Below are 52889 nucleotides of genomic sequence, written 5' to 3' on the forward strand. Positions count from 1 at the left end.
CTTCAACTTTCGCCAGGTCAGACAGACGGATTTCCGCTGTGATCGCTGCTTTGCGAGAGGTGAAGCCGAACTTCGGCAGACGACGGTACAGTGGCATCTGGCCACCCTCGAAACCGCGACGTACGCCACCGCCAGAACGAGAGTTCTGACCTTTGTGACCACGACCACCGGTTTTGCCGAGGCCAGAACCGATACCACGACCCAGGCGTTTACCCGCCTTTTTAGAGCCTTCGGCCGGAGACAGAGTATTTAAACGCATCTCTTACTCCTCAACTTTAACCATGAAGTAAACCGCGTTGACCATACCACGAACAGCAGGAGTATCCTCGCGCTCAACGGTATGACCAATACGACGCAGACCCAGGCCAAGCAGCGTTGCCTTGTGTTTCGGCAGACGACCGATTGCACTGCGGGTTTGAGTGATTTTAATAGTCTTTGCCATGGTCAATTACCCCAGAATTTCTTCAACGGATTTACCACGCTTGGCAGCGACCATTTCTGGAGAATTCATATTTTCCAGGCCATCAATAGTTGCACGAACCACGTTGATCGGGTTGGTGGAACCATATGCTTTAGCCAGAACGTTATGAACTCCAGCAACTTCCAGAACGGCGCGCATTGCACCACCGGCGATGATACCGGTACCTTCGGAAGCTGGCTGCATGAATACACGAGAACCCGTGTGAACACCTTTAACTGGGTGTTGCAGGGTACCGTTGTTCAGCGCGACGTTAATCATATTGCGACGGGCTTTTTCCATCGCTTTCTGGATCGCTGCTGGAACTTCACGCGCTTTACCGTAACCAAAACCAACGCGACCGTTACCATCACCCACTACAGTCAGAGCTGTGAAGGAGAAAATACGACCACCTTTAACGGTTTTAGATACGCGGTTTACCGCGATCAGCTTTTCCTGCAGTTCGCCAGCCTGTTTTTCGATGTGAGCCATCTTACACCTCTACCTTAGAACTGAAGGCCAGCTTCACGGGCAGCATCTGCCAGTGCCTGGACACGACCATGATATTGGAACCCGGAACGGTCAAAGGAAACATTGCTGATGCCTTTTTCCAGAGCGCGTTCAGCGACAGCTTTACCTACAGCTGCTGCGGCGTCTTTGTTACCGGTATACTTCAATTGTTCTGAGATAGCTTTTTCTACAGTAGAAGCAGCTACCAGAACTTCAGAACCGTTCGGTGCAATTACCTGTGCGTAAATATGACGCGGGGTACGATGTACCACCAGGCGAGTTGCACCCAGCTCTTTGAGCTTGCGGCGTGCGCGGGTCGCACGACGGATACGAGCAGATTTCTTATCCATAGTGTTACCTTACTTCTTCTTAGCCTCTTTGGTACGCACGACTTCGTCGGCGTAACGAACACCCTTGCCTTTATAAGGCTCAGGACGACGGTAGGCGCGCAGATCTGCTGCAACCTGACCGATCAGCTGTTTATCAGCGCCTTTCAGCACGATTTCAGTCTGAGTCGGGCATTCTGCAGTGATACCGGCCGGCAGCGGATGCTCAACAGGGTGTGAGAAGCCCAGAGACAGGCCTACTGCATTCCCTTTGATAGCTGCACGATAACCTACACCAACCAGCTGAAGCTTTTTAGTGAAGCCTTCGGTAACACCAACAACCATTGAGTTCAGCAGGGCACGCGCGGTACCAGCCTGAGCCCATCCATCCACGAAACCATCACGTGGACCGAAGGTCAGAGCGTTATCTGCATGTTTAACTTCAACAGCATTGTTGAGGGTACGAGTCAGCTCGCCGTTTTTACCTTTGATCGTAATAACCTGACCGTCGATTTTTACATCAACGCCGGCAGGAATAACGACCGGTGCTTTAGCAACACGAGACATTCTTTCCTCCGATTAGGCTACGTAGCAGATAATTTCGCCACCAAGACCAGCCTGGCGCGCTGCACGATCAGTCATAACACCTTTAGAGGTAGAAACAACTGCGATACCAAGACCAGCCATTACTTTTGGCAGCTCATCTTTTTTCTTATAGATGCGCAGGCCTGGGCGGCTGACACGCTGAATGCTTTCTACAACAGCTTTACCCTGGAAATACTTGAGAGTAAGTTCCAGTTCCGGCTTGGTGTCGCCTTCAACTTTAAAATCTTCGATAAAACCTTCTTCCTTCAGCACGTTGGCAATTGCCACTTTCAGCTTGGCGGAAGGCATGGTGACCGCAACTTTGTTCGCGGCCTGACCGTTACGGATACGGGTCAGCATATCCGCGATCGGATCTTGCATGCTCATCTGTCTTTACTCCCGTGATTCAATTGGTAATTACCAGCTAGCCTTTTTCAAGCCTGGCACTTCACCGCGCATGGCGGCTTCACGCAGTTTGATACGGCTCAACCCAAACTTGCCCACATAACCATGTGGACGACCTGTTTGACGACAGCGGTTACGCTGACGAGACGGGCTGGAATCACGCGGCAGAGACTGCAGCTTGAGAACCGCATTCCAACGATCTTCGTCGGAAGCGTTCACATCAGAAATGATCGCTTTCAGTTCAGCGCGTTTAGCGAAGAATTTATCAGCTAAAGCTACGCGCTTTACTTCGCGTGCTTTCATTGATTGCTTAGCCATTCAGTAACCCTACCTTACTTGCGGAACGGGAAGTCAAAGGCAGCCAGCAGAGCACGGCCTTCTTCATCAGATTTCGCAGTAGTGGTAATGGTAATATCCAAACCACGCACGCGGTCGACTTTATCGTAGTCGATTTCTGGGAAGATGATCTGCTCACGGACACCCATGCTGTAGTTACCACGACCGTCGAAAGACTTAGCGGACAAGCCACGGAAGTCACGGATACGTGGAACAGCAATAGTGATCAGGCGCTCAAGGAACTCCCACATGCGTTCGCCACGCAGAGTTACTTTACAGCCGATCGGATAGCCCTGACGGATTTTGAAGCCTGCAACAGATTTGCGTGCTTTGGTGATCAGCGGTTTTTGACCGGAGATTGCTGTCAGGTCAGCTGCTGCGTTATCCAGCAGTTTCTTGTCAGCGATCGCTTCACCAACACCCATGTTCAGGGTGATCTTCTCGACCCGAGGGACTTGCATGACAGAATTGTAGTTAAACTCAGTCATGAGTTTGTTAACTACTTCGTCTTTGTAGTAATCATGCAGTTTCGCCATCGTACTACTCCAAATTACTTGATAGTTTCGCTGTTAGATTTGAAGAAACGGACTTTTTTACCGTCTTCGAATCTAAAGCCTACACGGTCAGCCTTACCGGTAGCCGCATTGAAGATTGCAACGTTAGAAACCTGAATAGCAGCTTCTTTTTCAACGATGCCGCCTGGTTGGTTCAGGGCCGGAACCGGCTTCTGATGTTTCTTAACCAGGTTAATACCTTCAACGACAAGTTTGCCGGAAGACAGAACATTTTTTACTTTACCGCGTTTACCTTTATCTTTACCGGTTAACACGATAACTTCGTCATCACGACGGATTTTCGCTGCCATGATTCGCTCCTTAGAGTACTTCTGGTGCCAGAGAGATAATTTTCATGAACTTCTCAGTACGAAGTTCACGAGTTACCGGCCCAAAGATACGCGTGCCGATAGGCTGCTCGCTGTTATTGTTTAAAATAACGCATGCATTACCATCGAAGCGAATGACAGAACCGTCAGGGCGACGAACACCCTTCTTGGTGCGCACCACTACCGCCTTCAGCACATCACCTTTTTTGACCTTACCACGTGGAATTGCTTCCTTGATGGTGATCTTGATGATGTCGCCTACGCCTGCGTAGCGACGGTGCGAGCCACCCAGAACCTTGATACACATTACGCGACGTGCACCGGAGTTGTCGGCGACGTTCAGCATAGTCTGTTCTTGGATCATTTTAGTGCTCCGCTAATGTCAACTACTACCTGAGACTCTAAAATCAGAGCCGTTAAAAAGCCCCATATCGAGGGCGCGGCATTATAACACCGCTTCTGCAATATGGGTAGAAAAAATAAACGGCTCATCGCTGAGCCGTTTATTCGTATTGAGAATGCGTACTCTATTACAGAACCGCTTTCTCTACAACGCGAACCAGCGTCCAGGACTTAGTCTTGGACAGTGGACGGCATTCACGGATTTCCACCTTGTCGCCGATACCACATTCGTTGTTCTCGTCATGTACGTGCAGTTTGGTCGTACGCTTGATGAATTTACCGTAGATCGGGTGTTTCACAAAACGTTCGATAGCTACAACAATGGATTTCTCCATTTTATCGCTAACAACACGACCTTGCAGAGTACGGATTTTATCGGTCATTACGCACCCGCCTTCTGAGTCAGTAAAGTCTTAACGCGCGCAACATTGCGACGCACTTGCTTCAGCAGGTGAGTCTGTTGCAGCTGGCCACTTGCAGCCTGCATACGCAGGTTGAACTGCTCACGCAGCAGGTTCAGCAGCTCAGCGTTCAGCTCTTCAACGCTTTTTTCACGCAGCTCTTTTGCTTTCATTACATCACCGTCTTAGTTACAAAGGTGGTTTTGATAGGCAGTTTCGCTGCTGCCAGGCCGAAGGCTTCACGGGCCAGCTCTTCCGGAACACCGTCCATTTCATAAAGGACTTTGCCCGGTTGGATCAAGGCAACCCAGTACTCCACGTTACCTTTACCTTTACCCATACGAACTTCCAGTGGCTTCTCGGTGATCGGTTTGTCCGGGAATACACGGATCCAGATCTTACCTTGACGCTTAACTGCACGGGTCATTGCACGACGTGCTGCTTCGATCTGACGTGCAGTCAGACGACCACGGCCAACAGCTTTCAGACCGAAAGTGCCGAAGCTAACATCCGTACCCTGCGCCAGACCACGGTTGCGGCCTTTGTGCACTTTACGGAATTTTGTACGCTTTGGTTGTAACATCAGCGACGCTCCTTATTTACGGCCTTTACGCTGCTGCTTTTTAGGTTGAGCAGCCGGTTTTTCCGGTTGTTCAACAGCAGCCATACCACCCAGGATCTCACCTTTGAAGATCCATACCTTAACGCCGATTACACCGTAAGTGGTGTGCGCTTCAGAGGTGTTGTAGTCGATGTCAGCACGCAGAGTGTGCAGCGGTACGCGACCTTCGCGGTACCATTCGGTACGTGCGATTTCCGCGCCGCCCAGACGGCCGCTAACTTCAACTTTGATACCTTTAGCGCCCAGACGCATTGCGTTCTGTACAGCACGCTTCATAGCACGACGGAACATAACGCGACGTTCCAGCTGAGAAGTGATGCTGTCAGCAACCAATTTAGCGTCCAGTTCAGGCTTACGAACTTCAGCGATATTGATCTGTGCAGGAACGCCAGCGATATCCGCTACGACCTTGCGCAGTTTTTCTACGTCTTCGCCTTTCTTACCGATAACGATGCCAGGGCGAGCAGTGTGAATAGTCACACGGATGCTCTTAGCTGGACGCTCGATAACGATACGAGATACAGACGCTTTAGCCAGTTCCTTAGTCAGGTACTGACGTACTTTAAAATCGCTGTCCAGGTTGTCAGCGAATTCTTTGGTGTTCGCAAACCAGGTAGAGTTCCATGGTTTTACAATACCCAGGCGAATACCATTAGGATGTACTTTCTGACCCATTGCTAGTCTCCAGAGTCTCAGCGATCGGACACAACCACAGTAATGTGGCTGGTGCGCTTCAGGATGCGATCTGCACGACCTTTCGCACGCGGCATAATGCGCTTCATGCTTGGGCCTTCATCTACGAAAATTTTCGCGACTTTCAGATCGTCGATGTCAGCGCCATCGTTGTGTTCAGCGTTAGCAATGGCAGATTCCAGTACTTTCTTGACCAATACCGCAGCTTTCTTGTTGGTATAGGTCAGGATGTCCAGGGCCTGCGACACTTTCTTACCGCGAATCAGGTCAGCAACAAGGCGAACCTTCTGTGCAGAAGAACGAGCATGGCGATGTTGAGCTAAAGTTTCCATCTCTTCCTCCTACCTTATTTCTTCTTCGCTTTTTTATCAGCAGCGTGGCCGCGATAAGTACGAGTCGGTGCGAATTCACCCAGTTTGTGACCAACCATTTCGTCGGTAACAAAGACTGGAACGTGCTGACGACCATTATGGACAGCGATGGTCAAACCGATCATGTTAGGAAAGATCGTTGAACGACGGGACCAAGTGCGCAGGGGCTTCTTGTCTCCGCTTTCCACCGCTTTCTCTACCTTCTTCAGCAAGTGCAGGTCAATAAAAGGACCTTTCTTGAGAGAACGTGGCATGGCTTATCCTCTAAAATTATTTGCTACGGCGACGTACGATAAATTTATCAGTACGCTTGTTGCTGCGGGTCTTCTTACCTTTGGTCTGAACGCCCCACGGAGTTACCGGGTGCTTACCAAAGTTACGACCTTCACCACCACCATGTGGGTGGTCGACTGGGTTCATCGCAGTACCGCGAACGGTAGGACGAACACCACGCCAGCGTGCAGCACCAGCTTTACCCAGAACGCGCAGCATATGCTCAGCATTGCCAACTTCGCCCAGAGTAGCGCGGCAGTCTGCTTCGACTTTACGCATTTCACCAGAACGCAGACGCAGGGTGACATAAGCACCGTCACGCGCAACGATCTGAACGTAAGTACCCGCGGAACGCGCCAGCTGACCGCCTTTACCTGGTTTCATTTCTACGTTATGAACGGTAGAACCAACCGGGATATTGCGCATCGGCAGGGTGTTGCCTGCTTTGATTGCAGCATCAACGCCAGACTGAATCTGGTCGCCAGCTTTCAGGCCTTTAGGGGCCAGGATGTAACGGCGTTCGCCATCTTTGTACAGAACCAGCGCGATGTTCGCGGAACGGTTCGGATCGTACTCAAGACGCTCAACAACTGCTGGGATACCGTCTTTGTTGCGTTTGAAGTCAACAATACGATAAGCCTGCTTGTGGCCACCACCGATGTGACGAGTGGTGATACGGCCATTGTTGTTACGACCACCGGATTTGCTGTTTTTTTCCAGCAACGGAGCAAAAGGTTTGCCCTTGTGCAGCTCAGGGTTAACCACTTTAACTACGTGGCGACGACCCGGAGATGTCGGTTTACATTTAACAACTGCCATTGTATTACTCCTCCGACTTACTCAGCGCCGCCAACGAAGTCCAGGTTCTGGCCTTCTTTCAGGGTGACGTAAGCTTTTTTCCAGTCGCTACGACGACCGATACGCTGTCCGTGACGTTTAACTTTCCCTTTAACTACCAGGGTGTTAACGACTTCGACTTCGACTTCAAACAGTTTCTGCACAGCAGCTTTGATCTCTGCTTTGGTCGCGTCTTTAGCAACTTTGAGAACGATGGTGTTTGTTTTTTCCATCGCAGTAGACGCTTTTTCAGAAACGTGCGGTGCGCGCAGCACCTTCAGCAGACGTTCTTCACGAATCATGCCAGCATCTCCTCAACTTGCTTAACAGCATCAGCAGTCATTACGACTTTGTCGAAGGCGATCAGGCTAACCGGGTCGATACCAGTCGCGTCGCGTACGTCAACCTTGTGCAGGTTACGCGCGGCCAGGAACAGGTTCTCGTCCAGCTCACCGGTGATGATCAGCACATCTTCCAGAGCCATGTCTTTCAGTTTCTGTGCCAGCAGCTTAGTTTTAGGCGCTTCAACAGAGAACTTCTCGACAACGATCAGACGATCCTGACGTACCAGTTCGGACAGAATGCTTTTCAGCGCGCCGCGGTACATCTTTTTGTTAACTTTTTGACTGTGGTCCTGTGGACGCGCAGCGAAGGTCACGCCACCTGAACGCCAGATCGGGCTCTTGATAGAACCTGAACGCGCACGGCCGGTACCTTTCTGGCGCCATGGCTTTTTGCCTGAACCAGTTACTTCAGCACGAGTCTTCTGAGCACGAGTACCCTGACGAGCACCAGCTGCATAAGCAACAACAACCTGGTGAACCAGCGCTTCGTTGAAATCACGACCGAAGGTAGTTTCGGAAACAGTCAGCGCGCTCTGCGCGTCTTTCAATACTAATTCCATTGCTATCCCCTTACGCCTTCACAGCTGGTTTAACGATCAGGTCGCTACCGGTTGCACCCGGGACCGCACCTTTAACCAGCAGCAGGTTGCGCTCAGCGTCAACACGTACTACGTCCAGGCTCTGAACGGTTACACGTTCGTTGCCCAGCTGACCTGCCATTTTCTTGCCTTTGAACACTTTGCCCGGAGTCTGGTTCTGACCGATAGAACCCGGAACGCGGTGAGACAAGGAGTTACCGTGAGTAGCGTCCTGGGTACGGAAGTTCCAGCGCTTAACGGTACCAGCAAAACCTTTACCTTTAGAGGTACCGGTTACGTCAACTTTTTTAACGTCAGCAAACAGCTCAACGCTAATGTCCTGACCTACGGTGAACTCTTCGCCTTCAGCAAGACGGAATTCCCACAGACCACGGCCAGCTTCAACGCCAGCTTTAGCGAAGTGACCCGCTTCTGGTTTGGTTACACGGTTAGCTTTTTTAGCACCAGTGGTAACCTGAATAGCGCGGTAGCCATCGTTAGCCAGATCTTTAACCTGAGTAACGCGGTTTGCTTCAACTTCGATTACGGTTACTGGGATAGAAACGCCATCTTCAGTGAAGATGCGGGTCATACCCACTTTTTTACCGACTAAACCAATCATTGTTTCAACCTCTCAATCGCTCGATGACCTGATTAACCCAGGCTGATCTGCACGTCTACACCGGCAGCCAGATCCAGACGCATCAGAGCATCAACGGTTTTCTCAGTTGGCTCAACGATGTCAACCAGACGCTTGTGAGTGCGGATTTCGTACTGATCACGCGCATCTTTGTTAACGTGCGGAGAGATCAGAACGGTAAAGCGCTCTTTGCGGGTCGGCAGCGGGATCGGACCACGGACTTGCGCACCAGTGCGCTTAGCAGTCTCGACGATTTCCGCGGTTGATTGATCGATCAGACGATGATCAAACGCTTTAAGGCGGATACGGATTCTTTGGTTCTGCATGAGACCAGAGCTCCAATTATTTTATAAACGAAAATGATTACTCCTCAAACCCATTACGATTGATGGGAGAGTGTAACCGTTCTTACGTAGCTCCCCAATTGGGAGCATTGTTGAGTAACAAAGTGAGCTACTCTGGTTCAGATTGAACCCGCCGTCAATTACGACAAGCCCGCGCATTATACGTAAATCAGAGAAAGACGCAAGTGCCGTTTAGAAATTAAGCGCCAAAGACGTACTATACGTAAGGCCGCGCAATTTTTTATGCAAAGTATCCCTTCTCAACTCTTTGTCTGAAGCCGCTACGCAATTGCTGTTTTTACACATTGCCGGGCATGCAGATTATTACGAGTATGCGCTCAAACCATTTTGAGGCTCTCGCTATGCTACTGTCCCTCCCCTTTCTGCTGATCTATTTTGCGTTATCGGCCTTGCTTGTTCGCACCGATATCCGCACGGGGCTTCTTCCCGATAAATTTCTTTGCCCGCTGCTATGGACGGGCCTGCTCTACCAGCTTTGTCTCCATCCTGATTTTTTGCCGAGCGCGGTAGTGGGTGCGATGGCAGGATACGCCGGATTCGCCATTATCTATTGGGGATACCGTCTCATCTGCCGACGTGAAGGGATGGGATATGGCGACATAAAATATCTGGCGGCGCTGGGGGCATGGCATGGCTGGTGTGTACTACCAATACTGGCATTAGTGGCCGCGTTAATGGCTCTGCTGTATCTGGTTGCTTTCTCGTTATTTACCCCTGATAAGCAGGCATTAAAAAACCCACTGCCTTTTGGGCCATTTCTGGCGGCAGCGGGTTTATGCGTTGGCTGGGAAAGCCTGATTAACTTTCCACTTTGATCTGAGACTGAAGGTAGTTCTGTAGGCCAATTTTGCTAATGAGATCCAGTTCGGTCTCAAGCCAGTCGATGTGCCCTTCTTCATCGGCCAGGATCTGGATCATCATATCGCGGCTGACGTAGTCATGTACGCTGTCCGCATAGGCAATGGCTTCACGCAGATCTTTTGCACCCTCCAGCTCCAGCCGGAGATCAGAACGCAGCATCTCTTCGACATCTTCTCCGATGCCCAGTTTTCCGAGATCCTGTAGGTTAGGAATGCCTTCGAGGAATAAAATACGCTCAATGTATTTATCGGCGTGTTTCATTTCATCAATGGACTCATGGTATTCAACATCGTTGAGGCGAGTCAGTCCCCAGTTTTTAAACATTCTTGCATGGAGAAAATACTGATTGATTGCGACAAGCTCATTTCCCAATAATTTATTGAGATAACTTATGATTTTAACATCACCTTTCATTATATAGTCCCTCCGCTTCCACTCATTGAAGCGTAGATCGGGCTACGGGGATGTCAAAAAAAAGATAGAGGCTTACGCGATCTCTTTGAATTCCGGGATCTGCATCAGTTCGTCCTGCATGATCTCACGCGCTGCGCGAACGCATTTACCGCATTGATTTCCCACCGGAACAAACTTGCGAAGCTGCTGGAAAGATTGTGGTTGAAACTGGCGAACGGCCTGACGAATTTTTTTGTCGCTTACACCATTACATAAACAAACGTACATAAAGACTCCCGTTCAAAATATGCGCAAAGTGTAAGTGAGAATGGTTATGATTACAATAGCGCGGGCGTCGGAATACGTGGCGGGAGAAAGCAAAAAATGCGAATTTTTATGACAATGCCCCAACGGCAGAAAACAAAAAAGGACGCCGAAGCGTCCTTTTTATTTCAGGGATAATTAATTAGCCCAGAACTTTAGCAACTACGCCCGCGCCAACGGTACGGCCGCCTTCGCGGATTGCGAAGCGCAGACCGTCGTCCATCGCGATTGGGTGGATCAGCGTCACAACCATCTTGATGTTGTCGCCTGGCATTACCATCTCTACGCCTTCTGGCAGTTCGATGGTACCGGTCACGTCAGTTGTACGGAAGTAGAACTGTGGACGGTAGCCTTTGAAGAACGGAGTATGACGGCCGCCTTCGTCTTTGGACAGAATGTACACTTCAGATTCGAACTTGGTGTGTGGCTTGATTGAGCCTGGCTTCGCCAGAACCTGACCACGTTCGATTTCTTCACGTTTGATACCACGCAGCAGAACACCAACGTTCTCACCAGCACGGCCTTCGTCCAGCAGTTTGCGGAACATTTCAACGCCAGTACAGGTAGACTTCGCAGTCTCTTTGATACCAACGATTTCAACTTCTTCACCCACTTTGATGATACCGCGCTCTACACGACCGGTAACAACGGTACCACGACCGGAGATGGAGAATACGTCTTCGATTGGCAGCAGGAATGGCTTGTCAATCGCACGCTCTGGTTCTGGGATGTAAGAATCCAGGTAGCCAGCCAGTTCGATGATTTTCGCTTCCCACTCTGCGTCGCCTTCCAGCGCTTTCAGCGCGGAACCACGAACGATTGGAGTGTCGTCGCCTGGGAAATCGTACTGAGACAGCAGTTCACGAACTTCCATCTCTACCAGTTCCAGCAGTTCTTCGTCATCAACCATGTCGCATTTGTTCAGGAACACGATGATGTAAGGAACGCCTACCTGACGACCCAGCAGGATGTGCTCACGAGTCTGAGGCATAGGGCCGTCAGTCGCAGCAACAACCAGGATCGCGCCATCCATCTGCGCAGCACCGGTGATCATGTTTTTAACATAGTCGGCGTGGCCTGGGCAGTCTACGTGTGCGTAGTGGCGAGTCGGGGTGTCATACTCAACGTGAGAGGTGTTGATGGTGATACCACGAGCTTTTTCTTCTGGTGCGTTATCGATCTGGTCGAAAGCACGAGCAGCACCGCCGTAGGTTTTAGCCAGTACGGTAGTGATTGCAGCAGTCAGGGTAGTTTTACCATGGTCAACGTGGCCGATAGTACCAACGTTGACGTGCGGTTTTGTACGTTCAAATTTTTCTTTAGACACGGCTATATTCCTTACTATAGTGCTCTCCCCTTCGGAGAGAGCACGGGACTTAGGTTTTAATCCTGTGGATTACTTACCACGGGCTTCGATAACGGCCTGAGCAACGTTGTTCGGCGCATCATCATACTTCAGGAATTCCATAGTGTATGATGCACGACCTTTGGTCAGAGAACGCAGCTGAGTCGCATATCCGAACATTTCAGACAGCGGAACTTCAGCGTGGATCTTAACGCCAGTTACTTCGGATTCCTGACCACGCAGCATACCGCGACGACGGCTCAAGTCACCGATAACGTCACCGGTGTTCTCTTCAGGAGTTTCTACTTCAACCTTCATGATCGGCTCAAGCAGAACTGGTTTTGCTTTCTTAAAGCCTTCTTTAAAGGCAATAGACGCAGCCAGTTTAAACGCCAGTTCAGAGGAGTCAACGTCGTGGTAAGAACCGAAGTGCAGACGAACACCCATGTCTACAACCGGGTAACCAGCCAGAGGACCAGCTTTCAGCTGCTCCTGGATGCCTTTATCAACGGCAGGGATGTATTCGCCAGGAATTACACCACCTTTGATGTCGTTGATGAACTCGTAACCTTTAGGGTTAGAGCCCGGCTCCAGTGGGTACATGTCGATCACAACGTGACCGTACTGACCGCGACCACCAGACTGCTTAGCGTGTTTACCTTCAACATCGGTAACTTTCGCGCGAATCGCTTCGCGGTAAGCAACCTGAGGTTTACCCACGTTCGCTTCAACGTTGAATTCACGCTTCATACGGTCAACGATGATGTCCAGGTGCAGTTCACCCATACCAGCGATGATGGTCTGGTTAGATTCTTCATCAGTCCATACGCGGAATGATGGGTCTTCTTTCGCCAGACGGCCCAGAGCCAGACCCATTTTTTCCTGGTCAGCTTTGGTTTTTGGTTCAACTGCGATGGAGATTACCGGCTCAGGGAATTCCATACGCTCCAGAATGATCGGGTGATCCGGGTCACACAGGGTGTCACCAGTGGTCACGTCTTTCAGACCGATAGCAGCAGCGATGTCGCCCGCACGAACTTCTTTGATCTCTTCACGTTTGTTAGCGTGCATCTGTACGATACGGCCAAAACGTTCACGCGCCGCTTTCACGGAGTTCAGGATGGTGTCACCGGAGTTAACCACACCAGAGTAAACGCGGAAGAAGGTCAGGTTACCCACGAATGGGTCGGTAGCAATTTTGAACGCCAGTGCAGAGAACGGCTCGTCATCACTTGCGTGACGCTCAGCCGGAGTATCTTTACCGTCGTCCAGGATGCCGTTGATCGCAGGAACGTCAACCGGGGATGGCAGGTAGTCAACTACCGCATCCAGCATCGCCTGAACACCTTTGTTCTTGAACGCAGAACCACAGGTTACCAGGATGATTTCGTTGTTCAGAACGCGCTGACGCAGAGCAGATTTGATCTCTTGCTCAGACAGTTCTTCACCACCCAGGTATTTCTCCATCAGCTCTTCAGAAGCTTCTGCTGCGGATTCGATCAGGTTCTGGTGCCATTCGTCAGCCAGGTCCTGCATCTCTGCCGGGATATCTTCGTATTCGAAGGTAACGCCCGCATCTGCTTCGTTCCAGTTGATGGCTTTCATTTTCACCAGGTCGATAACGCCGGTGAAACCTTCTTCAGCACCAATTGCCAGCTGAAGCGGAACAGGGTTCGCGCCCAGACGGGTTTTGATCTGGCCAACAACTTTCAGGAAGTTAGCACCCATACGGTCCATTTTGTTAACGAACGCGATGCGTGGAACTTTATATTTGTTTGCCTGACGCCATACGGTTTCAGACTGTGGCTGAACACCACCAACTGCGCAATAAACCATTACCGCGCCGTCAAGAACACGCATGGAACGTTCTACTTCGATGGTGAAGTCAACGTGCCCTGGGGTGTCGATGATGTTTACGCGATGCGGTTCGTACTGCTTAGCCATACCTGACCAGAATGCAGTAGTCGCTGCGGAGGTGATAGTAATACCACGCTCCTGCTCCTGTTCCATCCAGTCCATGGTGGCTGCGCCGTCATGAACTTCACCGATTTTATGGTTTACACCGGTGTAGAACAGAATACGTTCGGTAGTAGTGGTTTTACCGGCGTCGATGTGCGCACTGATACCGATGTTACGGTAGCGTGCGATGGGTGTTGTACGAGCCATTTGATTCCTCGTTTATATCTTTAGGCGTTCAGTTAAGTTACCCAGAGCGGGCGGCTTCTCTGAAGCGCCCGCCTGGTGACTACGACTCCGAAGGGATTACCAACGGTAGTGTGCGAACGCCTTGTTGGCTTCTGCCATACGGTGAACGTCTTCACGTTTCTTAACTGCGGTACCTTTGTTTTCCGCAGCATCAGAAAGTTCGTTCGCCAGACGCAGAGCCATGGATTTATCACCGCGTTTACGAGCAGCTTCAACGATCCAACGCATTGCCAGAGCATTACGACGAACCGGACGAACTTCAACTGGAACCTGATAAGTAGAACCACCAACGCGGCGAGACTTAACTTCTACAGTCGGGCGCACGTTGTCGAGAGCGACTTCGAAGGCTTCCAGTTCATTTTTACCAGAACGCTGAGCCAGGGTCTCCAGCGCGCTGTATACGATTGCTTCTGCGGTAGATTTTTTACCATCTACCATCAGGATATTTACAAATTTTGCCAGCAGTTCTGATCCGAATTTCGGATCTGGAAGAATTTTACGCTGACCAATGACGCGACGACGTGGCATGGGATTACTCCGTTGTTAATTCAGGATTGTCCAAAACTCTACGAGTTTAGTTTGACATTAAGATAAATCAGTTTGGCCTTACTTAACGGAGAACCATTAAGCCTTAGGACGCTTCACGCCGTACTTGGAGCGAGCCTGCTTACGGTCTTTAACACCTGAGCAGTCCAGCGCACCACGAACGGTGTGGTAACGAACACCCGGAAGGTCTTTAACACGACCGCCACGGATCAGGATCACGGAGTGCTCCTGAAGGTTGTGACCTTCACCACCGATGTAGGAAGTCACTTCGAAACCGTTAGTCAAACGCACACGGCATACTTTACGCAGTGCGGAGTTTGGTTTTTTAGGAGTGGTGGTATATACACGAGTACATACGCCACGTTTCTGCGGGCAGGCTTCCAGCGCAGGCACGTTGCTTTTTGCAACTTTGCGTGCACGTGGTTTGCGTACCAGCTGGTTAACTGTTGCCATTAAATAGCTCCTGGTTTTAGCTTTTGCTTCGTAAACACGTAATAAAACGACCTCATACAATATGAGGACGCGAAATTTTAGGGCTACGTCGAAAAGGTGTCAAGAAATATACAGCGATCTCAAATCACCAGTTCATTTGACTGGCGTGCGTCACAGTAAGATTGACGAAATCAGTATAGCCAACCACGTCAATTTTGGCTGAAATTTGACCAGAAAGACCCCGCGCATCCAGATCCTCTTTCAGCGCAGAGACTGTTATGGGGGCATTAGCGAGGATTTCAACAAAACGGCTGCCTTCAAGCGCCGCAAGCACGCCGTCCTGAATCAGCAGCAGATCATCACCTTCGCGCAGCATGCTCAGTAACGTGTCGATATCGCATTGCCACGGTGAACGGCTCAGGGTATGGAGCATGACAGCCTCAGAAAGTCAGAACGGTATCGTAGTGAGAGAGTTGTTCGCGCAGCGCAGCAGAGGTCAGGAGCGTCACGTCCAGCACGAACGGTGTTTTCTCGTTTAACCCACGCGCGGCCAGCGAATCGGCGCACACATAGAAGGTTTCAATGTCATAGAGCGGCAGAACTTTAAAGGTCGCAATGTAGTCGCGCGCAAGAATGGCCTGCGGTTGTTGGCCAGCCAGAAGCTGGAATACGCCATCGCCTAAAAAGAAGACGCCAATATCTTCGGTTAAAGCCGATGTCGCGAGCAATGCATCCAGCCCTTCCCGGCCTGAAGCGCTGCCATGCGGCGCAGAAGTAAAAACAAACGCTACGCGCTTCATCAAAATTGCACCACTCTGTCGCAGGTCAACGCCGCCTGTGCCAGGGCACCTAGTCCGCTGAGCGAAAAGCCCGGTTGCAGGTTAGCCCCCGCCAGACCAAGGCGTTCGGCTTCGGTCACATCCGTCACGCCGCGACGCAGTGCCGCCGCGACGCAGATATGCAGGTCAACGCCCTGCGTTTCGTTTAATTTTTGCCAGGCGCGCACAAGGTCAAACTCATCGCTCGCCGGAGACGTAAACTGGTTCGCGTTATATACGCCTTCGCGATAAAAGAAGACGCTTGCCAGTTCATGACCGGCATCAAGCAGCGCATGGGCAAACTGTAGCGCGCTGCTGGCCTGCTGGGTACCGTACGCCGGGCCCGTCACCATTAACGCAAAACGCATTACTTGTCTTGTCCCAGAAAGTCGCCGCTTTTGAACTGGCGAATATAGAGGTAAACCGTGTGTTTGGAGATATTCAGGCGATCGGCCACCTGGTTGATGGCATCTTTGATATCAAAAATCCCTTTCTCATAGAGGTTCAGGACGATCTGACGATTCTTGGCGTTGTTGGATACGTTGCGATCGGCATTCACCTCTTCAATGGTGAACTCCAGCGTCTGGGTCACGAGATCCTCAACCGAAGAAGCAAAGTTCACCGATGAGCCCACGTCCGGCGTTTCTGGCGGGATGAAGGTGCTCATGATTTGCGAGAATGGCACATCAAGGTTCATGTTGATGCACAGCAAACCGATTACCCGGTGTTCGCGATTTCGAATCGCGATCGTTTCTGATTTCATCAGCACGCCACTTTTGGCGCGGGTGAAATAGCATTTTGAGACGCTGCTGTCCGCGCCGGTCATGTCATGCAACATACGCAATGCAAGGTCGGTGATTGGCGAACCAATTTTACGGCCAGTGTGCTCACCATTCGCAATGCGGATAGCGGAACACTTAAGATCTTGCAGGGAATGCAATACGATTTCGCAGTGGGAACCAATGAGCATCGCTAACCCGTCCACTACCGCTTCGTAGGATTTCAGAATATCGAAGTCGGTCTGGTCAAATGGACGTTGATCCAGCAAATCAAGTTCACTGGTTTCGTTGGTTAAAAGCGACCTGGACATGAAAAAAACACTCCTTTTCAGGAGCCTGTCGTTAGGTTTTCAGGGCAGGCTCATTATCTACACGGACAACTAAATTAATACAGCGTGTATAACGCTTTCCAGTGTTAATTATATCTGCCCCACAATAAAAAAACCGCCGCCTGTAAAGGCGGCGGTTTTTTTCAGCATTACTTCTTAGCTGCTGCGGCTTTGTCGTCAGCCGGTGCGTCTGTTTTCGCATCCGCTTTCGGCGCCGGTTTGATGTCCAGCAGTTCTACATCAAATACCAGCGTGGAGTTAGCCGGGATACCCGGAACGCCGGTTTTGCCGTAAGCCAGATCCGGTGGGATGACCAGCTTGATTTTACCGCCTTTCTTGATGTTCTTCAGGCCTTCGGTCCAGCCCGGGATCACACCATCCAGACGGAAGGAGAGAGGCTCACCGCGGGTATAAGAGTTATCGAACTCTTTACCGTCGATCAGCGTACCTTTGTAGTTCACCACAACGGTGTCGCTGTCTTTAGGCGCGTCGCCGGTACCTTCTTTCTCAACTTTATAGATCAGGCCAGTAGAAGAGGTTTTAACGCCTTTCTCTTTAGCGAACTTGTCGCGGTAGGCTTTGCCTTTCGCTTCGTTATCTTTAGCGTCTGCTTCCATCTTGGTCTGAGCGGCGCCTTTCACGCGCGCTTCAAACGCTTGCAGAGTCTGCTCGATTTCCTGGTCAGACAGTTTGCTCTTGTCTGCGAACGCATCCTGAACCCCTGCGATCAGCTGGTTTTTGTCCAGTTTGATGCCCAGTTTCTCTTGTTCTTTCAGAGAGTTTTCCATGTAACGACCCAGAGACGCGCCAAGTGCGTAGGCGGATTTCTGGTCGTCATTTTTGAATGCCGCTTTGCTGTCTGTAGTCGCAGCAGGCTTCGCAGCAGTATCAGCAGCGAAAGACAGCGGCGCATTGAGCGCTACAGCCATAGTGGTCGCCAGCAGCGTAACTTTAAACAGTGATTTCATCCATATCTCCAGGACCTGAGGTCTCTCACCCCAGTGTTAAACGTAAATGAGTGACGTACTATAAAACGTTGTGGAAGAAATCTACAGACAGACTCCCCCGAATGTCGCTTCTTTTCAGACTATTTTTGTTTAAATAAGTTTCTTGTCAGGGAGATGGATACTGTACTTAAGGAAAAAGTCAGCTAAACTTCGCCGCCGCTGGTCCATTATGGCGAATGAGAGATAAACGAGGTGAATGATGAAGGATACAACGATCGAAGCGAGACTGGCTGAGCTGGAAAGCCGCCTGGCTTTTCAGGACATCACCATCGAAGAACTGAATCAGACCGTGACGGCCCATGAGCTTGAAATGGCAAAACTGCGCGATCACATGCGCCTGCTGACGGAAAAGCTGAAGGCCACGCAGCCGTCAAACATTGCCTCTCAGTCAGAAGAGACACCACCACCTCATTATTGAGGCGTAAAAAGAGCGGGATTATCCCGCTTTTTTATTTTCCGGAGTACGGAATCAGTGGCAACCGCAGCCGCCGGTACCGCAACCACCTTTACCGTGGCCGTGGTCATGACCATGGTCGTGGCCGTGACCACCACAGCAGCCATCGTGGCCGTGATCGTGGTCATGATCGTGACCGTGCGCACCGTGAACGTGGCCATGAGCCAGCTCTTCTTCGGTCGCTTCACGGATCGCAACAACTTCTACGTTGAACTTCAGGTTCTGACCCGCCAGCATGTGGTTGCCGTCAACCACAACGTGGTCGTCTTCAACTTCAGTGATTTCAACCGGCACCGGACCCTGGTCAGTTTCCGCCAGGAAGCGCATGCCAACCTGCAACTCGTCAACGCCCATGAATACGTCTTTAGGAACGCGCTGGACCAGGTTGTCATCATACTGACCGTAAGCGTCGTTCGCGCCTACAGCAACGTCGAATTTGTCGCCAACTTCATGGCCTTCCAGCGCCGTTTCCAGGCCGGAAATCAGGGAACCGTGACCATGCAGGTAGTCCAGCGGCGCACTCACCGGAGACTCATCAACCAACACACCGTCTTCTGTACGTACCTGATAGGCCAGGCTGACCACCAGGTCTTTTGCTACTTTCATGATATCTCCTGAGCGTGGGAAAATTGCTGGCGCAGATTGTAGCGGAAATCTGCACCCGTGTACCCTTAAGCTTAAAAAAACTCAGAGCATATCGCTAGTCTGGATGAAAAATGCCGATCACTTGCTCTTCTTTGCGAACGTGATCGCGGGCTTCTTTATCGGCCTCACGCATCTGGTGACCGCACTTAACACATTCAACGATATCGATATTATTTTCACGCCACATGGCCAGCGTATCTTGCGCCTGGCAGGATGGGCATTTTGCGCCCGCGATAAAGCGTTTACGTACAGCCATCTTTCGTTACCCTTTATTCAAATTCATCCCAGCCGTCGAGCTGGCGTCGTTCCTGTTGCATCTCACGCTGGAAGATCTCCTCCAGTTCGCGACGCGCTTCCCGAACGCGGGAGATCTGCGCCGTGTCGCTGTGCACGGGCATCAGTTCACGCAGCATTCGCATATCCAGCCGGCGGAAATGCATCTGGGCGCGTTGCGCCTGGTGAGGATGCATACCCAGCGAAACCAGCGCCTTGCGTCCCAGCTCCAGCGCACTGGAGAAGGTTTCGCGGGAGAAGTGTTTCACACCCGCCTGCAAAAGTTCGTGAGCCTCCACACGTCCACGCGCACGCGCCAGAATATGCAGATGCGGGAAATGCTGCTGGCACAGCTCCACCAGCTTCATCGTGTCTTCCGGATCGTTGCAGGTGATGACGATGGACTCCGCAGCCTCTGCCCCCGCCGAGCGCAACAGCTCAAGCTGCGTCGCATCGCCGTAGTACACCTTATAACCATATTTGCGCATCAGGTTGACGGCGCTGATATCACGCTCCAGCACCGTAATGCGCATTTTATTCGCCATCAACAGGCGACCAATCACCTGTCCGAAGCGACCAAAGCCCACGACGATCACCTGCGGTTTATCATCTTCCACCCACGGCGCTTCGTCTTCATCGTCTGCGGGATTCAGGCGGCGCGACAGCAGTTTGTCCACCAGCTTCATCAGCAGCGGGGTGGTCATCATCGACAGCGTAACCGTCACCAGCAGCAGCGCCATCTGGTCATCTTTGAACAGCTTCTGAGACGACGCCGTGGAAAACAGCACAAACGCAAATTCTCCACCCTGGCTTAACACGCTGGAAAACTGCATTCTTTCCGAGCTGCGCAGCCCGTAAATCCTCGCGAGGAGATACAGCACCAGCGTTTTGACCGCCACCAGCACGGCGACACTCGCAATAACCCACAGCAGATGGGTATAGAGCACGCCAAGATTAAGCGCCATACCCACCGAGATAAAGAACAGCCCTAACAGCAGCCCCTTAAACGGATCGATGGCGGTCTCCAGCTCGTGGCGGTACTCACTTTCCGCAAGCAGCACCCCGGCGATAAACGTCCCAAGCGCCATCGACAGCCCCAGCGCATCCATAAACAGCGCTGAGCCAAGCACCAGCAGCAGCGTTGCGGCGGTGAATACCTCGCGCACGCCGGATGCGGCAATAAACCGGAATACCGGACGCAGTAAAAACCGTCCGCCGATCAGCATCCCCGCGAAGGCCAGCACCTTCATGGAGATCTTCATCCAGTCGAAATGATCGTCTCCGGAGCCCGCCAGCAGCGGCACCAGCGCCAGCGCCGGGATCACCGCTAAATCCTGGAACAGCAGCACCGAAAAACCCAGTTGCCCCGCCTCGTTACGGTTCATCCCTTTGTCGCGCATCAGCTGAAGCGCCATCGCCGTCGACGACATCGCAAGACCGATCCCGCCAATCACCGCGGCCTGCCAGGAAAACTGCGTCAACATCAGCAGTCCCGCGAGAATGGCCGCGCTGAGTAACACCTGCGCCGCCCCGACGCCAAAAATAGATTGCCGCAGTTGCCACAGCTTGGCGGGGTTCAGCTCCAGCCCGATGATAAACATCAGGAAGACCACGCCCAGCTCGGAGAAGTGGAGAATTTCATCCACATCGCTGATAAACCCAAGCCCCCAGGGGCCAATGGCGATCCCTGCCAGCAAATAGCCCAGCACCGCGCCAATGCCGAGACGCGCAGCAAGCGGGACCGCGACGACGGCGGCAAACAGAAACAGCACCCCGGCAAGGAGTAAATTCGAACCGTCCATTAGCGTCCTCCCGCCGGAATCGGTGACGCCAGCCATTCGCCATAGGCCCTGGCATGGCTCGCCAGTGCTTTCGGATCCTGTCGCCGTGCCCAGTAGATAATAATCGGGCTCATCCAGTGCATACGGCACATCGCCGCCGTCAGCTCAAACGGCCGCAGAATGTCGCTCATGGGGTAACGGTTCAGCCCGTCGTGACGGTAAGCGCTTTCCGGCTCACCGGTGGTAATGACACTCCGCCAGTACTTTCCCGCCAGCTGGTTGCCCCCCACCCCGCTGGAGAAGCCCCGGCTCAGCACGCGGTCCAGCCACTCTTTGAGCAGCGCCGGACAGCTGTAGGTATAAAGCGGATGCTGGAACACAATCACGTCGTGCTGACGCAGCAGTTCCTGCTCGTAAGGAATATCGATAAAAAAGTCAGGATAGTGCGCGTAGAGATCGTGCACCGTTACGTTACTGAGCTGTGTGGCCGGCTTAAGCAGCACCCGGTTCGCCACCGAGTCCTGTGATTCCGGATGGGCATACAGCAGCAGCACTTTCGCTGTCTGAGACATCACTCCCCTCCCGGTTCTGTTTTTGTGTATTGTTGTCGTTTTGGGCTACCATGGCGGCCCGGTGGGGAAAATGGCCCACACCTTACATTATCATAATGACAAATTAACATAGTCGGAACATACGGCGCTTCTATGATTGTTTTCTCCTCGTTACAAATTCGTCGCGGCGTGCGCGTCCTGCTGGATAACGCGACTGCTACCATCAACCCGGGCCAGAAAGTGGGGCTGGTCGGCAAAAACGGCTGCGGTAAATCCACCCTGCTGGCGCTGCTGAAAAACGAGATAAGCGCGGATGGCGGTAACTTTACCTTCCCGGGCAACTGGCAGCTCGCCTGGGTGAACCAGGAGACGCCCGCGCTGAGCGAACCCGCGCTCGACTATGTTATCGACGGCGATCGTGAATACCGCAAGCTCGAAGCGGAGCTCAACGCCGCTAACGAACGTAACGACGGCCACGCCATCGCCACCGTCCACGGCAAGCTGGACGCCATCGATGCCTGGACCATTCGCTCCCGTGCCTCCAGCCTGCTGCACGGTCTGGGTTTCAGCAACGAACAGCTTGAACGCCCGGTGAGCGATTTCTCGGGCGGCTGGCGCATGCGCCTTAACCTGGCCCAGGCGCTAATCTGCCGCTCCGACCTTTTGCTGCTCGATGAACCAACCAACCACCTCGATCTTGATGCGGTTATTTGGCTGGAGAAGTGGCTCAAGAGCTATCAGGGCACTCTGATTCTGATCTCCCACGACCGCGACTTCCTCGATCCGGTAGTGGATAAAATCATTCATATCGAACAGCAAAGCATGTTCGAATACACCGGCAACTACAGCTCTTTCGAGCGCCAGCGCGCGACGCGCCTTGCCCAGCAGCAGGCGATGTATGAAAGCCAGCAGCAGCGCGTGGCGCACCTGCAAAGCTTTGTGGATCGCTTCAAGGCCAAGGCGTCAAAAGCCAAGCAGGCGCAGAGCCGCATCAAGATGCTGGAACGCATGGAGATGATCGCCCCGGCGCACGTGGATAACCCGTTCCACTTCAGCTTCCGCGAGCCGGAGAGCCTGCCGAACCCGCTGCTGAAAATGGAAAAAGTGAGCGCGGGCTATGGCGATCGCATTATCCTCGACTCTATCAAGCTCAACCTGGTGCCAGGTTCACGCATTGGTCTGCTGGGACGTAACGGCGCCGGTAAATCGACGCTGATCAAGCTGCTGGCGGGCGAGCTTAACCCGGTCAGCGGCGAAATCGGGCTGGCGAAAGGCATCAAGCTTGGTTACTTCGCCCAGCATCAGCTGGAATTTTTACGCGCGGATGAATCGCCGATCCAGCACCTGGCGCGCCTGGCGCCGCAGGAGATGGAGCAGAAACTACGCGACTACCTCGGCGGCTTTGGCTTCCAGGGCGATAAGGTGACGGAAAACACCGAGCGCTTCTCCGGGGGCGAAAAAGCCCGTCTGGTGCTGGCGCTGATCGTCTGGCAGCGTCCAAACCTGCTGCTGCTTGATGAACCGACCAACCACCTCGATCTCGACATGCGCCAGGCGCTGACCGAAGCGCTGATCGAGTTCGAAGGAGCGCTGGTTGTCGTATCGCACGACCGCCACCTGATCCGCTCCACCACCGACGATCTCTATCTGGTGCACGGCGGCAAAGTGGAGCCGTTCGACGGCGATCTGGAAGATTACCAGCAGTGGCTGACGGACGTGCAGAAGCAGGAAAACCAGCCGGAAGAGTCAGCGAAAGACAACGCCAACAGCGCCCAGGCGCGTAAAGACCAGAAGCGCCGTGAAGCGGAACTGCGCACCCAGACGCAGCCGCTGCGTAAAGAGATTGCCCGTCTCGAAAAAGAGATGGAAAAGCTCAACGCCACGCTTGCTGCCGTCGAAGAGAAGCTGGGCGACAGCGAACTGTACGATCAGAGCCGCAAAGCGGAGCTGACGGACTGTCTGCAAACTCAGGCGAAAACCAAATCCAGCCTCGAAGAGTGCGAAATGGCATGGCTGGACGCGCAGGAACAGCTGGAAGCGATGCTGCAAGCCGACTAACACGCCGGGAGGGTTATGGGCTTCGATACCACGAGCGAGATTACATTCCGTAAGCTCAGCATCTTCATGACGTTCATGGAGAAGGGCAATATCGCACGTACCGCCGAAACGCTCGGCCTGAGCGGTGTCAGCGTGCACCGCGCGCTGCATACCCTCGAAGAGAACGTCCGCTGCCCGCTCTTTGCTCACAAAGGGCGTAACCTGATTGCCCTCCCCTCCGCGTGGACGCTGCTGGAGTATTGTCAGGAGGTGATGCAGGTGATGGAGCGCGGGCTGGAAGAGTCGCGCAAGATCGCCGGTATCGGCCAGGGACGGTTGCGCGTCGGCACGCTCTACTCGCTGACGCTGGAAACCGTGCCGCGCCTGATAATGGGCATGAAGCTGCGCCGTCCGGATCTGGAGATGGATCTGACGATGGGCTCGAACGAAACCCTGCTCCATATGCTGGATGAGGGATCGCTGGATGCGATTTTAATCTCTATTTCCGAAAGCGATATCGACCGTAACAGCCTCGAAGTGCTTCCTCTGTTCCATGACGATATTTTCCTTGCCGCACCGGCCTCTGCCACGCTGAATACCAGCGGCCCCGCCGATCTGCGTGATTACAAAGATCAGAAGTTTGTCGCCCTCGCGGAAGGGTTCGCCACTTACGCCGGGTTTCAGGAAGCGTTTCATATCGCCGGTTTCGAGCCGGAGATTGTGACGCGCGTGAACGATATCTTCTCGATGCTGAGTCTGGTGCAGGCGGGGGTCGGGTTTACGCTGATGCCGGGCAGGATGAAGAAAGTGTATGAAAATTCGGTGCAGCTACTGAAGCTGGCGCAGCCGTACCAGATGCAGCAGCTGATCGCGATTGTCTTTGCCCGCAACCGCGAGCAGGATCCGAGCCTGCGGGCATTGGCCGCGGAAGGGCGGATGTATGCGAGAAGTTTGCAGGATAGTGCCTGATGTTATTGCCCGGTGGCGCTACGCTTACCGGGCCTACAATCCGGGAGTAGGCCCGGTAAGGCGCAGCCGCCACCGGGCTAAAACTTACCGCTGAAGCCGACCCGCCAGATGCACCGCCACGTCCACCCCGCTGCGCTCCAGCGAAATGGATTCGCCTTCCCACGCCGCCTGCCGCGTCAGACAGGTCAGGATGCCCCCTGGCGGCATCTCAATCGCCAGCCGCGCTTCACGCTCGTTAGCGGAAATCACCGCCTCCTGCCAGCGCACGGTTCGCGCCATATTCATCGCCAGATCGTCGGCAATTTTTTCCGGCTGCCAGAGCACGCGCCCGGTGCTGCCGCTCAGGTACGCACAGCGCGGACGTGAAAGCGTGACCGAATTAAATGCTGCCACCAGCTTCTGCGCCGGTTCCGCCAGCAGTTCACAGTGCGACGGTACGCTCACCGCCAGCCGCTTAGCCTTGCTCGCGCCTTTTGCCAGGGCGCGCTCCGCCACCTGCGCCATGCCGTCATCGGTTCCGGCAATCACGATCTGCGTTTCGGCGTTCAGGTTAGCAATATAGGTTCCTGTCCCCTGAATCAGGTTTTCCACCTGGGGCAGGGTCAACCCCATAATCGCCGTCAGGCCGTAACCGTGCGGGTAAGCCTGCTCCATCAGATCGCCGCGCAACGCCACCAGCTTCAGCGCGTCCGTAAAGTCCAGCGCACCGGCGATAACCGCCGCAGGATAAGCGCCAATGGACAGCCCGCTGACGATATCCGGCGACACGCCGCGACGTTCCAGCTCGCGCGCCCACGCCACGCCGGCAATCAACAGCGAAAGCTGAACCGCACGGGTGTGGGTTAACGAGCATGCGCTGTCCAGGGTATCGACTTCCGCCCCCAGCACAGCACGGGCCTGCTCCAGCTCCGTTCCCGGCAGGTTTTGCAGCATACCTTCATGCTGTGTGCCCTGCCCCGGAAAGGTAAACAGTATTTTCATTACTCCTCCCTGTGCCATGGATCCGCCACCAGGCGCGGTCCACATTGCGTTTTTAGCAGCGTTTTGCCGTCGCGTAACCATTCCGCCAGCGCGAATCCGCCCTCGGGCGTGTCCACCTGCGTATCCGCCCGGCACAACGCACGGCTGAGCTGAGCCTGCCAGCCAGTAAACGCCTCAGGGGAAACGGCACGCGGGGCGCGGATGAGCAGATCGAGATCGCTGTCGGCGTGGATCACCGGAATGCCGGTCGCCAGCGCGTAACCCGTACTGCCGGTTATCCCCCACGTCCACGGCCACGACTGCTGCGCAAGCTGAAGCGCCACCTGAACCGGCGGCTGAGTGATAAACGGCGAACGCAGCAGGTCGGCGGCAACGCTCAAATCTTCGGGCGACACCACGCGCAACACGTTCTCAGGCTTCACCCATCCGGCCGCCCGCTGGTCGCGGCGCAATCCGCGCACGCCAACGGGAATACGGCCTTCATTATCAACATCACGCCGCACCACTACCGGTAGTCCGGTATGCCAGGCCGCGTCCACCCAGGATTCGGTAACCCCTTCCAGGGCGTCGCGCGCGGTAAGCCAGATGAGGTCGTGTGGGCGTAATGTTGTGGTCATGATTACATTCCTGAAGTCAGCGAGATAAACAGCGGCAGCGACAGGATACACAGTACGGAGCTCAACAGCAGCACGGCTTCAGCATCCGGCGACTGCACGCCAAAGCGGTTACCGAACACCACGCCAAAGAAGCCCGCGGACAGCGCAATCATCAGGATGGCGGTGATCGCCACGGAGCCGTGCAGACCGAAGATTAAAACGATACCCCAGGCGATCGCTGGCTGGATCAGCAGCTTGGCGATAGTGGAAGTGATCACCATGGTGTTGATCTGAAGTTTACGCGCGGAGAGGATCACCCCGGTCAGGAACAGCGCCGCAGCGGTCGCAGACAGTCCCAGCGGTTTAATCGCCGCCAGTACCAGCTCCGGCATTTTGATGCCGATAGCGGACAGGATCACACCCAGCAGCGGGCCCATCACGATCGGTTTTTTAATGGAACGCCACATCAGCACCGGCAGCATGGAAAGCGTTGAACCCGAGTTATTGCCTTCGGCGCGGGCTTTCTCACGCTCCAGAATCAGCAGGCAGAACGGGGTCATCAACACTGAACCACAGGCGATGGAGACCGCCACGGACAGTGAGGTTGAAGGGCCTTCGCCCAGCACGCTGCCCAGAATCGGCAGGCCAAGCGCCGCGTAGTTTGGCAGGGCGACGGTAAGCGTCAGCACGGCCGCATCCTGCGGGGATTTTTTAAACACTTTCGTCGCGAGGAAGTAGATGACCGCATAGGTGATCCACATCGCCAGGGTGAGCACCAGGATCAGCGGCGACTGCGCCACGATGCCGGTCCACGGGGTTTGCACGGTGGCGCTGAACAGCGCAGCCGGGAGTGCAAAATCCATCACGAAGATATTCAGCAGGGAAACATTTTTGTTATCGACCATCTTTGCCTTACCGGCCCAGAATCCCAGCAGCATGATGACGAAAATCGGTGCAAGAGCATGAACAATTACGTAAGTCATAAATCACCTGTAGTAAAAAAGTTTAAGCACTGGCGCGATGTTTATTATTTTCAGGATGCAGGTTCCCGCGTGGACGCAACGGGCGCGCCCACGGGGTGATGCATCTGGCAGGTCTCTTTTTACTTACCAGCTGGCTCGCATACGTTCACGTACGAGCGCCGAGCTGCGGCGGTTGTCAGCACCCAGACGGTTTTTCAACGTGGTGTCCTGACGAGCGTCGCTGATGGCCTGTTGCAGGGTGGTTTTCACCCGCGTCAGATCGCTTTCGGTAGGGGCATCCGGATTGCTGATATCCAGCAGGTCGGAAAGCAGCCCCAGCGTGGCGTAGTTGCTGATGTCATACGCCATTGGCGGAATGGTTGCAGCCAGTTTTTCCAGCGCCTCAACGGTACGCAGCGTAATGCGCGCCGCAGACTCTTTGCCCATGGCATGGATCAGCACGCCTTTATCGTTGAAGGCAATCAGACGGTTAGCCTGGTAGCCGTGCGCCAGAAACGCGCCGGACATGGCCTTACCGACGATAAGACCAATCACCGGATGACCCGCCAGCCGCGCATTAGCGTAGGCGGCAGCGGCGCCGGCCAGCGCCTGGTGGATACCAAACGCCTCTTCGCGACGGCCATAGGCCTGGCTTGGGACGTCGATTGCCGCCACAATCGGGCGCTTCACGGCTTTATCTGCGTCGGCGGCGACGGTTTCGCTGACCACTTTTGCCAGCGTCCATCCTTCCAGCAGGCCGACTTCACCCTGCGCCGCGCGCGGGAAGTGGTTGTTGGCGTCCGGCACCACGGCGACAAAACGCACCGTTTCACCGTTTAGCTCGCCGTCTGCGGCCTGCACGGACGGGCATAACCCCTCCAGACGTTTCGCGTTCGGGGCCAGAGTTTCCAGCCAGAGTTCGCCACGGCTAATTGAGTTAGTCATCATTTCACCTCCCGGGCAAAAAGCGCTTTAATCTGTTCGGCATCGGCCTGTTTGCGGGTGTCGAAATTCGTCAGACGGTTCAGGTAATCGTCGTAGTTATCGGTGCGATGTTTCGCCGGTACGCCTTTGGCGATGGCTTCGTTCATCGCGGCTTTCACCGCGTTCACGCCGTCGCCCACCAGCGCGTCCACCAGCCCGCTTTCAAAGCGTACTTCGCCGCCGGTCATGCTCCAGATAAACGGACGGTCGCGGGAGTCATACTCTTCAATGCCCGCTTCCTGCTCGATAACCTGCGGACCGTTGAGGCCGAGCCGCGCTTCGCGGGTCACAATCAGGTAGCTGCACAGCGCCGCGGCGATAGACATCCCACCGAAGCAGCCCACGGTCCCGGCGACAATCCCGACGACCGGGGTATAGCGACGCAGGTCAACGATCGCGGCGTGGATATCGGCAATCGCCGCCAGGCCGAGGTTGGCTTCCTGCAAACGTACGCCGCCGGTTTCGAGGCACAGCACCGCCTGAGTCGGAATGCCGTTGCGGTTATCTTCCGCCGCCAGCTCCAGCGCTGCCGCCATTTTGGCGCCGGACACTTCGCCCATGCTGCCGCCCTGGAAGGTGCCTTCAATCGCCACCACCACCGCAGGCTGGCCGTTGATGGTCCCTTTCGCGACCACCATGCCGTCATCGGCCTGAGGAACAATCCCCTGTGGCCCAAGCCACGGAGAGATAATGCCTTCAAACGGATCCAGCAGTTCGCGGTAGCTGCCGTCGTCGAGCAGCGCCTGCGCACGCTGGCGCGCTTTTAATTCGATAAAGCTGCTGTCATCACGCATGGTTCACCCCTTCAAAAACCTGTTCGATACGAATGCGTGCCACGCCCGGCGTCGCGCCGAAGTCGTGGATGGTCAGCTTACCTGCGGGCAGGCTGCTGACGGTTTGCAGGCGGTTGAACAATGCCTCCCAGCGCCCGCGGCTGTTGTCGACGGAGGTGGTGATATCAATGGTTAAGGTCTGGCCCGGTTCGGCGGTGAAAAGCACCTCCATATCCCCGGAACCGACGACCCCTGCCAGCGCCCTGCCGCTTACTTCGCGGCTGGCGGGCACGGTCAATGTGATTTTTTCCATAACATCCTCTTAATGCTTTGAATAGGGCGTTTCGGCGCGGTCAAGAAACAGCGTGGCGGCAAGCAGGTCTGCGGCTCCGCCCGGCGAGGCGTTAAGCGCCAGCATCTGACGGTCTAACCGCGCCAGCGCCTGCTGCCCCGCGAGGGTTGCGCATCCTCCGGCGTTCAGCACCGCACGGGCGCCGTTCTGCATGGCGTCCAGCCCCTCCATGCCGGCGCGCGACAGCACGCAGGTGTCGGTGAGCGAGGTCATGATCGCCATCAGCGCGTCGAGTCTGGCCTGCGTTTCGCTGCTGCCGTTGAGACGGCTGAGGCGAAGCTGCGGCAGCGCGCGCTGCATAACGTGCGGAAACGCCTGCTGAGCCTCTTCACGCGCGCCCGGTACGCGGTAGCGGTGCGTGACGCGTAACCCCTTGCTGAACACTTTCGGCGCCGCGTCATCCGGCAGCTTCGCCAGCTGAGCGGCGGTGTTCGCGACGATTTGCGCCCGGGCATCGCCGCCCAGCATCGCCACCGCGCTCACCAGCAATCCCAGCGCCCAGATCGCGCCACGGTGCGTGTTCACGCCGTCGGTAGCGGCCATCATCTGCCGTTCGCCTTCGCGACCCAGGCGGCCAACGGTTTGCCTGAGGGCAATATCCGCCGGACGCTGCCAGCTCTGCTGCGCCAGCGCCTGAAACGTGGGGGTCAGGCTGTGAGCGGAGCGCTCCATCAGCGCAAGCGATAAATCGTGGTGCGCGCCGTTCCCCCGGCTGTCCACCAGACCGGGCTTCGGGCTTAAACGTGCTTCGTCAATCAGACACTGCGTGGCGGTTCGCGCCAGCCATTCGGCACCGCCTTCAACCTGGATCTGGGGCAGAAGTTTCATTACCAGCTCCGGAATTTCGCAGGTGGGTTGTAAAGACCGCCGGACCATTCCACCAGGTCCGCGACGCTACCGGCCGCCAGCAGCGAACGGGTGGCATCGGTGCGGCGAATGCCCATATCTTCCGGATACACAACCTTGCCGCTCTGGCGCAGTTCCGCCACGCGTTTGGCGTCAACGCCCAGACCGATATCGGTGATACCCGCCACGGCGGCGACCATGGCGCGACGCTCTTCCAGATCTTTCGCCCGGTAGAGGTAAGCAATCCCCTCTTCCGTCAGCACGTGGGTGACGTCATCGCCGTAAATCATGACCGGCGCCAGCGGCATACCGGAGGCTTTCGCGACCTCAACGGCGTCGAGTTTTTCCACGAAGGTTGGCTTCACGCCCGCCTGGAAGGTTTCCACCATCTGCACAACCAGCTTTTTACCGCGCTGCATCGGGTCAGGCTCGGTGATCATGTTCAGCCAGGCCGGTGTGGCGTGGCGACGACCGTGCGGATCGTGGCCCATGTTTGGCGCGCCGCCGAAGCCGGAAAGACGGCCGCGGGTCACGGTTGAGGAGTTAGCGTAACCATCAACCTGTAGCGTGGAGCCGATAAACATATCGACCGCGTACTGACCAGCCAGCTGGCAGAAGGCGCGGTTAGAACGCATGGAGCCATCGGCACCGGTAAAGAACACGTCCGGGCGGGCGCGGATGTACTCTTCCATTCCCAGCTCGCCGCCGAAGCAGTGGACGCTCTCCACCCAGCCGCTTTCGATGGCCGGGATCAGCGTTGGATGCGGGTTCAGGGTCCAGTGTTTACAGATTTTGCCTTTGAGTCCGAGCTGTTCGCCGTAGGTTGGCAGCAGCAGCTCGATCGCTGCGGTGTTAAAGCCAATCCCGTGGTTCAGGGACTGCACCTGGTGTTCAGCGTAGATGCCTTTAATCGCCATCATCGCCATCAGGATGTGTTCCTGTTTGATCAGGCGCGGGTCGCGGGTGAAGAGCGGTTCGATAAAGAACGGCTTATCGGCAACCACCACAAAATCAATCCACGAGCCCGGAATATCCACACGCGGCAGGTCGCACTCGTCGTCCACCAGCTCGTTCACCTGCGCGATGACGATGCCGTCATGGAACGCGGCGGCTTCCACCAGCGCCGGAGTATCTTCGGTACTCGCCCCGGTATAGAGGTTGCCTTTGCGGTCCGCTTTAAAACCGGCAATCAGCGCCACGTTTGGCGATAGGTCGACGTATAAACGTGAGTAGAGTTCGATGTAGGTGTGAATCGCCCCGATTTCGAGCTGACCATCCTCCAGCAGTTGGGAGATTCGCAGGCTTTGCGTACCGGAGAAGGAGAAGTCCAGCTTGCGGGCGATGCCTTTCTCAAAGATGTCCAGATGTTCGCTGCGGCCCACGCTCGGCATGATCATATGCAGATCGTGCACGATTTGCGGGTTCACTTCCGCCAGTGAACGGGAAAGGAAATCCGCCTGCTTCTGGTTGTTGCCTTCCAGAACGACTTTGTCGCCTGGTGCGATCAGTTTTTCCAGCATGGCGACAAGATCGCCGGTTGGCAGTACCTTGCCCTGCACCGGTACGGACGCCAGACGACGCGCTTTCTCACTGCGTCGGGTGTTCCATTGCCGGGTGGGTGTTTGCCCAGATAACATTATTAACCTCCTGATTCAGCACATCATTCTGATTTGCTTAACGTTGAGTAAAGTGTGCGCTCTGGTGAGAAAGGCATCAATTAAGCGTAGAGCCAAATCATTAGCCTGAGAGTAATAATCAAGGTAAATATTTGTGATCGGGATCAGTTCATGTTTCGGAAAAACGGGCTAAACGGGGTACAATTCGGAAGGTATAGTTAATTTCTGACAAGAATCAGCATCGCCCTTATGACCCAAATCATTCCCTCAGACTTCGACATTGCAGCCGAAGAGAGCGCAGAGTTCGTGCCCATGCGCGGTGTGGCTAACCCTCACCTGCAAACCATGCTGCCGCGCCTGATCCGCCGCAAGGTACAGTTCACCCCGCACTGGCAACGCCTGGATTTGCCGGATGGCGACTTTTTGGATCTCGCCTGGAGCGAAGATCCGGATCGGGCCAGACATAAACCCCGTCTGGTGGTGTTTCACGGTCTGGAAGGCAGCCTACACAGCCCTTACGCACACGGTCTCATTGAGGCGGCGAAAGCCCGCGGCTGGCTTGGGGTAGTGATGCATTTTCGCGGATGCAGCGGCGAGCCTAATCGTCAGAAACGTATTTATCACTCGGGTGAAACCGAGGACGGTACCTGGTTCCTGCGCTGGCTAAGAGACAATTTCGGCGAGGCGCCAACGGCAGCGGTGGGGTATTCGCTGGGCGGCAATATGCTGGCCTGCCTGCTGGCGAAGGAGAGCGACGCCGTACCGCTGGATGCGGCGGTGATCGTCTCTGCGCCCTTTATGCTGGAGCAGTGCAGCTATCATATGGAAAAGGGGTTTTCGCGAGTGTACCAGCGCTACCTGCTCAACCTGCTGAAAGCCAACGCCGCGCGCAAGCTGAAGGCCTATCCGGATACGCTGCCTGTGACGCTGCAACAGCTCAAACGCGTGAAGCGCCTGCGCGAGTTTGATGATTTGATCACCTCGAAAATTCACGGCTTTGCCGATGCGATTGACTATTACCGTCAGTGCAGCGCCATGCCTTTACTGAACCAAATCACGAAACCTACGCTGATTATCCACGCCAAAGATGATCCGTTTATGGATCATCACTCGATTCCGGCGCCCGATCATCTGCCGGCCAACGTGGAGTATCAGCTCACCCAATTCGGGGGACACGTCGGCTTTGTCGGCGGCACGCTGCGTCGGCCAAAAATGTGGCTTGAGACGCGTATTCCCGACTGGTTAACGGCTTATCTGGAAGGTAAATAATGATTATTCCCTGGCAGGATCTCTCTCCCGACACGCTCGATAATCTGATTGAAAGCTTTGTCTTGCGCGAAGGCACCGATTATGGTGAACATGAACGTTCGCTTGAACAAAAGGTCAACGATGTTAAGCGCCAGCTTAAAAGCGGCGACGTGGTGCTGGTATGGTCCGAACTGCATGAGACGGTCAATATCATGCCACGCAACGCGTTTCACGGCTGATCTTTACACTTTTCCAGTCAGGGAGTTGCTATGTCTGCCAGACATCCGGTTATTGCCGTTACGGGTTCGAGTGGGGCGGGAACCACTACCACCAGCCTCGCCTTCCGCAAGATCTTCGCCCAGCTTAACTTACGGGCGGCAGAGGTAGAAGGCGACAGCTTTCACCGCTACACGCGCCCGGAGATGGATATGGCCATCCGCAAGGCGCGCGATCTGGGTAAACACATCAGCTACTTCGGCCCGGAGGCGAATGACTTCGGCCTGCTGGAGCAAACCTTCCGTGAATACGGGCAAAGCGGTACCGGGCAGTCCCGCAAGTATCTCCACACCTACGATGAAGCCGTGCCCTGGAACCAGGTCCCCGGCACGTTCACGCCCTGGCAGCCGCTGCCGGAACCGACTGACGTGCTGTTTTACGAAGGATTGCACGGCGGCGTGGTGACGCCTCAGCACGACGTGGCGCGCCACGTGGATTTGCTGGTGGGGGTGGTGCCGATCGTTAACCTTGAGTGGATCCAGAAGCTGACGCGTGACATGAGCGAGCGCGGCCATTCGCGAGAGGCGGTCATGGACTCGGTGGTGCGCTCCATGGAAGATTACATCAACTTCCTGACGCCGCAGTTCTCCCGAACCCACATTAACTTCCAGCGCGTCCCCACCGTGGACACCTCCAACCCGTTCGCTGCAAAAAGCATCCCTTCCCTGGACGAGAGCTTTGTGGTGATCCACTTCCGCAACCTGGAAGGCATTGATTACCCCTGGCTGCTGGCGATGCTACAGGGTTCGTTTATTTCGCACATGAATACGTTAGTGGTGCCCGGGGGAAAAATGGGGCTGGCAATGGAGCTGATCATGACACCGCTGGTGCAGCGGCTGATGGAAGGAAAGCAGATCGCGTGACGCCTGTTGCCGGATGGCGCTTCGCTTATCCGGCCTACGTTCGTGCAGTTGTAGCTTTGGTAGGGCGGGTCAGCGAAGCGCCACCCGCCAAAAATTAAGCCGCGATCACTTCATACGAATGGGTGATTTTTACCGCTTTCTCCAGCATTAACGCCACAGAGCAGTATTTTTCCGCAGACAGGTCAACCGCACGCGAGACCGCCGCATCCTTCAATTCTTTGCCGGTGACGATAAAGTGCAAATTAATATGCGTGAACAGGCGGGGCGCCTCTTCACGACGTTCCGACGTCAGCTTCACTTCACAATCGGTCACGTCATGACGGCCTTTTTGCAGGATCGACACCACGTCGATCGCACTGCATCCGCCTGCCGCCATCAGCACCATTTCCATTGGGCTTGGCGCTTTATCGCCGGAGTTGCCATCCATCAAAACCTGGTGCCCGGAAGCAGACTCGCCCAGGAACGTTAACCCTTCAACCCATTTCACACGCGCTTGCATATTCACTCACTCCAACGTTGCATTTTTTATGACAGATTACGTGTACGTTACATTTCTCGCAACGGAAGGCGACCTGCGTCATGCTGAAGCGAGACACCAGGAGACACGCGGCGAAAGCTATGCTAAAACACTCTGGATGCTACAGTAATACATTGACGTTACACATGTATGCAGAGGACATTAAACTTTACTGGCTGCGAAACGTTACGACAGCCGACTTCCCAGGTATGGGTAAGAATTCGATTGCAACCCCAGAGTCCGGATGCATCTTATGACTCTGGTGACAGCTTATAACAGAGGATAACAGCGCATGGTGCTTGGCAAACCGCAAACAGACCCGACTCTCGAATGGTTCTTGTCTCATTGCCACATTCATAAGTACCCATCAAAGAGCACGCTGATTCACCAGGGTGAAAAAGCGGAAACGTTGTATTACATCGTTAAAGGCTCGGTGGCCGTGCTGATCAAAGATGAAGAAGGGAAAGAGATGATCCTTTCTTATCTGAACCAGGGCGATTTTATCGGTGAACTGGGCCTGTTTGAAGAAGGCCAGGAACGTAGCGCCTGGGTTCGTGCAAAAACAGCATGTGAAGTGGCTGAAATTTCTTACAAGAAATTCCGTCAGCTGATTCAGGTCAACCCTGACATCCTGATGCGTCTTTCTTCCCAGATGGCACGCCGTCTGCAAGTGACCTCTGAGAAGGTGGGTAACCTCGCCTTCCTGGACGTGACCGGTCGTATCGCGCAGACGCTGTTGAACCTGGCGAAACAGCCAGACGCCATGACCCACCCTGACGGTATGCAAATTAAAATTACCCGCCAGGAAATCGGTCAGATCGTCGGCTGCTCCCGTGAAACAGTGGGCCGTATCCTGAAGATGCTGGAAGACCAGAACCTGATCTCTGCCCACGGTAAAACTATCGTGGTCTACGGAACCCGTTAATTTCGGTCAAACGGCGTGCCGCCGCAGGGTGGCACGCCGTTTTTGTCTCTACTCCTCATGTGGCGCAGGCTGATCTATCACCCGGAAGTTAACTACGCACTGCGACAAACGCTGGTGTTGTGTCTTCCCGTGGCCGTGGGCCTGATCCTCGGACATCTTCAGCAAGGCCTGCTGTTTTCTCTTGTGCCCGCCTGCTGCAACATTGCCGGTCTGGATACGCCGCATAAACGCTTTTTCAAACGTCTGATTATTGGCGGCTGCCTGTTTGCCGGCTGTAGCCTTGCCGTACAACTCTTACTGGCCCGCGACATTCCTCTGCCGCTGATCCTGACCGTGCTGGCGATGACGCTCGGCGTCACCGCCGAAATCAGCTCGCTGCACGCCCGCCTGCTTCCCGCGTCGCTGATTGCCGCTATCTTCACCTTAAGCCTTGCGGGCAATATGCCGGTGTGGGAGCCATTGCTGATCTACGCCCTCGGCACGCTGTGGTACGGGCTGTTTAACTGGTTCTGGTTCTGGCTGTGGCGGGAACAGCCGCTGCGCGAATCCCTGAGCCTGCTCTACGTGCAACTTGCTGAATACTGCGAAGCAAAATACACCCTGCTCACTCAACATACCGACCCGGAAAAATCCCTGCCGCCGCTGCTGGCGCGCCAGCAAAAAGTGGTGGATCTGATCAGCCAGTGCTATCAGCAGTTGCACATGCTTGCCGCCAACAAAAATCATGAATACAAGCGGCTGCTGCGAACCTTCCAGGTCGGGCTGGATTTGCAGGAGCATATCTCCGTCAGCCTTCATAATCCGGAAGAGGTGCAAAAGCTGGTGGAGCGCAGCCATGCGGAAGCGGTGATCCGCTGGAACGCGCAGACCGTCGCGGCCCGCCTGCGGGTGCTGGCTGACGATATCCTCTATCACCGCTACCCGACGCGCTTTAACATGGACAAACAGCTCGGCGCGCTGGAAAAGATTGCGCGTCAGCACGCGGATAACCCGGTCGGGCAATTTGCTGCCTGGCATTTCAGCCGCATCGCCCGGGTGTTACGCACCCAGCGCCCGCTTTATGCCCGGGACCTGATGGCCGATAAGCAAAAACGGCTGCCGCTGCTGCCCGCGCTCAAAAGCTATCTATCACTGAAATCTTCCGCCCTGCGCAATGCCGCGCGGATCAGTGTGATGCTGAGCATCGCCAGCCTGATGGGAATGGCCCTGCACCTGCCGAAACCCTACTGGATCTTAATGACCGTGCTGTTTGTCACCCAGAACGGCTATGGCGCCACGCGGGTGCGCATTCTGCATCGGGCGGGCGGTACGATGGCGGGGCTGATTATCGCGGGCGTGACGCTGCACTTTCACGTGCCGGAAGGCTATACCCTGGCCGGTATGCTGGCGATCACGCTGGTGAGCTACCTGATCATCCGCAAAAACTACGGCTGGGCCATGGTGGGCTTTACGGTCACGGCGGTGTATACCCTGCAACTGCTCACGCTTAACGGGGAACAGTTTATTATTGCCCGGCTGGTCGATACGCTAATTGGCTGCCTGATCGCCTTTGGCGGCATGGTCTGGTTGTGGCCGCAGTGGCAAAGCGGGCTGCTGAGGCAGAACGCCCACGACGCGCTCGAAGCCGATCAGCAGGCCATTCGTCTTATTCTGAGCGATGACCCGCAGCCCTCTCCGCTGGCCTACGAGCGCATGAAGGTCAACCAGGCGCATAACGCCCTGTTCAACTCCCTTAACCAGGCCATGCAGGAGCCGGGCTTTAACGCGCACTATCTGGCTGACATGAAGCTGTGGGTCACGCACAGCCAGTTTATCGTCGAGCACATCAATGCCATGACGACGCTGGCGCGGGAGCACACGATGCTGACGCCGGATCTGGCGCAGCGCTATTTGCAGTCGTGTGAAATTGCGTTGCAGCGCTGTCAGCAGCGTCTGGAGTATGACGCGCCGGGCGAGTCAGGGGATTCGAACATTCTGGAAGCGCCGGAGACGCTGACCCATGGGCCGATGAGCACCCTTGAGCAGCATTTACAGCGCGTTCTCGGGCACCTGAACACCATGCACACCATTTCGTCGGTGGCATGGCGTCAGCGCCCGCATCACGGGATTTGGTTAACGCGTCGGTTAAAACGAACCGCGTATTAGCCGCTGACGATCTTCGCGACTGCCGCGGCAAAACGGGTTAATCCGTCTTCGATGTCTTTGTCTTCCACCACCAGCGATGGCGCAAAGCGCATCACGTCCGGCCCGGCGTTGAGCACCATGACGCCTTCGTGCGCGGCGGCGTGCAGGAAATCGCGCGCGCGGCCTTTGTACTGCGGCTTCAGTTCGGCGCCCATCAGCAGCCCCATCCCGCGGATGTCGCTGAAGACATCAAACTGTTGGTCAATCTGCTGGAGATGTTTCACAAACAGGTCGCGTTTCGCATTCACGCCATTCAGGACGTCCGGCGTATTAATGATGTCGAACGCCGCACCCGCCACGGCGCACGCCAGCGGATTACCGCCGTAGGTGGAGCCGTGTGAGCCTACATGAAATGCGGAAGCGATATCCTGGGTGGTGAGCACCGCACTGACCGGGAAACCGCCGCCGAGCGCTTTCGCGCTGGTCAGAATATCCGGCGTTACGCCGTAGTGCATATAAGCAAACAGGTCTCCGGTACGCCCCATCCCACACTGCACTTCATCAAACACCAGCAGCGCCTGGTGCTCGTCGCACAGCTCGCGCAGCCCTTGCAGAAATTCCGGGGTGGCCGCCGTGACGCCGCCTTCCCCCTGAATGGGCTCGACCACCACGGCACAGGTGTGATCGTCCATCACCGCTTTAACGGCGTGGAGATCGTTAAACGGCACGTGGATGATATCCGCAGGTTTCGGACCAAAGCCGTCGGAATACTTCGGCTGGCCGCCAACGGAAACGGTAAAGAAGGAGCGACCGTGGAAGGCGTTATGGAAGGCGATGATTTTGGTTTTGTACGGACTATGACGCGTGGTTGCGTAGTAGCGCGCCAGCTTAAAGGCGGTTTCGTTGGCTTCGGTGCCGGAGTTCATAAACAGCACGCGTTCGGCGAAGGTTGCATCGATGATCTTACGCCCCAGACGCAGCGCCGGTTCGTTGGTGAACACGTTGCTCGTGTGCCACAGCGTTTCGCCCTGCGTTTTCAGCGCGTCCACCAGCGCAGGATGGCAATGGCCCAGCGCCGTCACCGCAATACCGCCTGCGAAATCAACATACTCATTGCCCTGCTGATCCCAGACGCGGCTGCCTCTCCCTTTCACCGGGATAAACTCAGCCGGTGCATAAATCGGCAGGATCACTTCATCGAATGTCGCGCGGGTAATTGCTGGTTGCTCAGTTGCCATGTCATGACCATCCATTTTTATGTCACATTGATTTTGAAAATATAATCACAAAATATGCATAAAAAATCACAACAAGGCAACAGATATTCAGCGATTAAGGAAATTGGCCAGTAGCGCGTGCCCCTGTTCGCTGAGAATGCTTTCCGGGTGGAACTGCACGCCTTCCAGATCGTACTCGCGGTGGCGAATGCCCATGATCTCCTGCGTCTCGCTCCAGGCGGTGACCTCAAAGCAGGCCGGCAGGGTCGGCGGATCAATGATCAGAGAATGGTAGCGCGTCACGGTTAACGGATTGTTCAGCCCCAGGAATACGCCGGTACCGGTGTGCGTGACCGGAGAGGTTTTGCCGTGCATGACTTTCGCGGCACGGACAATGGTGGCGCCAAAGACCTGCGCAATGGCCTGATGACCCAGGCAGACGCCCAGAATCGGCAGTTTGCCCGCATAATGGCGGATCGCCTCCAGCGAGATACCAGACTCCGAAGGGGTACACGGCCCCGGCGAAATCACGATTTTCTGGGGTGCCAGCGCGTCAATGTCAGCCAGCGCGATCTCATCGTTACGGCGGACAACCACCTCTGCCCCCAGCTCACAAAAATACTGGTAAAGGTTCCAGGTAAAGGAATCGTAGTTATCAATCAGCAGAATCATGGCGGCTCCTGAAAAAATGGCCGCCCTATTTTACGCAGATTCCCGCGCTTCGCTCACAACTTTGGCAAAGATGGCGTTCAGGGCGGTCAAATCCCCCATTGCCCCGCTCTGATTGGCGGCTGCCCAGTCGTTCGGGTCGATCCCCTGCCAGTTCAGCACATAGCCCGCATGAATAGCCAGTTGTTCAAAGAAGATCCGCTGGGCCACGCCATTACCGCTCATAAACGGATGTAGCATGTTGATTTCACAGTAGTAATGACTGATTCTGTCTGTAAACTCTGCTTTCTGAAGGCCCACCAGATATTTATCACTTTCCAGCGAAGCCATCAGCTCATTACCCACTTTCTCGATGTACTCGAAATGGCAAAAAGGAATGTCGCCCTTAGAAATATCGGCGGTGCGCAGCTCGCCCGCGCCTTTCATTTCGTTGCGGAATAAATGGCGGTGAATAAGACACAGATGGGGTAAACCCGGTGCGGAAGGCCCCAGTTCCAGCGTCTCGATATCGGGTTCAGCGGGACCCTTACCTTTTTCAAGGAGGCAGCTGGCCTGAAAATTGACCTTACGTTGTTGCTCCCAGAGACGGGATTTTTGCTTGTCGGTGAGTTTTTTCACTACGCCTCCCTGAATAGTCCGTTTGCCACAAGTATAAGCAGCAAAACGCGCTTTCGCAGGGAGGGTGGAAAGACACGGGCAAGATGTGCCCGTGTAAGGGAACGTTACGGCAGCACTTTCGCGGAGAGAATGACGACAGGCTTAGTCGGCACATTCTGGTATGGACCGACATCGTGAGTCTGAACCTGAGAGATCTTATCCGCAACGTCCATGCCTTTCACCACTTTGCCAAACACCGCGTAGCCAAAGTCGCGCTGACCGTGGTCCAGGAAGGCGTTATCAGCCACGTTGAGGAAGAACTGGCTGGTGGCGCTGTCTTTGTCCGCCGTACGCGCCATGGAGATGGTGCCGCGCTTGTTCAGCAGGCCGTTGTCTGCTTCATTTTTGATGGGCGGGTTGGGCTGTTTCTGCTGCATCTGCTCGTTAAAACCGCCACCCTGAATCATAAAGCCCGGGATCACGCGGTGGAACGTGGTGTTGTTATAAAAACCACTGTTCACGTAGTCGAGGAAGTTTTTCACCGAAACAGGGGCTTTCTGGCTATCCAGCTCCAGCTCAATATTCCCCGCAGAGGTAGTCAGCAGGACGTGAGGGTCTCCTTTGGCTGCCAGCGCAGCAGGGGAAACGGCAGAAAGAGCAAACACAGCTGCGACAGCCGCCAGTGTTGATTTGAGCATGAGAATTCCTTAACAAAGCGCAGTATAAAAAGCGAATGGCTTGATTCTAAAGAGCAGTATGAACCCAGACCAGTCTTTTACCTAATTTTACCAAATTGAAACAATTATTACCGCGCAAACGATTGTTCACCCCACAACGTAATGTGATCTGCATCACGTTAAAACCTGCAATTGTGCTCAAAATTTTCTGAAAAGATTTAATTAGATCACTTTCGCGACTAAAATCTGCCCGCTCAAACGCAGTCATTGCGTTTTTCTTTACTTTTAACAGGCCAGACATGACTAACAGCAATCGCATCAAGCTCACATGGATCAGCTTCTTCTCTTACGCCCTGACCGGCGCGTTGGTGATCGTCACCGGGATGGTGATGGGAAATATCGCAGACTACTTCCAGCTGCCCGTTTCCAGCATGAGTAACACCTTCACCTTCCTGAACGCGGGGATCCTGATCTCTATTTTCCTGAACGCCTGGCTGATGGAAATCGTGCCGCTGAAAACGCAGCTGCGTTTCGGCTTCGTGCTGATGGTTGCCGCCGTGGCGGGCCTGATGCTGAGCCACAGCATCGCCCTCTTCTCTGCCGCCATGTTCGTGCTGGGCCTGGTGAGCGGGATTACCATGTCGATCGGTACGTTCCTGATTACGCACATGTATGAAGGCCGCCAGCGCGGCGCGCGTCTGCTGTTCACCGACTCCTTCTTCAGCATGGCCGGGATGATTTTCCCGATGGTCGCCGCGTATCTTCTGGCGCGCAGCATTGAGTGGTACTGGGTGTACGCCTGCATTGGTCTGGTTTATGTCGCGATCTTTGTTCTCACCTTCGGCTGCGAGTTCCCGGTGCTGGGCAAAAAAGCGCAGACTACGTCCGAGCCGGTTGCGAAAGAAAAATGGGGTATCGGCGTACTGTTCCTCTCCATCGCCGCGCTGTGTTACATCCTCGGTCAGCTGGGCTTTATCTCCTGGGTTCCTGAATACGCGAAAGGTCTGGGCATGAGCCTGAACGACGCGGGTAAACTGGTGAGCGATTTCTGGATGTCTTACATGTTCGGCATGTGGGCGTTTAGCTTTATCCTGCGCTTCTTCGACCTGCAACGGATCCTGACCGTTCTGGCGGGTCTGGCGACCGTGCTGATGTATCTGTTCATCAACGGTTCCCCGGAGCATATGCCGTGGTTCATCCTGACCCTGGGCTTCTTCTCCAGTGCGATTTACACCTCGATCATCACCCTTGGCTCTCTTCAGACCAAAGTGGCCTCGCCAAAGCTGGTGAACTTCGTGCTGACCTGCGGCACCATCGGCACCATGCTGACCTTCGTGGTCACGGGCCCGATTGTTGCGCACAGCGGCCCGCTGGCGGCGCTGCATACCGCTAACGGTCTGTACGCCGTGGTGTTCATCATGTGCTTCGTGCTGGGCTTTGTGACCCGTCACCGTCAACACAACCCGGCAACAGCTACCCACTAATCGCCGTAACCCCTTTGCGTACTGCAAAGGGGTTTTCCCCTGCTCACCCGCCCTGCCCGCCGATGGGTAAAAAACCCCACTATATTTGTGCAAAAAACAAGCAAGCACAAAAATCAAACAATATCCGTCACTTATAAAAATCCTGACAAATCATAGATATACCCACTAAGGGGTAGGTGAAGGCGTATTTGATTTGCATCAATAAGTGCCCCTGCTGAATCGTTAAGGTAGGCAGTAATAGAAAAGAAATCGAGGCAAAAATGAGCAAAGTCAGACTCGCTATCATCGGTAACGGCATGGTCGGCCACCGCTTTATTGAGGATCTTCTCGATAAAGCCGATGCTGAGCAGTTCGATATTACCGTGTTCTGTGAAGAACCCCGCAAGGCGTACGACCGTGTGCACTTGTCTTCCTACTTCTCTCACCATACCGCCGAAGAGCTCTCTCTGGTGCGTGAAGGGTTCTACGAGAAGCATGGCGTAAAAGTGCTGGTGGGCGAACGCGCTATCACCATCAACCGTCAGGAGAAAGTGATCCACTCCAGCGCCGGACGTACGGTTTTTTACGATAAGCTGATCATGGCGACGGGCTCGTATCCGTGGATCCCGCCTATTAAAGGGTCGGAAACCCAGGATTGCTTCGTTTACCGTACCATTGAAGACCTCAACGCCATTGAATCCTGCGCACGTCGAAGCAAACGCGGCGCGGTTGTCGGCGGTGGTCTGCTGGGTCTGGAAGCGGCAGGCGCGCTGAAAAACCTCGGCGTTGAAACCCACGTCATCGAATTTGCCCCGATGCTGATGGCAGAACAGCTGGACCATATGGGTGGCGACCAGCTACGCCGTAAAATCGAAAGCATGGGCGTGAAGGTTCACACCAGCAAGAACACCAAAGAGATCGTGCAGGAAGGCACCGAAGCGCGTAAAACCATGCGCTTTGCAGACGGCAGCGAGCTGGAAGTGGATTTCATCGTCTTCTCCACCGGTATTCGCCCGCGCGACAAGCTGGCCACCCAGTGCGGTCTGGCCGTTGCGCAGCGCGGCGGGATCATGATCAACGATACCTGCCAGACCTCCGATCCGGATATCTACGCTATCGGCGAATGCGCCAGCTGGAATAACCGCGTATACGGTCTGGTTGCACCAGGGTACAAAATGGCGCAGGTCGCCGTTGACCATATCCTCGGCAGCGAAAACGCCTTCACCGGCGCAGACATGAGCGCCAAGCTGAAGCTGCTGGGCGTGGACGTGGGCGGTATTGGTGATGCGCATGGCCGCACCCCGAACTCCCGCAGCTATGTTTATCTGGACGAAAGCAAAGAAGTCTACAAACGCCTCATCGTCAGCCAGGACAACAAAACTCTGCTCGGGGCGGTGCTGGTGGGCGATACCAGTGACTTCGGTAACCTGCTCCAGCTGGTGCTGAACGCCATTGAGCTGCCGGAAAACCCGGACGCGCTAATCCTCCCGGCTCACGCCTCCAGCGGTAAGCCGTCCATCGGCGTGGATAAACTGCCGGACAGCGCGCAAATCTGTTCCTGCTTCGACGTGACCAAAGGCATGCTGATCTCCGCCATTAACAAAGGCTGCCACACCGTTGCGGCGCTGAAGGCGGAAACCAAAGCCGGGACCGGCTGCGGCGGCTGTATTCCTCTGGTCACTCAGGTGCTGAACGCCGAGCTGGCAAAACAGGGCATTGAAGTGAACAACAACCTGTGCGAGCACTTCGCTTACTCTCGCCAGGAGCTGTATCACCTGATCCGCGTGGAAGGCATTAAGTCCTTCGACGAACTGCTGGAGAAACACGGCCAGGGCTATGGCTGTGAAGTATGTAAGCCTACCGTCGGTTCTCTGCTGGCGTCCTGCTGGAACGAATATGTGCTCAAACCAGAACACACTCCGCTTCAGGACACCAACGATAACTTCCTGGCCAATATTCAGAAAGACGGGACTTACTCGGTGATCCCGCGTTCTGCCGGAGGGGAGATTACCCCGGAAGGGCTGGTCGCCGTGGGCCGTATCGCCCGTGAGTTTAACCTGTACACCAAAATCACCGGCTCCCAGCGTATCGGCCTGTTCGGTGCGCAGAAAGATGACCTGCCGGAAATCTGGCGTCAGCTGATTGAAGCGGGCTTTGAAACCGGTCACGCGTACGCCAAGGCGCTGCGCATGGCGAAAACCTGCGTGGGCAGCACCTGGTGCCGCTACGGCGTGGGCGACAGCGTGGGCTTTGGCGTAGAGCTGGAAAACCGCTACAAAGGCATCCGTACGCCGCACAAAATGAAGTTCGGCGTGTCAGGATGTACCCGTGAATGTGCGGAAGCCCAGGGGAAAGACGTGGGTATCATCGCCACCGAGAAAGGCTGGAACCTGTACGTGTGCGGTAACGGCGGGATGAAACCTCGCCACGCGGATCTGCTGGCCGCCGATCTCGATCGCGATACGCTGATCAAATACCTCGACCGCTTCATGATGTTCTACATTCGTACCGCCGATAAGCTGACCCGTACCGCGTCCTGGCTGGATAATCTCGAAGGCGGCATCGACTACCTGAAATCGGTCATTATCGACGACAAGCTGGGTCTGAATGAACAGCTGGAATCCGAGATGACTCGCCTGCGCGAGGCGGTGATCTGCGAGTGGACCGAAACCGTGAACACGCCAGCGGCGCAGACGCGCTTCAAACACTTTATCAACAGCACCCAGCGCGACCCGAACGTGCAGGTGGTGCCGGAGCGCGAACAGCATCGTCCAGCGACCCCGTATGAACGTATTCCGGTGATACTGGTGGAGGAAAACGCATGAGCCAGTGGGTAAACATCTGCAATATTAACGACATTCTGCCAGCAACCGGCGTCTGTGCCCTGCTGGGCAACGAGCAGGTGGCGATTTTCCGCCCTCGCCACGATGAACAGGTCTATGCCATCAGCAATATCGACCCGTTCTTCGAGGCCAGCGTGCTCTCCCGCGGTCTGATTGCGGAGCACCAGGGCGAGCTGTGGGTTGCCAGCCCGCTGAAAAAGCAGCGCTTCCGCTTAACCGACGGACTCTGCATGGAAGATGAAAGCTTCTCGGTCAAACACTACGACGTCCGCGTGAAGGACGGCGAGGTGCAGCTGAAAGCGTAACCCCTCGCCTTTTCAATAGGAAAGGCTTATGACCCCTTATGGGTAACGGCAGGAAAAACCGTATGTTCTGTACGATTCCTGCTGTTATCCTGACGTCAATTCTTCCCCCGCCATGAATGCTGTGAGGTAACGTCGTGGATCACCTGCCGATTTTTTGTCAATTACGCAACCGCGACTGCCTGCTCGTGGGCGGCGGCGATGTGGCTGAACGCAAGGCACGCCTGCTGTTAGAGGCGGGTGCCCGGCTGACCGTCAACGCCCTCACCTTTGCCCCACAGTTTGACGTCTGGGCGCAGGAAGGGATGCTCACCCAGGTGCAGGGCGAATTTGATGAATCCCTGCTGGATACCTGCTGGCTGACCATCGCCGCAACGGATAACGATGACGTTAACCAGCGCGTCAGCGACGCCTGCGAAGCGCGCCGCATCTTCTGTAACGTTGTGGATGCGCCGAAAGAGGCGAGCTTTATCATGCCGTCGATTATTGACCGTTCACCGCTGATGATTGCGGTGTCGTCCGGCGGGCGCTCGCCCGTTTTTGCCCGTCTGCTGCGGGAAAAACTGGAAGCCGTGCTGCCGCAGCATCTTGGTCAGATTGCCCAATACGCCGGGGAGCTGCGCTCCCGCGTGAAGCAAACCTTCGCAACCGTGGGCGAACGCCGTCGCTTCTGGGAGAAGTTCTTTGTCAACGACAGGCTGGCGCAGTCCCTTGCCAATCAGGACACCAAAGCCGTTGAAGAGACGACCGAACAGCTCCTGAGCGAGCCGCTGGACCATCGCGGTGAAGTGGTGCTGGTGGGCGCAGGTCCCGGCGATGCGGGCCTGCTGACGCTGAAGGGTCTCCAGCAGATCCAGCAGGCGGACATCGTGGTATATGACCGTCTGGTCTCTGATGACATCATGAATCTGGTGCGCCGCGATGCTGACCGCGTGTTCGTCGGCAAACGGGCAGGTTATCACTGCGTGCCGCAGGAGGAGATCAATCAGACCCTGCTGCGGGAAGCGCAAAAAGGTAAGCGCGTGGTGCGCCTGAAGGGTGGCGATCCGTTTATCTTTGGTCGTGGCGGCGAAGAGCTGGAAACCCTGTGCAACGCGGGTATTCCGTTCTCCGTGGTGCCGGGCATTACGGCGGCGTCCGGCTGTTCTGCCTATTCCGGCATTCCGTTAACCCATCGCGACTATGCCCAGAGCGTGCGCCTGGTGACGGGCCACCTGAAAACCGGCAGCGAACTGGACTGGCATAATCTGGCCGCTGAAAAGCAGACGCTGGTGTTCTATATGGGGCTAAATCAGGCAGCCACGATCCAGGCGAAACTGCTGGAGCACGGCATGGAAGCAGATATGCCGGTCGCACTGGTGGAAAACGGCACCGCCATTACGCAGCGCGTGGTCGATGGCGTGCTGACGCAGTTGGGCGAGCTGGCGCAGCAGGTTGAAAGCCCGGCGCTGATCGTGGTGGGTCGCGTGGTAGCCCTGCGCGAAAAACTGAACTGGTTCTCCAGCCACTAACGCATAATCTCTCCCGGGAGTAGTCTTTAAGCGGACTACTCCCTTCTTACCTCAGTCGATAACATACCGCCCGCATAATGGAACTTTTCCATTTATTCCCTCGTGTTACATCCAATTTTCGATTTATTGACAAGGAATGCGTATGTTCAAACTGGCAAAAGCTGCCGTTCTGGTCGGCCTGTTATCAACTCTGACGGCCTGCACCGGTCACGTTCAAAATACTAAAAATAATTGCAGCTACGATTACCTGCTTCACCCGGCGATCTCCATTTCGAAGATCATCGGCGGTTGCGGCCCGGCGGCACAGCAGTAAGCGTTTTTCAGGCGTAAAAAAACCGGGGATGTCCCGGTTTTTTTGTTTCGTCAGTTTTGTCGGGTGGCGGCTCCGCCTTACCCGACCTGCACGGTCCCGTAGGCCGGGTAAGCGTAAGCGCCACCCGGCAAAGCGGCTTAAGGTTTCGCCACAAACCCAATAGCGTCGTACACCGCTTTCAGGGTTTCGGAGGCGCGCGCGCTGGCTTTTTCCGCGCCCTCTTTCATCACTTTTTGCAGGAAAGCTTCGTCGTTACGGTAACGGTGATAGCGCTCCTGCAACTCGGTCAGCATGCCGGAAACGGCGTCTGCCACTTCGCCTTTCAGGTGGCCGTACATCTTGCCTTCAAAGTGTTTTTCCAGCTCAGGGATGCTCTGTCCGGTCACACCGGAGAGAATGTCCAGCAGGTTAGACACACCCGCTTTGTTCTGCACGTCGTAGCGCACCACTGGCGGCTCGTCGGAGTCGGTCACCGCACGCTTGAGCTTTTTCACCACCGATTTCGGATCTTCCAGCAGGCCGATAACGTTGTTGCGGTTATCGTCAGACTTGGACATCTTTTTGGTCGGCTCCAGCAGCGACATCACGCGCGCACCGGATTTCGGAATAAACGGCTCAGGCACTTTGAACACGTCACCGTAAAGCGCATTGAAGCGCTGGGCAATATCGCGGCTCAGCTCCAGGTGCTGCTTCTGGTCTTCACCCACCGGCACCTGGTTGGTCTGGTACAGCAGAATGTCGGCCGCCATCAGCACCGGATAGTCAAACAGACCGGCGTTGATGTTTTCAGAGTAGCGGGCAGATTTATCCTTGAACTGGGTCATGCGGCTCAGCTCGCCGAAATAGGTGTAGCAGTTCAGCGCCCAGCCCAGCTGCGCGTGCTCTGGCACGTGAGACTGAACGAAAATGGTGCTCTTCTCTGGATCGATACCGCACGCCAGGTACAGCGCCAGCGTATCAAGTGTTGCTTTGCGCAGCTTCTCGGGATCCTGACGCGCGGTGATAGCATGCAAATCCACGATGCAGTAAATGCAGTGGTAGTCATCCTGCATGCTCACCCACTGACGTAACGCACCCATGTAGTTACCAATGGTCAGTTCACCTGAAGGCTGTGCGCCACTAAAAACGATGGGCTTAGTCATTATTCAATTCCTGATGTTCACTGTGCGAGAGCCCGAGTGCGGGCAACAAATCTTTGAAGTGGTCGAACACAACGTCCGGCTCACTCAGCGTAATGGCTTCACCGTAGTTGTAGCCGTAGGTCAACCCAACCGACGGGCAACCTGCCGCTCTGGCAGCCAGAATATCATTGCGGGAATCCCCGACAAAGAGCAGCTCCGCAGGCGCTAAGGATAATTTTCCTGCCACCAGCAATAGCGGTTCCGGATGCGGCTTTTTATTCTGCACGTCATCGCCGCCCACAATTACGGAGAAGTATTTCGCGATATCCAGCGCTTCCAGCAGAGGCGCAACGAACGGTGTCGGCTTGTTAGTCACCAGCCCCAGCGGGATGCCTTTGGCATGTAGCGCGCTCAGCGTTTCAGCGACATCCGGGAACAGGAAGCTGCCCTCTTCGACGGTCTCTTCGTAGAAACGGTCGAACAGTTTGCGCAGAATACGCTGCTGCTCATCCTGGGGAATATCCGCGTGGTCAACACTCGGTTTACCTTGCGCGGAACGCTGAGAGGCACGCTCCTGACGAGCCCAGGTCAGCGCGCGCTCCATCAGCACGTCTGCACCGTTACCAATCCACGTCACGACGCGCTCTTCGCCTGCAACGGGGAGTTCAAGGGCATACAGCGCCTGATCGACGGCGCGGGTTAATCCTGGCGCGCTGTCGACCAGCGTGCCGTCGAGGTCAAATGCTACACCCCGAATAGCCTGCAATTTATCCATGACTTACCTTCGCCAGTTCACGGCGCATTTCATCAATGACTTTTTTGTAATCCGGTTGATCGAAGATGGCGGAGCCTGCGACGAACATATCCGCTCCTGCCGCCGCAATCTCACCGATGTTATTGACCTTCACGCCGCCGTCCACTTCCAGACGAATATCATAGCCAGACTCATCAATACGGCGGCGCACTTCACTCAGTTTGTCGAGGGTCTGAGGGATAAATGACTGACCACCAAAGCCCGGGTTGACGGACATCAGCAGGATCACGTCCAGCTTGTCCATCACGTAGTCGAGATAGCTCAGCGGGGTCGCCGGGTTAAAGACCAGTCCCGCCTTACAGCCGTTCTCTTTGATCAGCTGTAGCGTGCGGTCAACGTGTTCGGAGGCTTCCGGGTGGAAAGTGATGATGCTGGCACCCGCCGCGGCGAAATCAGGCACGATGCGGTCAACCGGTTTCACCATCAGATGCACGTCAATGGGCGCGGTGATCCCGTAGTTACGCAGTGCTTTAAGCACCATCGGACCGATGGTCAGGTTGGGAACGTAGTGGTTATCCATAACGTCGAAATGGACGACATCCGCGCCAGCCGCGAGAGCTTTGGCAGTGTCTTCACCCAGGCGGGCAAAATCGGCCGACAGAATTGAGGGGGCAATCAAAAACTGTTTCATCCGCATCTCCTTGAAATGTGTTTACCGGCGGGCAAAGGCTCAGGGTCGATAAAGCGCCAGAAGTTCGTCCACCTTTTTACGTGTGCCGCCGTTGCTGCTAATGCTACGCCGCACTTTTACCTGAAAATGCTTCGCGGCTTTGTACCATTCGCGCGTATCAGGCGTGTCGTGATTCGAAATTAACACCGGAATTCTTTTGCTGACCAGCTTTTCCGCCATCTCAGCCAGACGAGCCTGCTCGGCCGGGCTGAAGCTATTAGTGTGGTAGGCGGTGAAATTTGCCGTGGCAGACAGCGGCGCGTAAGGCGGGTCGCAGTAGACCACCGAGTTTACGCCCGCCAGATCCATGCACTCTTCATAGGAGAGACAGTAGAACTCGGCATTCTGCGCTTTTTCAGCAAAGTGATACAGTTCGTCCTGTGGGAAGTAGGGACGCTTATAGCGGCCAAACGGCACGTTAAACTCGCCACGCAGATTATACCGGCACAGACCGTTGTAACCATGGCGGTTGAGATAAAGAAACAACAGCGCGCGACGGAACGGATCCTGGCTTTGATTAAACTCAGCGCGGAACTGATAGTAGACGTCCGGGTTGTTGTTCTCTGGCGTAAACAGCTTCCGCGCCTCTTCCACATACTCATCGGTACGCAGTTTGACGATGTTATAGAGGCTGATAAGGTCGCTGTTGATATCCGCCAGGATATAACGAGAAAAATCGGTATTCAGGAACACCGATCCAGCACCCACGAAGGGCTCGATAAGACACTCGCCTTTCGGCAGGTGCTTTTTAATATCGTCGAGCAGGGGGTATTTCCCCCCTGCCCATTTCAGAAAAGCGCGATTTTTTTTCATGCTGACTAACTGATTACACCTTCTCCGGCTGTGGAGAAAGCTCCGACAGCATCCTGCGCTTTAAACATTACTTCAGATCGGCCTGCACCTGATGAATCGGCTTCGCCCACGGGTTTTTCGCCTGCACGTCGGCTGGCAGCGTGGAAACGGCACGTTTTGCTTCATCTTTGGAAGCATAAATACCACTCACCAGCACATACCACGGTTGACCGTTACGGGTCGTCTGATAAACCACGTAGTTTTTCAGATTCGATTTCTTCGCCCAGGCGTTGAGGTTGTCATAGTTAGACGAACTGCTCAGCTGAAGGGTGTAGTTGCTGGAAGAGGCCGACTGCAAAGAACCCACGTTGCCCGTCGTTTTACCTGATGCAGCGCCCGTTTTGGCTGCGGGAGCCGCAGGTGTTGTTGCAGAAGGTGTTGTTGCAGCAGGCGCGGTTGTGGTCGCCGTTGCTTTCGGTGCAGTGGTTGCCGCAGGCGTTGGCGCTTTAACCGGCTGGCTCACAGCAGGTTTGGTCTGCGCTGGCGCTTTCGTTTCTGGCGCTTTTGCCACGGTTTGCGGTTTCGTCTCACGCTTCGGCTCAATCACAGCCTGCTTACGCTCCTGGCGTGGCGCAGTCTGCGTCTGGCGCGGTTTGGTTTCCGTTGTCGCCGTTTGCTGCTGGGCATTGCTGCCATGAACTGGCGCAACGGTGGCTGGTTCAGTTGGCAGCGTGGAGTTCACCACGGCAGCGTTAACCTGCTCCTGATTCTGCGGCTGCATCAGCGCATTGTTCAGATCGCCCTGAACTTCAACACGCTGCTGGCCTTCAGGCGTCGCAGGCGCCTGGCCCTGAGTCGGGGTCGCAGAGACAGGCGGCAGAGAGATATCCTGGCCAGCGCTGGTGTTACCTGCGGTCTGCTCTGCGGAAGTGGTGCCCGGCGCAGGCTGAGCGCCATTCGCCTGGTTGCTCGCATCGTTACCAGACAGGTCGATGCTCTTCTCGGCAGACGCCGTCTGCTCGGTAGAATTGGTAGAAGGTGCTTTTAGCGCGGACCCAATGCCGACAATCAGCAAGACCAGCACCAGAACGCCAAGGCCCATCATGATGTACTGACGGGAGGCCGGTTTTGCCGCTACCGCTTTTTTACGTTTGCGCGGACGACGTTCAACAGGCTGTTCATCCATTAACTCTTCTTCGGATTCATACTCCTCGTCTTCCCGCTCATTTCGCGCGTTACGGCTACGCGAAGGGCGACGATCGTCTGCATCCAGTTCGACATCGTCAAAATTGATCTGCGGCTCGTTATCACGTTCTGAAGATTGACGAGAACGACCAGTACGACGATCGCTGGGATCGGGTTTCAGCTCGTCTTCTGGTTTGAATTCATCCATTTAACACCCCACTCAAAGGCTTCTGCCAACGACTCTGCATTTACCTGAAGCTAAAACGACCACCTGTTACAGCGGTCTGACCTTTCTAGTTGTTACGCCTGCTGACAATCAGCAATAGCGCCAAGTACGACTTCGTGCGGCACTCCGCCGCGCACTTCACTTTTCCCTATTGCAAGCGGGAGTACCAGACGCATCTCACCTGCCAATACTTTTTTATCGCGCATCATGTGGGGAAGGTACGCCTGCGCAGACATTTCCTGCGGACCACTCACCGGCAAGCCAGCACGTTTAAGCAACGCGATGATACGTGCTGTCTCTTCCGGCCTGAACTGCCCCAGACGTTCAGAGGCCCGCGCCGCCATAACCATTCCGGCAGCGACAGCTTCACCGTGAAGCCAGTTACCGTAGCCCATTTCGGCTTCGATCGCATGACCAAACGTATGCCCCAGATTCAGTAAAGCACGTAAGCCGGTTTCACGCTCATCTGCGGCAACGACTTCTGCTTTCAGCTCACAACAACGGCGAATACAGTAGGCCATTGCCTGCCCGTCGAGGCGCAGCAGCGCATCCATATTCTCTTCCAGCCAGGTGAAGAACTCCCCGTCAAGAATAATGCCGTATTTGATCACTTCTGCAAGGCCGGACGCCAGTTCGCGCGCTGGCAAGG

The 52889-nt window shown here is 55.1% G+C and carries 69 protein-coding genes (2 of these 69 running past the window's edge); 14 read left to right on the forward strand and 55 right to left on the reverse strand.

Features of this window, described 5'->3' with window-relative positions; translation table 11 throughout:
* From rplO to rpsJ, 21 genes are all read right to left on the reverse strand, one after another.
* A protein-coding gene (gene rplO / locus ACQG0T_RS21090; RefSeq protein ID WP_003863304.1) for a 50S ribosomal protein L15 crosses the window boundary here: on the reverse strand, positions 1-259 show its 5' portion. Its footprint begins 176 nt before the window's first position; 259 of the gene's 435 nt are visible here — the first part of the coding sequence; it begins with the start codon at positions 257-259; its stop codon lies beyond the left edge, outside the window.
* A gap of 3 nt (positions 260-262) precedes the next feature.
* On the reverse strand, positions 263-442 hold the full coding sequence (gene rpmD, locus ACQG0T_RS21095; protein ID WP_003863301.1) for a 50S ribosomal protein L30: 180 nt from the start codon (positions 440-442) through the stop codon (positions 263-265).
* 6 nt (positions 443-448) lie between these two features.
* Positions 449-949: a 30S ribosomal protein S5 gene (rpsE, locus tag ACQG0T_RS21100; RefSeq protein ID WP_003863299.1), complete on the reverse strand. Its 501-nt coding sequence runs from the start codon at positions 947-949 to the stop codon at positions 449-451.
* A gap of 14 nt (positions 950-963) precedes the next feature.
* The gene (gene rplR, locus ACQG0T_RS21105; RefSeq protein ID WP_003863297.1) at positions 964-1317 is read right to left on the reverse strand and encodes a 50S ribosomal protein L18; all 354 of its coding nucleotides are present in this window, start codon (positions 1315-1317) and stop codon (positions 964-966) included.
* A gap of 9 nt (positions 1318-1326) precedes the next feature.
* Complete coding sequence (rplF, locus tag ACQG0T_RS21110; protein ID WP_006178917.1) at positions 1327-1860, reverse strand: 50S ribosomal protein L6; 534 nt, start codon at positions 1858-1860, stop codon at positions 1327-1329.
* A 12-nt stretch (positions 1861-1872) separates the two neighbouring features.
* Positions 1873-2265: a 30S ribosomal protein S8 gene (rpsH, locus tag ACQG0T_RS21115; RefSeq protein ID WP_006178918.1), complete on the reverse strand. Its 393-nt coding sequence runs from the start codon at positions 2263-2265 to the stop codon at positions 1873-1875.
* A 30-nt stretch (positions 2266-2295) separates the two neighbouring features.
* Positions 2296-2601, reverse strand: coding sequence for a 30S ribosomal protein S14 (gene rpsN, locus ACQG0T_RS21120; RefSeq protein ID WP_003863291.1), 306 nt, complete (start codon positions 2599-2601; stop codon positions 2296-2298).
* Between the two features lie 14 nt (positions 2602-2615).
* Positions 2616-3155 carry a 50S ribosomal protein L5 gene (rplE, locus tag ACQG0T_RS21125; RefSeq protein ID WP_003863290.1) on the reverse strand — a complete coding sequence of 180 codons (540 nt, stop codon included), beginning with the start codon at positions 3153-3155 and terminating at the stop codon, positions 2616-2618.
* 14 nt (positions 3156-3169) lie between these two features.
* Complete coding sequence (gene rplX, locus ACQG0T_RS21130; RefSeq protein ID WP_003863287.1) at positions 3170-3484, reverse strand: 50S ribosomal protein L24; 315 nt, start codon at positions 3482-3484, stop codon at positions 3170-3172.
* Positions 3485-3494: 10 nt separating this feature from the next.
* Positions 3495-3866, reverse strand: coding sequence for a 50S ribosomal protein L14 (gene rplN / locus ACQG0T_RS21135; RefSeq protein ID WP_002919748.1), 372 nt, complete (start codon positions 3864-3866; stop codon positions 3495-3497).
* Between the two features lie 166 nt (positions 3867-4032).
* A complete protein-coding gene (gene rpsQ, locus ACQG0T_RS21140) occupies positions 4033-4287 on the reverse strand; it encodes a 30S ribosomal protein S17 (protein ID WP_002438707.1) in 255 nt (84 codons plus the stop codon).
* Positions 4287-4478, reverse strand: coding sequence for a 50S ribosomal protein L29 (rpmC, locus tag ACQG0T_RS21145; RefSeq protein ID WP_003863282.1), 192 nt, complete (start codon positions 4476-4478; stop codon positions 4287-4289). The genes rpsQ and rpmC overlap by 1 nt, the downstream gene beginning before the upstream one ends.
* Positions 4478-4888, reverse strand: a complete 411-nt coding sequence (rplP, locus tag ACQG0T_RS21150) for a 50S ribosomal protein L16 (RefSeq protein ID WP_002919759.1) — start codon at positions 4886-4888, stop codon at positions 4478-4480. The genes rpmC and rplP overlap by 1 nt, the downstream gene beginning before the upstream one ends.
* A gap of 12 nt (positions 4889-4900) precedes the next feature.
* Positions 4901-5602, reverse strand: coding sequence for a 30S ribosomal protein S3 (gene rpsC / locus ACQG0T_RS21155; protein ID WP_000529945.1), 702 nt, complete (start codon positions 5600-5602; stop codon positions 4901-4903).
* 17 nt (positions 5603-5619) lie between these two features.
* Positions 5620-5952 carry a 50S ribosomal protein L22 gene (gene rplV / locus ACQG0T_RS21160; RefSeq protein ID WP_002919773.1) on the reverse strand — a complete coding sequence of 111 codons (333 nt, stop codon included), beginning with the start codon at positions 5950-5952 and terminating at the stop codon, positions 5620-5622.
* A gap of 14 nt (positions 5953-5966) precedes the next feature.
* The gene (gene rpsS, locus ACQG0T_RS21165) at positions 5967-6245 is read right to left on the reverse strand and encodes a 30S ribosomal protein S19 (RefSeq protein ID WP_001138117.1); all 279 of its coding nucleotides are present in this window, start codon (positions 6243-6245) and stop codon (positions 5967-5969) included.
* Between the two features lie 16 nt (positions 6246-6261).
* Positions 6262-7083, reverse strand: coding sequence for a 50S ribosomal protein L2 (gene rplB / locus ACQG0T_RS21170; RefSeq protein ID WP_000301859.1), 822 nt, complete (start codon positions 7081-7083; stop codon positions 6262-6264).
* A 17-nt stretch (positions 7084-7100) separates the two neighbouring features.
* Complete coding sequence (gene rplW, locus ACQG0T_RS21175) at positions 7101-7403, reverse strand: 50S ribosomal protein L23 (RefSeq protein WP_000617546.1); 303 nt, start codon at positions 7401-7403, stop codon at positions 7101-7103.
* A complete protein-coding gene (rplD, locus tag ACQG0T_RS21180; RefSeq protein WP_000424395.1) occupies positions 7400-8005 on the reverse strand; it encodes a 50S ribosomal protein L4 in 606 nt (201 codons plus the stop codon). Before rplD ends, rplW begins: the two co-directional genes overlap by 4 nt.
* A gap of 10 nt (positions 8006-8015) precedes the next feature.
* Positions 8016-8645 carry a 50S ribosomal protein L3 gene (gene rplC, locus ACQG0T_RS21185; RefSeq protein ID WP_003863274.1) on the reverse strand — a complete coding sequence of 210 codons (630 nt, stop codon included), beginning with the start codon at positions 8643-8645 and terminating at the stop codon, positions 8016-8018.
* A gap of 32 nt (positions 8646-8677) precedes the next feature.
* Entirely contained in the window at positions 8678-8989 is a 312-nt protein-coding gene (gene rpsJ, locus ACQG0T_RS21190; RefSeq protein WP_001181005.1) for a 30S ribosomal protein S10, read from the reverse strand.
* Between the two features lie 380 nt (positions 8990-9369).
* Here rpsJ and ACQG0T_RS21195 point away from each other — a divergent pair, with 380 nt between their 5' ends.
* Complete coding sequence (locus ACQG0T_RS21195) at positions 9370-9843, forward strand: prepilin peptidase (RefSeq protein ID WP_017693881.1); 474 nt, start codon at positions 9370-9372, stop codon at positions 9841-9843.
* Here ACQG0T_RS21195 and bfr read toward each other — a convergent pair.
* The 11 genes from bfr to fkpA form a co-directional block, all read right to left on the reverse strand.
* Positions 9827-10303, reverse strand: a complete 477-nt coding sequence (gene bfr / locus ACQG0T_RS21200; protein WP_003863270.1) for a bacterioferritin — start codon at positions 10301-10303, stop codon at positions 9827-9829. The two genes, ACQG0T_RS21195 and bfr, sit on opposite strands and share 17 nt — an antisense overlap.
* 72 nt (positions 10304-10375) lie before the next feature.
* A complete protein-coding gene (bfd, locus tag ACQG0T_RS21205; RefSeq protein WP_003863268.1) occupies positions 10376-10570 on the reverse strand; it encodes a bacterioferritin-associated ferredoxin in 195 nt (64 codons plus the stop codon).
* Positions 10571-10748: 178 nt separating this feature from the next.
* Positions 10749-11933, reverse strand: coding sequence for an elongation factor Tu (gene tuf / locus ACQG0T_RS21210; protein ID WP_014885484.1), 1185 nt, complete (start codon positions 11931-11933; stop codon positions 10749-10751).
* 69 nt (positions 11934-12002) lie between these two features.
* The gene (fusA, locus tag ACQG0T_RS21215) at positions 12003-14117 is read right to left on the reverse strand and encodes an elongation factor G (protein WP_006812195.1); all 2115 of its coding nucleotides are present in this window, start codon (positions 14115-14117) and stop codon (positions 12003-12005) included.
* Positions 14118-14213: 96 nt separating this feature from the next.
* Entirely contained in the window at positions 14214-14684 is a 471-nt protein-coding gene (gene rpsG, locus ACQG0T_RS21220) for a 30S ribosomal protein S7 (protein ID WP_003861706.1), read from the reverse strand.
* Between the two features lie 96 nt (positions 14685-14780).
* Positions 14781-15155, reverse strand: coding sequence for a 30S ribosomal protein S12 (rpsL, locus tag ACQG0T_RS21225; protein WP_000246815.1), 375 nt, complete (start codon positions 15153-15155; stop codon positions 14781-14783).
* Positions 15156-15279: 124 nt separating this feature from the next.
* Entirely contained in the window at positions 15280-15567 is a 288-nt protein-coding gene (gene tusB / locus ACQG0T_RS21230; RefSeq protein WP_015571409.1) for a sulfurtransferase complex subunit TusB, read from the reverse strand.
* A gap of 7 nt (positions 15568-15574) precedes the next feature.
* Positions 15575-15934: a sulfurtransferase complex subunit TusC gene (gene tusC / locus ACQG0T_RS21235; protein WP_032103992.1), complete on the reverse strand. Its 360-nt coding sequence runs from the start codon at positions 15932-15934 to the stop codon at positions 15575-15577.
* A complete protein-coding gene (gene tusD, locus ACQG0T_RS21240; RefSeq protein WP_015571410.1) occupies positions 15934-16320 on the reverse strand; it encodes a sulfurtransferase complex subunit TusD in 387 nt (128 codons plus the stop codon). The genes tusC and tusD overlap by 1 nt, the downstream gene beginning before the upstream one ends.
* Positions 16320-17042 carry a helix-turn-helix transcriptional regulator gene (locus ACQG0T_RS21245; RefSeq protein ID WP_003861697.1) on the reverse strand — a complete coding sequence of 241 codons (723 nt, stop codon included), beginning with the start codon at positions 17040-17042 and terminating at the stop codon, positions 16320-16322. Before ACQG0T_RS21245 ends, tusD begins: the two co-directional genes overlap by 1 nt.
* A 167-nt stretch (positions 17043-17209) precedes the next feature.
* The gene (fkpA, locus tag ACQG0T_RS21250; protein WP_003861695.1) at positions 17210-18028 is read right to left on the reverse strand and encodes an FKBP-type peptidyl-prolyl cis-trans isomerase; all 819 of its coding nucleotides are present in this window, start codon (positions 18026-18028) and stop codon (positions 17210-17212) included.
* A 238-nt stretch (positions 18029-18266) separates the two neighbouring features.
* Between fkpA and ACQG0T_RS21255 the strand changes: the two genes are divergently transcribed.
* The gene (locus ACQG0T_RS21255) at positions 18267-18485 is read left to right on the forward strand and encodes a protein SlyX (RefSeq protein ID WP_003861693.1); all 219 of its coding nucleotides are present in this window, start codon (positions 18267-18269) and stop codon (positions 18483-18485) included.
* A gap of 51 nt (positions 18486-18536) precedes the next feature.
* Here ACQG0T_RS21255 and slyD read toward each other — a convergent pair whose 3' ends face one another.
* From slyD to kefG, 4 genes are all read right to left on the reverse strand, one after another.
* Positions 18537-19127: a peptidylprolyl isomerase gene (gene slyD, locus ACQG0T_RS21260; RefSeq protein WP_032608026.1), complete on the reverse strand. Its 591-nt coding sequence runs from the start codon at positions 19125-19127 to the stop codon at positions 18537-18539.
* Positions 19128-19221: 94 nt separating this feature from the next.
* Positions 19222-19422, reverse strand: a complete 201-nt coding sequence (locus ACQG0T_RS21265; RefSeq protein WP_003861689.1) for a YheV family putative zinc ribbon protein — start codon at positions 19420-19422, stop codon at positions 19222-19224.
* Positions 19423-19435: 13 nt separating this feature from the next.
* A complete protein-coding gene (gene kefB, locus ACQG0T_RS21270) occupies positions 19436-21241 on the reverse strand; it encodes a glutathione-regulated potassium-efflux system protein KefB (protein WP_032103994.1) in 1806 nt (601 codons plus the stop codon).
* A complete protein-coding gene (gene kefG, locus ACQG0T_RS21275) occupies positions 21241-21792 on the reverse strand; it encodes a glutathione-regulated potassium-efflux system ancillary protein KefG (RefSeq protein WP_003861686.1) in 552 nt (183 codons plus the stop codon). Before kefG ends, kefB begins: the two co-directional genes overlap by 1 nt.
* Positions 21793-21924: 132 nt before the next feature.
* Here kefG and ACQG0T_RS21280 point away from each other — a divergent pair, with 132 nt between their 5' ends.
* Together ACQG0T_RS21280 and ACQG0T_RS21285 are read left to right on the forward strand one after the other, a co-directional pair.
* Positions 21925-23829: an ABC transporter ATP-binding protein gene (locus tag ACQG0T_RS21280; RefSeq protein ID WP_017693878.1), complete on the forward strand. Its 1905-nt coding sequence runs from the start codon at positions 21925-21927 to the stop codon at positions 23827-23829.
* Positions 23830-23844: 15 nt separating this feature from the next.
* Positions 23845-24777 carry a LysR substrate-binding domain-containing protein gene (locus ACQG0T_RS21285; protein WP_017384171.1) on the forward strand — a complete coding sequence of 311 codons (933 nt, stop codon included), beginning with the start codon at positions 23845-23847 and terminating at the stop codon, positions 24775-24777.
* Between the two features lie 84 nt (positions 24778-24861).
* On the opposite strand, the gene mdcH is transcribed toward ACQG0T_RS21285, so the two are convergent.
* The 8 genes from mdcH to mdcA all read right to left on the reverse strand — a co-directional run bounded on the left by mdcH (position 24862) and on the right by mdcA (position 31908).
* Positions 24862-25758 carry a malonate decarboxylase subunit epsilon gene (mdcH, locus tag ACQG0T_RS21290; RefSeq protein ID WP_045348962.1) on the reverse strand — a complete coding sequence of 299 codons (897 nt, stop codon included), beginning with the start codon at positions 25756-25758 and terminating at the stop codon, positions 24862-24864.
* Positions 25758-26375, reverse strand: coding sequence for a malonate decarboxylase holo-ACP synthase (locus ACQG0T_RS21295; RefSeq protein ID WP_045348961.1), 618 nt, complete (start codon positions 26373-26375; stop codon positions 25758-25760). The genes mdcH and ACQG0T_RS21295 overlap by 1 nt, the downstream gene beginning before the upstream one ends.
* 2 nt (positions 26376-26377) lie before the next feature.
* Positions 26378-27337, reverse strand: a complete 960-nt coding sequence (locus ACQG0T_RS21300; RefSeq protein WP_000222846.1) for an AEC family transporter — start codon at positions 27335-27337, stop codon at positions 26378-26380.
* A gap of 123 nt (positions 27338-27460) precedes the next feature.
* Positions 27461-28261, reverse strand: a complete 801-nt coding sequence (gene mdcE / locus ACQG0T_RS21305) for a biotin-independent malonate decarboxylase subunit gamma (RefSeq protein WP_271040826.1) — start codon at positions 28259-28261, stop codon at positions 27461-27463.
* The gene (locus ACQG0T_RS21310; protein ID WP_017384167.1) at positions 28261-29094 is read right to left on the reverse strand and encodes a biotin-independent malonate decarboxylase subunit beta; all 834 of its coding nucleotides are present in this window, start codon (positions 29092-29094) and stop codon (positions 28261-28263) included. The genes mdcE and ACQG0T_RS21310 overlap by 1 nt, the downstream gene beginning before the upstream one ends.
* The gene (mdcC, locus tag ACQG0T_RS21315; protein WP_000411786.1) at positions 29087-29386 is read right to left on the reverse strand and encodes a malonate decarboxylase acyl carrier protein; all 300 of its coding nucleotides are present in this window, start codon (positions 29384-29386) and stop codon (positions 29087-29089) included. The genes ACQG0T_RS21310 and mdcC overlap by 8 nt, the downstream gene beginning before the upstream one ends.
* A 9-nt stretch (positions 29387-29395) precedes the next feature.
* Positions 29396-30253 (reverse strand): triphosphoribosyl-dephospho-CoA synthase, encoded by an 858-nt coding sequence (locus tag ACQG0T_RS21320; protein WP_252051790.1) that lies wholly within the window; start codon positions 30251-30253, stop codon positions 29396-29398.
* Positions 30253-31908: a malonate decarboxylase subunit alpha gene (gene mdcA / locus ACQG0T_RS21325; protein WP_015571421.1), complete on the reverse strand. Its 1656-nt coding sequence runs from the start codon at positions 31906-31908 to the stop codon at positions 30253-30255. Before mdcA ends, ACQG0T_RS21320 begins: the two co-directional genes overlap by 1 nt.
* Before the next feature lie 228 nt (positions 31909-32136).
* On the opposite strand from mdcA, the gene ACQG0T_RS21330 reads away from it, so the two are divergent.
* From ACQG0T_RS21330 to ACQG0T_RS21340, 3 genes are read left to right on the forward strand one after another with little or no spacing between them, the layout of a single operon-like run.
* On the forward strand, positions 32137-33156 hold the full coding sequence (locus ACQG0T_RS21330) for a hydrolase (RefSeq protein WP_271040476.1): 1020 nt from the start codon (positions 32137-32139) through the stop codon (positions 33154-33156).
* Positions 33156-33374: a YheU family protein gene (locus ACQG0T_RS21335; protein WP_014171926.1), complete on the forward strand. Its 219-nt coding sequence runs from the start codon at positions 33156-33158 to the stop codon at positions 33372-33374. Before ACQG0T_RS21330 ends, ACQG0T_RS21335 begins: the two co-directional genes overlap by 1 nt.
* 30 nt (positions 33375-33404) lie before the next feature.
* Entirely contained in the window at positions 33405-34274 is an 870-nt protein-coding gene (locus ACQG0T_RS21340) for a phosphoribulokinase (RefSeq protein ID WP_003861663.1), read from the forward strand.
* Between the two features lie 94 nt (positions 34275-34368).
* On the opposite strand, the gene ACQG0T_RS21345 is transcribed toward ACQG0T_RS21340, so the two are convergent.
* Positions 34369-34773 (reverse strand): OsmC family protein, encoded by a 405-nt coding sequence (locus ACQG0T_RS21345; RefSeq protein WP_015571423.1) that lies wholly within the window; start codon positions 34771-34773, stop codon positions 34369-34371.
* A 310-nt stretch (positions 34774-35083) separates the two neighbouring features.
* On the opposite strand from ACQG0T_RS21345, the gene crp reads away from it, so the two are divergent.
* Together crp and ACQG0T_RS21355 are read left to right on the forward strand one after the other, a co-directional pair.
* Complete coding sequence (gene crp, locus ACQG0T_RS21350; RefSeq protein WP_000242758.1) at positions 35084-35716, forward strand: cAMP-activated global transcriptional regulator CRP; 633 nt, start codon at positions 35084-35086, stop codon at positions 35714-35716.
* Between the two features lie 57 nt (positions 35717-35773).
* Positions 35774-37861 (forward strand): YccS/YhfK family putative transporter, encoded by a 2088-nt coding sequence (locus ACQG0T_RS21355; RefSeq protein ID WP_006812214.1) that lies wholly within the window; start codon positions 35774-35776, stop codon positions 37859-37861.
* Here the strand turns inward: ACQG0T_RS21355 and argD are convergent.
* The 4 genes from argD to ppiA all read right to left on the reverse strand — a co-directional run bounded on the left by argD (position 37858) and on the right by ppiA (position 41021).
* A complete protein-coding gene (argD, locus tag ACQG0T_RS21360) occupies positions 37858-39078 on the reverse strand; it encodes a bifunctional acetylornithine/succinyldiaminopimelate transaminase (RefSeq protein ID WP_172973738.1) in 1221 nt (406 codons plus the stop codon). The two genes, ACQG0T_RS21355 and argD, sit on opposite strands and share 4 nt — an antisense overlap.
* An 87-nt stretch (positions 39079-39165) precedes the next feature.
* Positions 39166-39729: an aminodeoxychorismate synthase component 2 gene (gene pabA / locus ACQG0T_RS21365; protein ID WP_017384162.1), complete on the reverse strand. Its 564-nt coding sequence runs from the start codon at positions 39727-39729 to the stop codon at positions 39166-39168.
* 30 nt (positions 39730-39759) lie between these two features.
* The gene (locus ACQG0T_RS21370) at positions 39760-40344 is read right to left on the reverse strand and encodes a putative adenosine monophosphate-protein transferase Fic (protein ID WP_023295530.1); all 585 of its coding nucleotides are present in this window, start codon (positions 40342-40344) and stop codon (positions 39760-39762) included.
* Between the two features lie 104 nt (positions 40345-40448).
* On the reverse strand, positions 40449-41021 hold the full coding sequence (gene ppiA / locus ACQG0T_RS21375; protein WP_003861649.1) for a peptidylprolyl isomerase A: 573 nt from the start codon (positions 41019-41021) through the stop codon (positions 40449-40451).
* Between the two features lie 278 nt (positions 41022-41299).
* Between ppiA and tsgA the strand changes: the two genes are divergently transcribed.
* The 5 genes from tsgA (at position 41300) to ACQG0T_RS21400 (ending at position 47432) form a co-directional block, all read left to right on the forward strand.
* Complete coding sequence (gene tsgA / locus ACQG0T_RS21380) at positions 41300-42484, forward strand: MFS transporter TsgA (protein WP_015571426.1); 1185 nt, start codon at positions 41300-41302, stop codon at positions 42482-42484.
* Between the two features lie 260 nt (positions 42485-42744).
* Positions 42745-45288, forward strand: a complete 2544-nt coding sequence (gene nirB / locus ACQG0T_RS21385) for a nitrite reductase large subunit NirB (RefSeq protein WP_426723869.1) — start codon at positions 42745-42747, stop codon at positions 45286-45288.
* On the forward strand, positions 45285-45611 hold the full coding sequence (gene nirD / locus ACQG0T_RS21390; RefSeq protein WP_015571429.1) for a nitrite reductase small subunit NirD: 327 nt from the start codon (positions 45285-45287) through the stop codon (positions 45609-45611). Before nirB ends, nirD begins: the two co-directional genes overlap by 4 nt.
* 134 nt (positions 45612-45745) lie before the next feature.
* The gene (gene cysG, locus ACQG0T_RS21395; RefSeq protein ID WP_426723870.1) at positions 45746-47119 is read left to right on the forward strand and encodes a siroheme synthase CysG; all 1374 of its coding nucleotides are present in this window, start codon (positions 45746-45748) and stop codon (positions 47117-47119) included.
* Between the two features lie 142 nt (positions 47120-47261).
* On the forward strand, positions 47262-47432 hold the full coding sequence (locus ACQG0T_RS21400) for a YhfL family protein (RefSeq protein ID WP_008503029.1): 171 nt from the start codon (positions 47262-47264) through the stop codon (positions 47430-47432).
* A 137-nt stretch (positions 47433-47569) separates the two neighbouring features.
* Here the strand turns inward: ACQG0T_RS21400 and trpS are convergent, their stop codons facing one another.
* From trpS to aroB, 6 genes are all read right to left on the reverse strand, one after another.
* Positions 47570-48574: a tryptophan--tRNA ligase gene (gene trpS, locus ACQG0T_RS21405; protein ID WP_015571430.1), complete on the reverse strand. Its 1005-nt coding sequence runs from the start codon at positions 48572-48574 to the stop codon at positions 47570-47572.
* The gene (gene gph / locus ACQG0T_RS21410) at positions 48567-49328 is read right to left on the reverse strand and encodes a phosphoglycolate phosphatase (protein WP_017384158.1); all 762 of its coding nucleotides are present in this window, start codon (positions 49326-49328) and stop codon (positions 48567-48569) included. The genes trpS and gph overlap by 8 nt, the downstream gene beginning before the upstream one ends.
* Positions 49321-49998: a ribulose-phosphate 3-epimerase gene (rpe, locus tag ACQG0T_RS21415; RefSeq protein ID WP_023295532.1), complete on the reverse strand. Its 678-nt coding sequence runs from the start codon at positions 49996-49998 to the stop codon at positions 49321-49323. Before rpe ends, gph begins: the two co-directional genes overlap by 8 nt.
* A gap of 39 nt (positions 49999-50037) precedes the next feature.
* Complete coding sequence (gene dam, locus ACQG0T_RS21420; protein ID WP_015571432.1) at positions 50038-50850, reverse strand: adenine-specific DNA-methyltransferase; 813 nt, start codon at positions 50848-50850, stop codon at positions 50038-50040.
* A gap of 67 nt (positions 50851-50917) precedes the next feature.
* Positions 50918-52222, reverse strand: coding sequence for a cell division protein DamX (gene damX, locus ACQG0T_RS21425; RefSeq protein ID WP_017693869.1), 1305 nt, complete (start codon positions 52220-52222; stop codon positions 50918-50920).
* Between the two features lie 92 nt (positions 52223-52314).
* A protein-coding gene (gene aroB, locus ACQG0T_RS21430; RefSeq protein WP_003861631.1) for a 3-dehydroquinate synthase crosses the window boundary here: on the reverse strand, positions 52315-52889 show its 3' portion. 514 nt of this gene lie beyond the right edge of the window; the window shows 575 of its 1089 coding nt (coding positions 515-1089); the start codon falls outside the window, past its right edge; its stop codon occupies positions 52315-52317.

The sequence above is a fragment of the Enterobacter cloacae complex sp. 302F9 genome, from assembly GCF_050030335.1.
Classification (GTDB): domain Bacteria; phylum Pseudomonadota; class Gammaproteobacteria; order Enterobacterales; family Enterobacteriaceae; genus Enterobacter; species Enterobacter hormaechei_C.

What these genes read in the sequence shown, in the direction of transcription:
- rpmD (WP_003863301.1), bottom strand. Translation starts at nt 442, where the DNA reads ATGGCAAAGACTATTAAAATCACTCAAACCCGCAGTGCAATCGGTCGT.
- rpsE (WP_003863299.1), bottom strand. Translation starts at nt 949, where the DNA reads ATGGCTCACATCGAAAAACAGGCTGGCGAACTGCAGGAAAAGCTGATC.
- rplR (WP_003863297.1), bottom strand. Translation starts at nt 1,317, where the DNA reads ATGGATAAGAAATCTGCTCGTATCCGTCGTGCGACCCGCGCACGCCGC.
- rplF (WP_006178917.1), bottom strand. Translation starts at nt 1,860, where the DNA reads ATGTCTCGTGTTGCTAAAGCACCGGTCGTTATTCCTGCCGGCGTTGAT.
- rpsH (WP_006178918.1), bottom strand. Translation starts at nt 2,265, where the DNA reads ATGAGCATGCAAGATCCGATCGCGGATATGCTGACCCGTATCCGTAAC.
- rpsN (WP_003863291.1), bottom strand. Translation starts at nt 2,601, where the DNA reads ATGGCTAAGCAATCAATGAAAGCACGCGAAGTAAAGCGCGTAGCTTTA.
- rplE (WP_003863290.1), bottom strand. Translation starts at nt 3,155, where the DNA reads ATGGCGAAACTGCATGATTACTACAAAGACGAAGTAGTTAACAAACTC.
- rplX (WP_003863287.1), bottom strand. Translation starts at nt 3,484, where the DNA reads ATGGCAGCGAAAATCCGTCGTGATGACGAAGTTATCGTGTTAACCGGT.
- rplN (WP_002919748.1), bottom strand. Translation starts at nt 3,866, where the DNA reads ATGATCCAAGAACAGACTATGCTGAACGTCGCCGACAACTCCGGTGCA.
- rpsQ (WP_002438707.1), bottom strand. Translation starts at nt 4,287, where the DNA reads ATGACCGATAAAATCCGTACTCTGCAAGGTCGTGTTGTTAGCGATAAA.
- rpmC (WP_003863282.1), bottom strand. Translation starts at nt 4,478, where the DNA reads ATGAAAGCAAAAGAGCTGCGTGAAAAAAGCGTTGAAGAGCTGAACGCT.
- rplP (WP_002919759.1), bottom strand. Translation starts at nt 4,888, where the DNA reads ATGTTACAACCAAAGCGTACAAAATTCCGTAAAGTGCACAAAGGCCGC.
- rpsC (WP_000529945.1), bottom strand. Translation starts at nt 5,602, where the DNA reads ATGGGTCAGAAAGTACATCCTAATGGTATTCGCCTGGGTATTGTAAAA.
- rplV (WP_002919773.1), bottom strand. Translation starts at nt 5,952, where the DNA reads ATGGAAACTTTAGCTCAACATCGCCATGCTCGTTCTTCTGCACAGAAG.
- rpsS (WP_001138117.1), bottom strand. Translation starts at nt 6,245, where the DNA reads ATGCCACGTTCTCTCAAGAAAGGTCCTTTTATTGACCTGCACTTGCTG.
- rplB (WP_000301859.1), bottom strand. Translation starts at nt 7,083, where the DNA reads ATGGCAGTTGTTAAATGTAAACCGACATCTCCGGGTCGTCGCCACGTA.
- rplW (WP_000617546.1), bottom strand. Translation starts at nt 7,403, where the DNA reads ATGATTCGTGAAGAACGTCTGCTGAAGGTGCTGCGCGCACCGCACGTT.
- rplD (WP_000424395.1), bottom strand. Translation starts at nt 8,005, where the DNA reads ATGGAATTAGTATTGAAAGACGCGCAGAGCGCGCTGACTGTTTCCGAA.
- rplC (WP_003863274.1), bottom strand. Translation starts at nt 8,645, where the DNA reads ATGATTGGTTTAGTCGGTAAAAAAGTGGGTATGACCCGCATCTTCACT.
- rpsJ (WP_001181005.1), bottom strand. Translation starts at nt 8,989, where the DNA reads ATGCAGAACCAAAGAATCCGTATCCGCCTTAAAGCGTTTGATCATCGT.
- ACQG0T_RS21195 (WP_017693881.1), top strand. Translation starts at nt 9,370, where the DNA reads ATGCTACTGTCCCTCCCCTTTCTGCTGATCTATTTTGCGTTATCGGCC.
- bfr (WP_003863270.1), bottom strand. Translation starts at nt 10,303, where the DNA reads ATGAAAGGTGATGTTAAAATCATAAGTTATCTCAATAAATTATTGGGA.
- bfd (WP_003863268.1), bottom strand. Translation starts at nt 10,570, where the DNA reads ATGTACGTTTGTTTATGTAATGGTGTAAGCGACAAAAAAATTCGTCAG.
- fusA (WP_006812195.1), bottom strand. Translation starts at nt 14,117, where the DNA reads ATGGCTCGTACAACACCCATCGCACGCTACCGTAACATCGGTATCAGT.
- rpsG (WP_003861706.1), bottom strand. Translation starts at nt 14,684, where the DNA reads ATGCCACGTCGTCGCGTCATTGGTCAGCGTAAAATTCTTCCAGATCCG.
- rpsL (WP_000246815.1), bottom strand. Translation starts at nt 15,155, where the DNA reads ATGGCAACAGTTAACCAGCTGGTACGCAAACCACGTGCACGCAAAGTT.
- tusB (WP_015571409.1), bottom strand. Translation starts at nt 15,567, where the DNA reads ATGCTCCATACCCTGAGCCGTTCACCGTGGCAATGCGATATCGACACG.
- tusC (WP_032103992.1), bottom strand. Translation starts at nt 15,934, where the DNA reads ATGAAGCGCGTAGCGTTTGTTTTTACTTCTGCGCCGCATGGCAGCGCT.
- tusD (WP_015571410.1), bottom strand. Translation starts at nt 16,320, where the DNA reads ATGCGTTTTGCGTTAATGGTGACGGGCCCGGCGTACGGTACCCAGCAG.
- ACQG0T_RS21245 (WP_003861697.1), bottom strand. Translation starts at nt 17,042, where the DNA reads ATGTCCAGGTCGCTTTTAACCAACGAAACCAGTGAACTTGATTTGCTG.
- fkpA (WP_003861695.1), bottom strand. Translation starts at nt 18,028, where the DNA reads ATGAAATCACTGTTTAAAGTTACGCTGCTGGCGACCACTATGGCTGTA.
- ACQG0T_RS21255 (WP_003861693.1), top strand. Translation starts at nt 18,267, where the DNA reads ATGAAGGATACAACGATCGAAGCGAGACTGGCTGAGCTGGAAAGCCGC.
- slyD (WP_032608026.1), bottom strand. Translation starts at nt 19,127, where the DNA reads ATGAAAGTAGCAAAAGACCTGGTGGTCAGCCTGGCCTATCAGGTACGT.
- ACQG0T_RS21265 (WP_003861689.1), bottom strand. Translation starts at nt 19,422, where the DNA reads ATGGCTGTACGTAAACGCTTTATCGCGGGCGCAAAATGCCCATCCTGC.
- kefB (WP_032103994.1), bottom strand. Translation starts at nt 21,241, where the DNA reads ATGGACGGTTCGAATTTACTCCTTGCCGGGGTGCTGTTTCTGTTTGCC.
- kefG (WP_003861686.1), bottom strand. Translation starts at nt 21,792, where the DNA reads ATGTCTCAGACAGCGAAAGTGCTGCTGCTGTATGCCCATCCGGAATCA.
- ACQG0T_RS21280 (WP_017693878.1), top strand. Translation starts at nt 21,925, where the DNA reads ATGATTGTTTTCTCCTCGTTACAAATTCGTCGCGGCGTGCGCGTCCTG.
- ACQG0T_RS21285 (WP_017384171.1), top strand. Translation starts at nt 23,845, where the DNA reads ATGGGCTTCGATACCACGAGCGAGATTACATTCCGTAAGCTCAGCATC.
- mdcH (WP_045348962.1), bottom strand. Translation starts at nt 25,758, where the DNA reads ATGAAAATACTGTTTACCTTTCCGGGGCAGGGCACACAGCATGAAGGT.
- ACQG0T_RS21295 (WP_045348961.1), bottom strand. Translation starts at nt 26,375, where the DNA reads ATGACCACAACATTACGCCCACACGACCTCATCTGGCTTACCGCGCGC.
- ACQG0T_RS21300 (WP_000222846.1), bottom strand. Translation starts at nt 27,337, where the DNA reads ATGACTTACGTAATTGTTCATGCTCTTGCACCGATTTTCGTCATCATG.
- mdcE (WP_271040826.1), bottom strand. Translation starts at nt 28,261, where the DNA reads ATGACTAACTCAATTAGCCGTGGCGAACTCTGGCTGGAAACTCTGGCC.
- ACQG0T_RS21310 (WP_017384167.1), bottom strand. Translation starts at nt 29,094, where the DNA reads ATGCGTGATGACAGCAGCTTTATCGAATTAAAAGCGCGCCAGCGTGCG.
- mdcC (WP_000411786.1), bottom strand. Translation starts at nt 29,386, where the DNA reads ATGGAAAAAATCACATTGACCGTGCCCGCCAGCCGCGAAGTAAGCGGC.
- ACQG0T_RS21320 (WP_252051790.1), bottom strand. Translation starts at nt 30,253, where the DNA reads ATGAAACTTCTGCCCCAGATCCAGGTTGAAGGCGGTGCCGAATGGCTG.
- mdcA (WP_015571421.1), bottom strand. Translation starts at nt 31,908, where the DNA reads ATGTTATCTGGGCAAACACCCACCCGGCAATGGAACACCCGACGCAGT.
- ACQG0T_RS21330 (WP_271040476.1), top strand. Translation starts at nt 32,137, where the DNA reads ATGACCCAAATCATTCCCTCAGACTTCGACATTGCAGCCGAAGAGAGC.
- ACQG0T_RS21335 (WP_014171926.1), top strand. Translation starts at nt 33,156, where the DNA reads ATGATTATTCCCTGGCAGGATCTCTCTCCCGACACGCTCGATAATCTG.
- ACQG0T_RS21340 (WP_003861663.1), top strand. Translation starts at nt 33,405, where the DNA reads ATGTCTGCCAGACATCCGGTTATTGCCGTTACGGGTTCGAGTGGGGCG.
- ACQG0T_RS21345 (WP_015571423.1), bottom strand. Translation starts at nt 34,773, where the DNA reads ATGCAAGCGCGTGTGAAATGGGTTGAAGGGTTAACGTTCCTGGGCGAG.
- crp (WP_000242758.1), top strand. Translation starts at nt 35,084, where the DNA reads ATGGTGCTTGGCAAACCGCAAACAGACCCGACTCTCGAATGGTTCTTG.
- ACQG0T_RS21355 (WP_006812214.1), top strand. Translation starts at nt 35,774, where the DNA reads ATGTGGCGCAGGCTGATCTATCACCCGGAAGTTAACTACGCACTGCGA.
- argD (WP_172973738.1), bottom strand. Translation starts at nt 39,078, where the DNA reads ATGGCAACTGAGCAACCAGCAATTACCCGCGCGACATTCGATGAAGTG.
- pabA (WP_017384162.1), bottom strand. Translation starts at nt 39,729, where the DNA reads ATGATTCTGCTGATTGATAACTACGATTCCTTTACCTGGAACCTTTAC.
- ppiA (WP_003861649.1), bottom strand. Translation starts at nt 41,021, where the DNA reads ATGCTCAAATCAACACTGGCGGCTGTCGCAGCTGTGTTTGCTCTTTCT.
- tsgA (WP_015571426.1), top strand. Translation starts at nt 41,300, where the DNA reads ATGACTAACAGCAATCGCATCAAGCTCACATGGATCAGCTTCTTCTCT.
- nirB (WP_426723869.1), top strand. Translation starts at nt 42,745, where the DNA reads ATGAGCAAAGTCAGACTCGCTATCATCGGTAACGGCATGGTCGGCCAC.
- nirD (WP_015571429.1), top strand. Translation starts at nt 45,285, where the DNA reads ATGAGCCAGTGGGTAAACATCTGCAATATTAACGACATTCTGCCAGCA.
- ACQG0T_RS21400 (WP_008503029.1), top strand. Translation starts at nt 47,262, where the DNA reads ATGTTCAAACTGGCAAAAGCTGCCGTTCTGGTCGGCCTGTTATCAACT.
- trpS (WP_015571430.1), bottom strand. Translation starts at nt 48,574, where the DNA reads ATGACTAAGCCCATCGTTTTTAGTGGCGCACAGCCTTCAGGTGAACTG.
- gph (WP_017384158.1), bottom strand. Translation starts at nt 49,328, where the DNA reads ATGGATAAATTGCAGGCTATTCGGGGTGTAGCATTTGACCTCGACGGC.
- rpe (WP_023295532.1), bottom strand. Translation starts at nt 49,998, where the DNA reads ATGAAACAGTTTTTGATTGCCCCCTCAATTCTGTCGGCCGATTTTGCC.
- dam (WP_015571432.1), bottom strand. Translation starts at nt 50,850, where the DNA reads ATGAAAAAAAATCGCGCTTTTCTGAAATGGGCAGGGGGGAAATACCCC.
- damX (WP_017693869.1), bottom strand. Translation starts at nt 52,222, where the DNA reads ATGGATGAATTCAAACCAGAAGACGAGCTGAAACCCGATCCCAGCGAT.